Below are 57,470 nucleotides of genomic sequence, written 5' to 3' on the forward strand. Positions count from 1 at the left end.
TTGTTCTCGTGGATGACGAGGACTCCCCCGCGCGGTTCGGCGGCGGGCGCCCAGGCCGCCTGCAGTTCACCACTGGGTCCGGCCCAGGTGATCGGCGTAGACGGGACGGTGTTCTCCGATCCTGGCGGCGGTGTGCTGACGGTGGCCGGCTCGCTCGACGTCACGGGCGCGTTCGATGTCGGCTGCTTGTTCTCGCCGCACGCCGCAATGAATGCGGTCGCCGCCGCGGTGCCGACGCCGAGCAGTGCCAGCCTGCGTAAGGCTTCGCGCCTGGACAGCAACCCGTCGACGTGATCGGTGGCGATTTCTTCTGCGATATACCGCTGTAACGGGGTCACTTTCGCAAGTATGCACTTATGGACTGGACTCCGGATGCAGATGCGCTGCGCGGCCGGGTAGCCGTGGTGGCCGGAGCCACGCGCGGCGCGGGACGCGGTATCGCGGCGGCGCTCGGTGAAGCCGGGGCGATGGTGATCTGCACCGGCCGCAGCAGCGTGTCCGGCAATGCCCAATCCGATTACGACCGCCCGGAAACCATCGAAGAAACCGCCGAACTCGTCTCCAGCCTGGGCGGCACCGGAATCGCATTGCAGGCCGACCATCTCGACGTCGACGCGGTGACCCGTGTCGCGGAGCGTATGCGAAGCGACTACGGCGCGATCGACATCCTCGTCAACGACATCTGGGGCGCCGAGATCCTCAAAGGCGGCCCACCGCTGTGGAACAGGCCGATCTGGGAGCACGACCTCGCCGACGGTCTGCGGATCCTGCGGCTCGGTATCGACACGCACCTCATCACGTCGCACTGCCTGTTACCGCTGCTGGTGTCCCGTCCCGGCGGGCTGCTCGTCGAAGTGACCGACGGGACAAAGAGTTTCAACGACGACAACTACCGGTTGTCGGTGTTCTACGACCTGGCCAAGGTCGCCGTCAACCGGCTCGCCTACAGCCAGGGCCACGAGCTGGCGGGCTTCGGCGCCACCGCGGTAGCCGTCACGCCCGGCTGGCTGCGGTCGGAGATGATGCTCGACAACTGGGGCGTCACCGAGGAGAACTGGCATATCGCACTGGACCCGCTGCGCTCCGATGGCCCGGTCGCTCCCCCGTCCTTCGCCGCGTCGGAGACACCCAGATACGTCGGACGCGGGGTTGCCGCGATCGCCGCCGACACGCGCCGGTCACGCTTCAACCAGCAGTCCGTCACGTCGGCCGACCTCGCGCGTGAGTACGGTTTCACCGACCTGGACGGCCGCCAGCCCGACGGTTGGGCGCCGGGATAACTGCAGCTCAGAACCAATAGTAGACAAAAATCAAAATCTGTTCACAGATTTCGTTGACACCTGCCGGTCCGCACTGTTCTATGACTTGGTGAGTTTTGACACGATCATCAAAAACGGCCGTTGGTTCGACGGCTCCGGCGCGCCGTCGGCCGTGCGCAACATCGGCATCCGCAATGGTCACGTCGCCGCGATCAGCACCGCCGACCTCGACGAGACGGACTCCCCTCGAGTCATCGATGCCACTGGCCAGTGGGTGCTGCCCGGCATGCTCGACATCCACACCCACTACGACGTGGAGGTTCTGGTCGGCCCCGCATTGAGCGAGTCATTGCGACACGGCGTGACCACGGTGATGCTCGGATCCTGCTCACTGTCCACCGTGCACGTCGACGGCGTGGACGCCGGCGACATCTTCGGCCGCGTCGAGGCGATCCCGCGCGAACACGTGATCGGCGCCGTCGACACCCACAAGACCTGGACGAACTGCGAGGAATACATCGCGGCGCTGGAAGCTCGCCCCCTCGGACCCAACGTGGCCGCGTTCATCGGTCACTCCGATATGCGCGCCGCGACCATGGGGCTGGACCGCGCCACCCAGAAGCGGCAACGGCCGACCAGAAGCGAACAAGCCCAGATGGAGAAGTGGCTCGACGAGGCGTTACGCGCCGGCTTCGTCGGAATGTCTTCTCAGCAACTGCTTTTCGACAAGCTCGACGGTGAGGTCTGCCGGTCCCGCACACTGCCGTCAACGTACGCCAAGCCGCGGGAGCTGCGTCGCCTCAAGTCGAAGCTGCGCCGGACCGGCCGGGTGCTGCAGTCCGGACCCGACATCGAGAACCCGCTGAACCTGGGTTCGCAAGTGTTCCAGTCGCTGGGCATCTTCCGCAATCCGCTCAAGACCAGCCTGCTGTCGGCGGCCGACGTGAAGTCGAACCCGTACGCGATCAAGCTGCTCGGCCCGCTGGCACGATTGGTCAACCGGCTGGGCGGCAACTTCCGCTGGCAGCACCTGCCGGTGCCTTTCGAGGTGTACGCCGACGGCATCGATCTGGTGGTCTTCGAAGAGTTCGGTGCGGGCGCGGCGGCGCTGCACCTTCGCGACGAGGTCGAACGCAACGAGCTGCTCCGCGACGAGGCGTACCGCCGAGAATTCCGCAAGCAGTACGAGAGCAAGTTCGGGATGCGGGTGTGGCAGCGCGACTTTTTCGACGCCGAGATCGTCGCGTGCCCCGACGAGTCGGTCGTCGGCAAGTCGTTCGGCCAGGTGGGCCTCGATCGCGGCGGCCTGCACCCCGTCGATGCGTTCCTCGACCTGGTGCTCGAGCACGGGACGGCGCTGCGCTGGCGCACGACGATCTCCAATCACCGGCCCGAGGTGCTCAAGAAGCTGGCGCGGGATCCCGGCATCCAGATGGGTTTCTCCGATGCGGGTGCGCATCTGCGCAACATGGCCTTCTACAACATGAACCTGCGCCTCCTGCGTCACGTCTACGAGGCGCAGCAGGCCGGTAGACCGTTCATGACGGTCGAGCAGGCGGTGCACCGCCTGACGGGCGAACTCGCCGACTGGTACCGCATCGACGCCGGCCATTTGCGCATGGGCGACCGCGCCGACATCGTCGTGATCGACCCCGAGCGGCTGGACGAATCGCTTCAGGCCTACGCCGAGTCACCGGTCGAGCAGTACGGCGGCCTGTCCCGGATGGTCAACCGCAACGACGACACCGTGCGCGCGGTCTTCGTCGCCGGCCGCGCCGTGTTCCTCGACGGCGAACCGACGGACGTCGTGGGCGCGCAGCGCACCGGAAGATTCCTGCGGGCCGCGCACAAGGCGCCGGCCCAGACGATCCAAGAATCGGAGTTGTCAAGTGTCAGTTGAGAATACGGTGCTGGGCATGTGGAAGGCCCTGTCGGCGCGCGACTGGGAGCTCTTGACCACCTTCCTGTCTGACGACTGCATCTACTGCGATATGCCACTAGGGCCGGCGCTTTCCACTCGAGGACCCGAGGACATCATCGCGAAGCTCAAGGTCGGACTCGAGCCGTTGGCATCGTATGAGAATCATGACGGCGTTCTGGTCAGCAATGGCGACGACGTCCTGTACGAGCACTCCGAGACCTGGAAGTGGGTCAGCGGAGAAACCGCTCTGCTGAGGTTTGTCACAGTGCACAAGGTCCACGACGGCAAAATCGCGGTCTGGAAGGACTACTGGGACATGGGCGGGCTGACCAACACCGCGCCCGCGACCTGGCTCGAGGATGTGACGGCGGCATATACCGTGCCGATGTTCGATGCGACCGGTCTGATCTGACGAGTCAGCCGAGCGCGTAGACGCGCTCGGCATTACCTCGGGCGATCAGGTCCACCACGCGCACAGCGTCTGACTCGCTCCATTCGCCGGCGTCGACGAAACCCTGGAATACGTCGCGGATTCCATTGCGCCACAAACGCGCTCCGAGATAGTGCAACTCCGCGGGACCGAATCCGTCGGACGAATAGAGAATTTTGCGAAACGGCGCCATCTCCACCAACCTGCCGATGAACGCCGACGACCGCGCACCGAGAAAGTTGATGGCCAGGCCACCATCGAGATTGACGTTGTTGAACGCCTGCGCCAGATAGCCTGCCTCGCGTTCGTAGGGGTAGCAGTGCAGCAGCACGATCGGCACATCACAGCTGCATCGCAGGAACTCCAGGAGATAGAGCGGATTCGTCGTGCGCAGATCGCAGTCCCGATCACCGAAGCCGACGTGAAATTGGATCGGTTTCCCCAGCCGCAGCGCCTGATACAAGCCGAACCGCAACAGAACGCGGTCGGTCAGGCGCGCCTCTCCACTGTCGCGCCACCGCTGGGCCGCTTTTGCGACCTCGGCGGCGGGGGGCTCCGAGAGGTCACCGGCGAACCCGCCGCGGTACGCCAGAATCGACTTGGTCGCCACCGCGGTCGCCGCCCGCTCATCCAGAATCTCGGCGAATACCGACGCATAGTCGCCTGATGCCCGAACCGCCTGTTCGGCCACCGATTCCAGCCGGACGATCTCGTGCACCCGGCCCACCGACAAATCGTCCAGCTCCGCCAGATCGGCGACCCCGGTGGCGAATCCGGTGTCCACCAGCCAGTCGGACACCCCGGCCGACGACAGGAACAGCTGCGCGAGATCGGCTTCAGAGCGTTCGCGACGCGCCCGCCAATACGAATCGGCGTCGGCGTGGCGGGGCAGCCCGAGCAGTGGTGCGCAATGGGCACGAACCGCGAACCCGAGCTGGGTGTCGAACGCGGAATCGAAGTCGGCCAACGGTTCGATGTTGGCCTCGTTGAGACTGTCCTCGAACCGGCGGCGGTCAACCGGCGCCAACCGGCAGCCATGCACGTGGTGGTCGATCAGCGACACGCCGTCGATGTGCTCGACCAGTCTGGTCACACGCGCTCACACACTCCAGGCCAGACGGAACTTCTCGGCCAGCTCTTCGGGCTTCAGGTCGCCGTAGTTCTGCTGCTCGTAGCGTCGCACCGCGACGACGGCGTCCACCGGTTCGTCACCGAGAATCCCTCGTAACAAGGCGGATTGATCGAGCATGTCGATCGCCTCCACCTGGTCGCGCGCCAGCAGTCGGATTCCGGCCTTGTCGCGTTCGGCGTCGGTCAACGAATCGGGGTCGACGGTGATCTCGGGCGGCGCAGTGAGCTTTCGCTCGATGCCGTCGAGCGCGAGACCGAGCATCGCGGCGGTGGCCAGGTAAGGATTGGCCGACGGGTCGATGATCTTGACCTCCACGTTGGCCCCCTGCGGGTTGCTCGGCCCGCCGATGAGGTAACGGACTGCTGCCTCGCGGTTCTCGGTTCCCCAGCAGACGTGCGCACCCGACCAGTGGCCGGGCTGCATACGCAATCCGGACAGCACCGAGCCGCACAGGATGCCCTGCGCCTCGGGCAGACCGGCCAGCAATCCGGCGATCGCGCTCTCCCCCTCCGCTGTCATCCCGGCCGCGCCTGCACCGCCGGAGAACAGCGGAACATCGCTCCGCTTCATCGAGAAGTGTTGGTGGGAACCAGATCCGACGCTGCCCGCGAAGGGCACCGGCGAGAGACTGACCCGAAGCCCGTACTTCCGGGCGACCCGGCCGATGATGATGCGCGTCAGCACCAGCGCGTCGGCCGCGGCGACCGGCGGCTGTGGGGACAAGGAGATCTCGAACTGATTCCTGCCGTACTCGGGGTGGAACTGTTCGATCGTGATGCCGGAGTTCGTCGCGGCGTTGGTGACATCGCGGACGAAACCTTCGAACTCGAGCACACCGGCAAGCCCGTATTGTGCCCACAGGTGCGACGGAAGCTCGCTGCCGTCCGGCCCGACGAGGACGAACTCCATCTCGTGTCCGACCACCGTTTCGATGCCGGCCTCGGTGATGCGGTCGGAAACCCTGCTCAGGGTGCCGCGGCTGCAGTAGGGATCCGGTGAACCGTCCTGGTTGAAGAAAGCGCCGGGCGCCCAACACAACCCGTCGCCGAGAATGCGCAACGCGCCGAGGTCGATCCGGATGCGCTGATCCCCCACCACCCCGATGGCGTCGCCGAACACGATTCCGGTCTGGTCGATGGCGAAAACGTGAAAGACGGGGCTGGCACCGAGTCCGGGATCGGCGAACGCACCCATCCGACGCAGCGGGACAGTCTTGGCGTTTGTGAGGCCGGCCGAGTTCACGACGGTACCGATCAACGTGGCGACACCGTCGGCCTCGAGTTGGGCGATGGCGGCTGCGGCGAGAGGTTTTGCGGCGCGCGACGTCATTACGCCATTGTGCGCGGTGTCGCTTCGGCTACAACGTGATCTTGCAGGTTTGGCCGATGTCCAGCGTGCGCAGCATCCGGCCCATTCCGAGCCACATCGCACACGACAGCGCGAGGTCGGTGAGCAGCTCGTCGGAGAAGTGCTTGCTTGCGCGCTCCCAGAAATCCTCGTCGTCACGCAATCCGGTGTGGTCGCCGGCGAAGCGCTCGGCGAACTCGGCGGCGATCCGCTCCTGCGAGCTGTAGCCGGGCCACGTCCGCCACTCGGCGGCGTGGTCGTACAGGTCCTCGTCGACCCCAGCGGCGATGCCTTCGGAGTCGCGGGTGTTCTGGCACACCACGCATTCGTTGTCGAGCGCGATGACCATCCGGGCCAACTCGCGGACGCGCATCGGGAGGCGGTTCTTGTTGTAGACCGCGTTGGTGAACCCGGCCATCGCGACACCGATATCGGGTGACTTCACCACCCAGGCTGCGGCGTCGTCGTCGGCAAAAGGTCCAATTCGGCTCATGGCGGCATCGTACGCCGGAACCGTCCCGAATTGGAACACGTTCTAGTTTTCCGCCTATTCCGCACCACGCATGACCGCCGCCACCGTCAACAAAAGGATCTTGAAGTCAAGCGCGAGCGACCAGTTCTCGATGTAGTAGTTGTCCCATTCGACCCGGTCCGCGATCGACGTTTGCCCGCGCAGCCCGTGCACCTGTGCCCAACCGGTGATGCCGGCCTTGACGCGGTGGCGTTCGCCGTAGCGGTGAATCTGTATTTCGAAGAACTCGACGAATTGCGGTCGCTCTGGACGCGGACCTACGAGGCTCATCTCACCCTTGAGAACGTTGATCAATTGCGGCAGCTCATCCAGCGACGTTGAGCGCATGATCTTGCCGATTCCGGTTCGTCTGTCCGCACCTTCGACACCGCCAGGGGCCGAACTCGACTTCAGTTCGAACTCTGCGTCTGAAGCTGTTTCCGGCCGCATGGTGCGGAACTTGAGGCATTGGAAAATCCGTCCATCGCGTCCGATCCGGTCCTGTTTGAAGAAGATCGGTCCCGGTGAGCCGAGCCGAACCAACATGGCCAACGTTATGAGCAACGGGGAGATTGCGAGCAGCCCCACGGCAGCCGCGACGCGATCGATCACGTGTTTGGCGTTGAACTGCCAGCCGTGCGGGTCGGCGCTCGGCAGCGACATCAGCGGCAGGCCGCCGAGATGGTCGACCGTGGCGCGCTCGGCGACTGCGTCGAACATGCGGGGCACCACCCACACCCGCGCTTTGTAACGGTGAGCGACCCGAACGACGCGGGTCAGAGACTCGTCGCGGACCTGCGAGAAGGCAATCAGAACGGCCTCTGCCCCGGTCTTCTCGATCGCTGGGCCAATCGACTCGGGGGTTCCGAGAATGGGGACGTCCGGATTCACATCGGATCTCGCTGCCGAACCTTCGGCATCGAGAAGGCCGACCGGCGTCAGGCCGTACTCCGGGAAAGACCGCAGACGTTCAACGATCCGGCTGGCGACTTCCCCGCTGCCGATGATGAGGGCGGGGGCCATGAAATGGTTGTTCTTCCTCAGTCGCTTCCGAATGAGCGAGTGGAAAAAGTGCGGTATCGGCATCAGTACGGCGGCGCAGACCCACATCTTGGAGACCAAGGCCCCGGCACCAATACCCGTCTGGGTGAGCGTCATGATGCCGAGCACAAAAACTGCGGCAAGTGCGACGTTGGTCTGGATTGGACCGAACTCGTCGATGAAGTTCCGGCCGAGTTTATGTCGGTACAGCTTCTGCACGGCGAACAGGAACACGACAAAGGGCACGAACAACGCGACCATCCACGATGCCGACGGAAGTTGCTCCGACATCGACGACCACCACAAACCGATACTGACCGCCGCCGACGCAGACACGATGTCGATGGCGACGGCGACGACCGTGCCGATTCGACCGATACGAACCAAACCGGCAAGCGCCTTGTACTTTTCGCGCGCGGGGTGGTGGGGCGTCACATCGTTTGGCGCCGGGCCAACGGGTTCGGTCCGCATCGCCATCAGTTGCTCAATTCAGCTTGGCGATTCGTCATATCGGTCGGTGAAATATCTTTGCGCTTGCAAGGTCGGCCATGTCCTGCAGGACGAGGATCTGACCGCCCGACCAGTTGAGCGGCCGGGTATCCCAACTGAAGAGCGAACCGACCGCGTCGTCGTCGTCGCTGAAAATCGGAACACCCGCGTACGCCCCGACCTCACCGCTGAGCACGAGCGGATGGTTTGCCAGCAGCGGGTGCACGGCGGCGTCTTCGACAATGAACGGGATGCCGCTGACCACGGTGAACTTGCTGATCGACAGTTTGCCCGGGCGCACCCTTTCGCCGTCACCGTGAACGACGTTGCGCCCGATGATCAGTTCCCTGCTGTCGTCGAGCAGCGACACCGCAGCGAAAGGCGTTGCCAGCGCTTCTGCCGTCAACAACGCGACGGTGTCGAGGGCGCCGCTCTCAGGCGTGTCCAGCAGGCCCGTGCTGAGCAGAGCGGCCAAGCGCGCCGGGTCACTCAACGAGGGCTGAATTATTTGTTCCAGCGCGTCGGGGTTGGCCGAAAGTTGTTGAATCAACAAATGCGATGCCGCGTCGTCCACGCCGACGCCGACAACAGTGGCTATCAACCCTTCTTTGAGTACTCTCTTTTCAGCATCAGACAGCCCCGTCGCAGCGTGCCACCCGTTTGACGGCGTTGCTTCCCCCACAGACTCAGCGTAAGTCGCCGGGACCCTTCTGGGGCGAAGAGCGCAATCTCCATATCGCGATGCCATCGATATGACGCCGCGCCGGTGTGTTTTCGCGCTTTGATCCCAATACCGAGCGCACGTGGCAAGCTACACGAGGGCTTTGTCTAGTCGTCGGTTCTGGTTCCCAGGGGTGGTGCCACGACGGCTACGACGAAGAAGGAGGACGAGATGAGCGACTTTTCCACTCGGACAACGGAGTCCGGTGTCGTCGTTGTTCAGCCGACCGGGAGGCTGAACATGGTGGCCGCACCCGCGCTACGAAAACAGCTGAATGACATCGTTGATGGTGGCGTGAGTCGAATCGTCGTCGATCTCAGCGCCACGGAATTCATTGATTCGTCCGGTTTGGGCGCACTGATCGCGGCCCTGAAGATTGCGCGGAACGCGGGTGGCGACTTGCGCATCGCGGCTCCCACACAGCAGGTGTGCACCGTGCTGGAGCTGAGCAACCTCGACCGGGTCCTACGGTCCTATGCTTCTGCGGACAGCGCTTTCGAATGAGTGAGCACGCGCTGGAAGCCCTGACCGGTCCCGACACGCTGGCGAAGATCCAGCAAACACTCGAGTCGGCATGGGCGGATGAAGAGGTTTCCGAGCACACCAAGATGTGCATAGAACTCGCGGTCAGTGAGATCGGTACAAACATCATCGCGTACTCAGGTGACGGGCGGCCGGTGCGCTTGCGCATGGTGGTGGACGTACGGCCGGAAAGCGTGGCCGTCAGCTTCACCGACGATGGCCATCCTGCGGAGGTCGACCTGGCGCGGATAACCATGGCCGACGAGGCCTCCGAAAGCGGCCGCGGACTGGCACTCGCGCATCGGGTACTCGACGAGCTGTCCTACTGGCGCGATCAGAAGGGCAATCACTGGACGCTGACTCGGCGTCGATCCGAGTGAGTATGTGCGGCTTCCAGTGACGGGCACGGCTGAATTGTCTGACCAGGTCACGTCGAGCCCGCGCTTATCGCACGCTGAGCCTGCGCGAGACAAACAGGCGTTCGTGAGGAACGGGCGGCAGGCTCCTGACGCAGCCGTCATCGTGACCAATCTGTTCGCATTGTCTGCGGTCGCGGCGCTGAGCATCGTGAGCCAACCGGAGGGCATGGCGACGCCGCCCCTGTGGCCGGCCTCCGGCATCGCGCTCGGCCTGGGCGTCTGCTTCCCGCGTCGCTACCTGTGGTTACTTGCGCCGGCCGTCGCATTGATGGCGCTGCCAGTCTTGTTGTGGGCGGGAAGGCCGATGTCGCTCTCGCTTGCCTTGGCCGCCGCCTTCGCAATCGAGATGGCGGTCGGCACATTGCTGCTGCGCGGGCGTCGAGATCGCGTACCACGGTTCGCAACCCCACGCGATCTTGTCTTGTTCTTCGGAATCGCGTTCGTCTCCGCATCGCTCTACGGGGCGCTCGCCTTCGGCGCCTTCTCGGTGTTCGGCGATCATGCATCAGCCGTGGAGTCGTTGCAGACCGCGCTGCTCAAGCACGCTGCGGGCATCGCGCTGCTCACCCCGATGTACATCGCGCCACCGCTGCGAAACCAACAGGCGGGCGTTGGCGAAACGGTGGGGATCGCGGTGACGGCGCTCGCGGTAACCGCCGCGGTGTTCACCGTCGGGCCGGCGCCCCTGGAATATCTGCCGTTCCTACCGTTGGTATGGGCGGCGCTTCGCTTGTCGACATGGATGCTGTCCCTGCTCATGGTCGGCGTAGCCAGTATCTCGGCCAACGGCAGCATTTTCGGTATGGGCCCGTTGTCGTTCGACCTGTGGGGAATCTCTACGGGAACCGTTCTGATGCAGGTCTATCAAATGTCGATGGTGGCCGTGTTCCTTACGCTGTCCATCGTGGTGGGTTCCGAGCGCGACATGTCGGCGCGCCTTCACGAGAGCGAGGAGTTGTTCCGCAAGAGCTTCAACTCGTCGGTCGCCGGCAAGCTGATGGGTGTCCGTACGACCGATCAATGGATTGTGGAGCGCGCCAACCCCTCAGCACGGGCTCTGCTGCCCGGGCTGCAAGACGGAATCAGGCGCCTCGACACGTTGATGGGTCGGGATGCCGTCAGCCAACTCTCAAGCGCCGCCGACTCCCTTGTCGGCGACAACGCCCGGATGGTCGTGCAGCTCGACGACGGCCGCAGCCTCAATATCAGTTTCGCCGTGATCGGCGAGACGCCTGATGGGACCCAGTTCGTCGTGCACTTCCACGACGTCACCGAATCGGAGCGGTTACGTCAGCTCGAACTCGAGGAGATGAATCGGGCCGCTGAGGTCCAACGTGCACTGCTACCCGGCGAACTCCCCGAGACCCCGGGCTGGTCGTTCGGCACGTCCAACAGCCCGGCCAAACAGATCGGTGGCGATTTCTACGACGTGCGCGTGCATCAACCTTCCATCGTGCTCAGCCTCGGCGATGTCATGGGTAAGGGCATGGACGCGGGAATGCTCGCCGCCGCCACTCGCACCGCGCTGCGATCCAACGATCCCGGGATGACTCCGTCGGCGGTCGTCACACGTGCAGCTGGCATTCTCGAAGGAGATTTGCGTCGCATCAGTGCATTCGTCACGCTTGCCTACGTTCAGGTCGACATCGACTCTGGCGACTTCCGGTTCGCAGACGCGGGTCACGGCTTGCATTATGTCGTCCGGACCAGATCTGGCCGGATCGAAAGGCTTTCGTCCGACGACATGCCCGTGGGATTGGGCGACCGGTGGCGGGAACTCTCCGGCCGCCTGGCGCCGGGCGACATGATCCTGCTCGTCAGTGACGGAGTGCTCGACTTGTGGGGCGGTTCGCTGGAAGGACTCGAGAACGCAATTGCGCAGTGCGCCAACGGGACTGGGACGGGCCCGCAGGAGGCGGTCGACTACTTGTGTGCGAATGCCGGCGAGTTACTCGATGGCGACGACGTCACCGCGGTGGCCTTACGCCGTGCGGGGTGAGCCGCGGTGAGCGCCTCCACCACCACTGATGCCGACGTTGCGATCTCGCGTCGGCGGCGGATCGATTCGCGCCTGACTGTGCAGGGTTGGTTGACAGTCGCATTGAGCGTGATGGGTGTGATTGTCATCGTCAGTTCGGTGGCGGTTGCCATGCTGCTTCACCGCAACGACACTGCCACTGACCAGCTGGCAGACAGTATTCAGCCAGCACGTTCTGCCGCCTTTCGGTTGCAAGCGGCACTGCGCGACCAGGAGACCGGCATGCGCGGCTACGTCATGACTGGAGACCCCCAATTCCTCGAGCCGTACTACACCGGCAAGCAGGCCGAGCAGGCCGCCGCCGCTGAGCTGCGTCAAAACTTGAGGGATCACGACGATCTGCTGGCCGATGTCACCGCGATCGAAACTGTCGCCGAGCAGTGGCGCACCAGCTACGTCGAACCGCTGATCGCAAGAGTTTCGCCCGGTCAACCCTATCCGCTCAGCGTCGCTGAGGCTGACCAAGGCAAGGCGGAGTTCGATGAACTGCGAGCCCTGTTCGACACACAGAATGCTGGCATCTACTCGGCGAGAGACGCCGCCCGCGCTGAACTGCGAGAAGCCCAGACGTGGCGCAACAGGGAGCTGATCGCCGTGTTGGTGGTGATCCTGGGCGCCGCGATGGCGCTGACTCTCTGGGTGCGCCGCGCGGTCACCGGACCGGTAGCCGCCGTCGCGGCGGCATGCAGGCGGATCGCGAAAGGTGATTTCGCAGCCACGATCCCAGCCGAGGGGCCCGGCGATATTCGGGCCATTGCACTGGATGCCGACGATATGCGGCGGCGCATCGTCAACGAGCTCGAGACAACGCGAGCAGCACGAGCCGAGCTCTACGAGAGCGAGGAGTTGTTCCGCAAGAGCTTCAACTCCTCGGTCGCCGGCAAATTGCTGGTATCCCGCGCGTCCACCCAGTGGATTGTCGAGCGTGCCAACCCCTCGGCACAGGCCCTGCTGCCCGGGCTGCGGGACGGAATCACAAACCTTGACCTGCTGATGGGTTCGGATGGCATGGCCGCGCTTTCGGCCGCCGCCGATTCTCTCGTTGACGACGACAACGCACGGCTGACGTTGCAGCTGGCCGACGGCCGCAGTCTGGAAGTGAGTATCGCCGTAATCGGCGAGAAGCCCGAGGGGACCCAGTTCGTCCTGCACTTCCACGACGTCACCGAATCGGAGCGGCTACGTCAGCTCGAGCTGGCGGAGATGAACCGGGCCGTCGAGGTGCAACGTGCACTGGTGCCTGACACCTTGCCAGCGACCCCAGGTTGGACCTTCGGCACGTTCAACAGCCCGGCCCGACAGGTTGGCGGGGACTTCTACGACGTGCGCGTGCATCAACCCTCCATCGTGCTGAGCCTCGGCGACGTCATGGGTAAAGGGATGGACGCGGGAATGCTCGCGGCGGCAACCCGCACCGCGCTGCGCTCCAACGATCCCGCGGCGACCCCATCGACTGTGGTCAACGATGCTGCGGGCATCCTCGAGGGCGATCTGCGCCGGATCAGCGCATTCGTCACGCTGGCCTACGTCCGGGTCGACATGGACTCTGGCGACTTCTTGTTCGCCGACGCGGGCCACGGGTTGCACTTCGTCATTCGCACCCGTTCCGGCCGGATCGAACGCATGGCGTCCAACGACATGCCCATGGGATTGGACGACCACTGGCAGGAACTCTCCGACCGCCTTGCTCCGGGGGACACAATCCTGCTCGTCAGTGACGGAGTGCTCGACCTGTGGGGCGGTTCGATAGCGGGACTCGAGGACGCGATCTCACAGTGCGCCGATGGAAATGGGACGGGCCCGCAGGCGGTCGTCGACTACCTGTGTGCGAGTGCGGACGAGATGCTCGACGGTGACGACGTCACAGCGGTAGCCCTGCGCCGCAGCTGACGAGTGGAGGATGCACTACCTGGCTTGCGCGTCCGGGGTCGCGACCAGTTCGCCGCGGTCCTCCGTCCAGTTCCGCTGCACGAGCATCCGATGCACGATTCGTTCGAGCGCGGCTTCGACCTGATCGCCGTCGGGCCGTCCTTCGAACGAGGATGACGTTGCCAATTTGTCGACGATGCGCCCTACGATGAGCCCGGATATCGCGTCGACCTGCTTCATTCCGGCCTGCGTGAGCCAGAGCCTGCCTCCGCCGCCCAGCACCAGTCCGTCGCGGATCAGCCCGTCGAAGGTGGGCTCGATGACCTCGTGGGGCACCCGCAGGCGCTCGGCGATGTCGGTCAGTGTGGCCGTACCGAACACCTGGTTCTGCCGGTAGATCTGTAGCAGCGCCCACATCTGGGTGACGTCGAGGTTGCACCCGGGGAGTTGGGCGAGACTGCGTAGCCGAATCTCGGGTGAGTCGCGGAAGATCCGTCCGATGGCCACTTCGAGGATCTTCTCGGGCGACTCGGTGCTCGGCATCCCGAAACCCTCACCGAGGTCGCTCGCCGATACGGTTTCGATTTCGCGTAGCCGCACCTCTTTGAGGAAGAGCGAAACCACGAAGCCGACAACTGCGACGGGTACCCCGCAGAGGAACACAGTGCCCAGCGAGTCCGCATATGCATCGACGATCGGTGCGGCCATCTCCGGCGATAGTGCGTGCAGTGCCTGCGGGGAATCCGCGGCCCTGGCGGGTGCCCCGCTCGCCGCCAGCGCAGCCGGGATCAGGCTGGCGAGGAAGTTGGCGAACAGCGAGCCGAAAATCGCTGCGCCGAAAGAGCTTCCGATCGTCCGGAAGAACGTGACGCCGGAAGTCGCGACACCGAGATCGGCGAAACTGGAGGTGTTCTGGACGACGAGAATCAGTACCTGCATACACAGGCCGATACCTGCGCCCAGGATGAACAGCGACACCGACTGCTGCCACAGCGGGGTGGCGGCCCCCATCTGTGACAGCAGCACGAACCCCACCGCCATGGTGGCGGTGCCTACGACGGGGAACACCTTGTACCGGCCGGTGCGGCCGATTATCTGCCCGCTTCCGATGGACGTGATCAGCATCCCCGCCACCATCGGCAGGGTGCGCATACCCGATTCGGTCGCCGAGACGCCGTTGACGAATTGCATGAAGGTGGGCAGGAATGTCAGTGCACCCAGCATCGCGAACCCGACGATGAAGCCAAGGATGCAGCACACCGTGAACACCGGGCTGGCGAACAGTCGGATCGGCAGAATCGGCTCTGCGACATGGGATTCCACCCAGACGAAGATTGCCAGTGCGAGAGCGGAACCGACGAAGAGGCTGATGATCATCGGAGACGACCAGGCGTAGGTGCTGCCGCCCCAGCTGGTGGCCAGCGTCAGGCCGGACGCGGCCACACCGATGAACAGGATGCCCGCGTAGTCGATGACCGCCCTGCCGACCTTGGCCAACGACGGGATGGCCAGGGTTCCGACCACGATCACGAGAACCGCGATCGGAACATTGATCCAGAACGCCCATCGCCAAGTGAGGTGATCGGTGAAGAACCCGCCGAGTAGCGGTCCGATGACGGTGGTGACTCCGAACACGGCGCCGAGCGCGCCCTGATAGCGACCTCGTTCGCGCAACGGGATGACTTCGCCGATGACGGCCATCGCCGTGACCATCATCGCGCCACCCCCGATGCCCTGCAATGTGCGCGATGCGACCAGCATGGTCATCGAGCCCGCGAGCCCACAGAGGACAGATCCGGCGAGGAAGAACAGAACCGCCACCTGGAAGACGGCCTTGCGGCCGAATAGATCCCCGAGCTTCCCGACGATCGCGGTGGCGATCGTGGAGGCCAATAGGTAACTGGTCACCACCCAGGACTGGTGGCCCGCTCCCCCCAGGTCTGCGACGACGGTCGGCAGCGCGGTGGCGACGATGGTCTGATCCAGGGCCGCCATCAACATGCCGAGCAGCACCGCAACAAAGATGATGTTGCGGCGCCCAGCGCTGATCAGCGCGCTGGGAGATTCACAATCTGCGGCAGCCGCGTCCGTTCGCGTGCTCGTCATACCTGCCTTCCATCGGTGGCGTACCCATCAGACCTATCGTTAGACAGGCTATGAAAGTTACGGCACCGCGGGAAGATTAGGCTCCGAGATGGGCGCCCCACGAAGTTGGGGACTGATGACGGATGTGACCGTGGACTATGCGCTGGTTGGCGGCCGCGACACGCACTGGGCCGAGTACAGCTCGACGCCGAGCTTGTCCATCAGCTGGAGCTGGGTTTCGAGGTAGTCGATGTGATCCTCTTCGTTGGCCAGGATGCCCTCCAAGAGGTTCGCCGAGGTGGCGTCCTCCTTCTCGCGGCACATGATGATGCCGGGCCGCAGCCGCCCTACCACCTCGTATTCGATGGCCAGGTCGGCCTCGAATTGCTCACGCAATGTCTGACCAATTCGCAGGGAGAACAACCGCTGATAGTTCGGCAGTCCGTCGAGCAGCAGAATTCGGTCGGTGATCGACTCGGCATGCTGCATTTCTTCGAACGACTCTTTGCGCGTGTATTCAGCCAGCTCGGTGAATCCCCAATTTGCCTGCATCTTCGAATGCAAGAAATACTGGTTAATGGCGGTCAATTCGCTCGTCAGTTGCTCGTTGAGCAATTTCAGAACGTCGGGATCCCCTTGCATCATCGCTCCTAGGCAACTTGAGGGCTGGCAGTTGTCGCAGTCGGTAGTGCCATACCCAATCTAGTGCACGAAATGTGTATCGGCGCATCTTCTCGTTGCGCTGAGCGTGTTTTCGGGGTGATCGTGAACGATCGGGACACCGGCGGGGCGCAGATCAGGTACCTACTCTGGACTGCCTAGGCTAAGTAAGGTTAGACTGCGCTAACGCTTGCAAGCCTGACCTACGGATAGGGAATGGGAATGAGTGATTTCGATCTGCACTCACTTATTCTCGCTTGCGATTTCCGTGTTGATGACGTCGATCGTATGTGGAAATGGCTGAAGAAGCATTCTGACGGACTCGCCGCTATCGGGGCCCACCATGTCGTTCTCTACACATCGATATGGGAACAGAACCGTGTATTGGTGACGATTGGTATTCGGCATGTCCGTTCGATGCGGGACGTACTGCGGTCACCCGAGATTTTCGAGTGGTTCAACATTTCGGGTGCCGACGACATTCCACCGATCTTCGGTGGCGAGGTCGTCGAGAAGATCGATCTGTACCCGCCGTCAGCCGACGACCATGTCGGCCGGGTCGTCGTCGGGGTCATGTCCTCGGTCGAAGACGTCTCCGCACTGATGGTCAAGGTGCACGACGGACTCGAGCGCTTCAAGCTCGGCGGAGTACGCAAGATCTGGGTTTATCGCGCGCTCGACGACGGGCAGGAAGTCATGATCCTGCAGGAGATCGAGGACGAGTCCGCGGCCCGGCAATGGATCGACCATCCGGATGCGGCCGCGGAATGGATGTCGAATGCGGGCCTGGGCCCCTACCCCACCCAGTTCGTGGGCAGGTTCGCCCACCTCATGAGCATCGACGAGCGGAGCTGAGCCGCCGATGTTCGTATGCCTGTGCATGGGAGTGACGAGCCACGACGTCGACAAGCTCGTCGCCAACGGCGCCTGCACGTCCAAGCAGATCACCGAAGCCTGCGGCGCCGGCGGCGACTGCGGCCGATGCCGCCGTACATTGCGCGCCATCATCGCCACCCATCACGATGTCGCCGGCTGCCCGTCGAAGAACGGCTGCGCGAAAAGAACGCTGAGCCGTTGACGAGTAGCAGGATCGGCGCGCTTAACGGGTTGATCGCCAGCGCCATGTGCGTGGAATCAACCCGCTAGCGCCGGCGCCTACTTACCCCTACCGGTGAAATCGGCCAGGGCGGCGGCATTGGCGGCCGCGCCCATCAGGACCGAGAAGTGCCCGTTCTCTCGTTCCGTCGCCGCGGCGATGCCCTCGCGAGTTGGCGCGATGATCGTCTGCTTGACCGCCATGAGGCTCGAAATCGGTCGTGCCGCAAGGATTTCAGCATGGCGGCGCGCCTCTGGCAACAAATCGTCGGGCTCGCAGACCTTCCAGACCAGCCCCATCGCCCGCGCCTCCTCGGCACCGACCCATTCCGAGGACAGCAACAGCCATGCGGCGTTCTGCCGGCCCATCAACCGTGGCAACAGGTACGACGACGCCGCTTCCGGCGCCACGCCGAGGCTGGTGAAGGGGGTCTTCAGGCGTGCGGTCGAGGACATGAACGCCAGATCCGCGTAACCGAGGATCGTCGCACCGATGCCCACCCCCACTCCGTTCACCGCGATGATCAACGGTTTGGGGAAGTCGGCGAGCGCTTGGATCATCGTCGAGAAGTGGCTGCCCTTCTCGTTGAACTCGGGATCGGTGATGCGCCTCTGCATTTCGTTGAGGTCGTTGCCGGCGCTGAACGCCCGCCCGGCGCCCGTCAACAACACCACGGCGACTTCCGGATCGGCGGCGGCCTCGTTCAGCGCGGTCGCGGTGGCGAAGTACAGCTCGTCGTTGAACGCGTTGAGGACGTCGGGCCGATTGAGAGTCAGGGTCCGCACCCGCTGGTCGTCGGCAATCTCGAGAATCACGCCAGCAGCGTATGCGCTAACCGTTGCTGTACACCCGGGCGGGTGCGATAAGCACGACCGTGCGGCGCTGCTCGGCCATCACCCGGTCGTATTCGTCCCAATCGTCGTGTGTGCCACCGGCGGCGGTGAACACCTCACGCAACAGCAGACGAAGCTCCTCGGCATCGACCAGCCAAGCCTGAGGATCGTCGGGACCCGCCAACTCCGCTGTGCCTTCGACGGTGGCCCACTGCCATCCGTTGCGGAACGTGACCGCGAGTTGTGGACGTGCGCGCAGGTTCGCCATTTTCACCTTGCCGTAGGTGACGAACCCCAGGGCCTGCTGTCCCGTCGCGGGATGGGTCAGCACACCGACGTTGACCAGTGACGCCTGGACCGTGGCGTCGGCGCGCACGGTCGAGACCACAGCGAGGCCACTGTCGTCGGCCGCAAGGGCGAAGGCTTCCTCCAGTGTGGGCATCTGAGCATCACCCGATCCGGTTGTCGGTGACGAACGGCGTCCGATAAACGTAGCGGCTCGTCGGCACGGTGTCGACGTTGCGGTTCGCACCGAATGCCGAGGTGCTGGCCACCATTCGGTCCATCCGGCGGCTCAGTTCGGCGTCGTCGGGAGCGCCGAAGAATGCGTGCAGATCGGTGATCGCCGCTTCGGGAAAGAGCTCTTCGACGATCGCGTCGATCGGCGGGGCGTCCGGAGTCAAGGCGCGCACGACCGCGTTCTGGGTGTAGCCGAACGTGGACTGCGTTTCGATGGCCACCGGTGTGTGGTCGATGTGCCAGCGCCGCAGCCAGGTGGCCTCGTCCAAGTCCTGGGGCCTGCGCAGGAGCGCGATGTTCGCGAAGCCGTCGGTGCGCGCACCGGCTGCGGTGGCGGGCGGCGGTAACGGTACCGATTCGGTGACCAGATAAGCGGCGACCTCGTCCGCCTCGGACGCCAGCCGGGACAGCGCCGCGGTCACCGGCTCGGCGTACGACTGATGCACCCACAGAGTGACGAACCCGACGACCGGCGGCTCCAGGGTCGTCAACGTCATGAGTGAGTTGCGCACGACGCCGTCACGCACATTGACCGTCAGTCCAGGCAATCCGAGCTCGAGCAGGTCCGCAACGACGTCGGTCCGCATCCTCGTGCACCATGCGTCATCCGCATCCGCGCGCCGGAGCGCGATGATCACCTTCTCCACCGGTCGAACCTACCGCGCGGACGTGGTCAGGCTTCCAGCCTCGCCCGGATGCTCGCCAGCCGCTGTTTGAGTTCGGCCTCGTCGATGACGCCTCGGCTCACCAGAGAATGCGCCAGCGACATCAGCTGGTTCTCGGGATACGGCAGGTTGGAGTACAGCGTCGCCGATAGCGCGTCCTCCTCGTCACGGCGCTGCTTGAAATCGGGGATGTTCTCGTCACACGAGGCCCGGTCCAAAGCGTCGCACATGCCGTCCAGACTCGACTTCCACGGCGGCACAGGATTTTCGACGCCCCACTTGGCGGCCATCCGGGCCCAGACCTGATCGCGCTCGACGATCTCCTCCAGCGGTGCGATGCGGGAGGACTCGATCGACGCGGGACCGTCGGCGGCGTTCATCCGGCGTTGCCCGGATGAATCGCGGGACGGGTGTCGACGATCATGTTGGTCGTGACCCCCGCCTTCGGCAGGGCTACGCCGATCAGGCAGTCGCGAGTGATGATCTCGACGAGCTGATCCTCGGTCCAGCCCTCGGTGCCCTCGGGCTGCAGGGGCATCACCATGAATCGGTGCTTCTGGTTGGAATCCTGGACATGGACCGTGATTTCGTCCGGCAGGTACAGCCCGAACTCCGCCAGCACCTGCCTGGGCCAGCGGACCAGACGCCGACGATAGTTGGGGGTGCGGTACCACTCCGGTGAGTTACCGAGTATCGGTCTCGGGTAGCACGAGCACAGCGCGCAGACGATGACGTTGTGCACCGTCGGGGTGTCCGCCAGGATCTGGAATGCGGTGAAGTCACTCGGCGTACCCCAGCCGGTGGGATGCAGCCAATCGACGCCGACCTCCTTGCTCGCCGTCATCGGTTCGGCAAGAGCGAGTTCCTTGAACGCCGGATCGACCCACGCCTTGGCCACCAGGCGAGCGGCGGGGGTCGGGCCGATCTGCTCGGCGAACTCGGTCATCAATCGGTGCTCTTCGGCCGTGAAGATGCCCTTCTCGATGCACAGTTCGCGAAGTGCGATCTCCAGAACCTCGAAGTCCGTGATCTCGTCGACCATCGGCGCGACGGTCCGGTCGTGATCGTGGTCGTGGTCATGACCGTGGTCAGACAAGTCGAAATCCCTTCTCTCAGAGTCTATTTAGCGGCGTCGAGCCAGTGTTCAGGTATTTCGGTGGATATGACGTCGTGGTCGGTTCCGGTATAGCCGTACCAGAGGTCGGCCATGTTGAACCTGACGACGTAAAACCACTCCGGCTTTGCGGGACGATCCCAGGTTTCGTCCTCGGCCGCCGGGCTCTCGTAGGCGACGGCCTCGATTTCGCCGGTCGCACCGCGCACGTATTCAGGGGTGCGGGTATAGAAGATCACCGGGAGTTCGCGCACCACGACCGGGTCACCGACCTTGAACCTGGGCGTCCCGGCCTGACCGGAATAGCACTGCGGATCGCCCTTCCCGTCCGCCTCTTCGGCGTGCTGGTTGCGCTTGACTTGCGATCCGTCGCCCTCGGACTTCGGTTTGGCCTCCAGCGTCTTGCCCTCGAGCCCACCCGCGTAGCGCTGTTGGACCTCGGCCATCCGCTCGCTCAACTCGGTCAGCCCGATGTGGTGCTTCTCCACCAGAACGCGAGCGACAGCGAGCAACCAGCGGCCGTAGTACGGCAGGCCGAGATATTCCGCGCGCCCGACGTCGACATTGCCGATGCGCCGTCGCTCCTCCGACAGCCAGACGCCGCGCCAGCCCAGCACCTCGCAGATGACGTAGGTCATGTGTTCCCAGAGCTCGTACTGCTTGTTCTCGTATTTCATCGGCGCGTCCGGCTCGCCGCCGACGTCGTGGACGGGCTTGAGGTACGCGGTGATACGGCCGTGGTCAAGCATGTCCGGGGTCGGCGCATCGGGAAGTTCCGGGTATGCCGATTTGAGTCGGGACGTCAGTTCGAGTTGAGCCGCCCGCTCTGCTGCAGTGCTCATCAAGGGTCCCTTCGTCGGCCGGACGTGCCGGCGCTCATTGCTGGTCGGCGAATCTGAACGGGGGGCGGAGTGCGGTGCGCCGGGCAACGTCCAGCAACGCCGTCGAACACGACAGCATTGTTGGGCATCGGCACCTCCCGGCTGCTCCAAAAAACCCAGGGCCGACTCTATCGGGCAAATTGAACTTATACATACAAATGGAACACGAACTCAGCTGTTGACGAATACGTAAATCCCTGGGGGGTCTTGCCAAGTGCCGCAAGCTGTTTGGCGCCGGGCTCACCGAGCCTGATCGCCCATCCCGAAAACGACGCGGGCGGCTTTGTCGCGCGACTCGCACCGAGTTCGGTCGTCGAGCGGCTTCGGTGACGTCAGAATGGGTGGATGACCACTGCCAGCCGGGTCTTCGAGGTGTTGAAGCCGCCCACGCCGGACCTCGGCGCGGTGGTTCGCAGCCTGCTCGGTGTCCTGGCGACGGCGATCCTCGCGCTGGCCATCGGCGGCGGTGCCGCCGCGGTTTGGACGGCCGCCGCCGGGGTGGTCTGTGCCGCGATCGCGCTGCAGGACAGCCCCGGCGGACGTGTCCAACTCGTCGTTATCGTGGCCTTGCAGATGGCCGGCGCCGTCCTCGTCGGAGCGTTGACCTCGGCGTACACCATCGTGTTCATCGTCGTCGTCGCGGTGTGGTGCCTGGCGGCCGGCATGCAGTGGGCGCTCGGGGGTAATGCGGGGCTCGTCGCCGCCGCCGGCAGTGCGCTGTTGGTGATGGCACCTCCGGATGCGCCGTCGGTGACGTCGGTCGCGCTGCCCACGATCCTGACGATCGCGGCGGGCTGTGTGCAGGCGGCGCTCGTCGCCGTCTGGCCTCCCCAGCGTTGGCGCACGCAGAGCGATGCGTTGGCGCTGGCGTACCGGTCGCTGGCCGCCGAGGCGCGACGCATCGGCGCCGATCAAGGCGAGCCCCCGGAGGAGGCGGCGCAACTGACCGGGCTTCGCGACGCGTTCGCCGACACCCAGGCCACCAGGCGGCCAGAGGCTTACCACGGCGGCCATCGCCTACCCGAGCGGTTGATGGCAACACTGCTGGCGCTGCGCGGAGCCGGCAACGATGAGCGCGAACGTGTCTCGCACATGCTGAACGACGCCGCGGTGGCGCTCGACGCGATCGCCGAGAACAAGCACAACGCACGACGCGAAGCCGAGCACGCCCTGGTCCGCGTCGACACCGTGGTGTCGGCCATGAAGGGGCCCGAAGCGGTAGCCGCGCAGCGGTTCTCGAAGCAACTACAGCAAGCGGCCGAGTTCCGGTTTCCCGACCTGCTCCAACCTGTGGTGATCAGCCCATTGCGGACCGCGCTCACCGAAGTCCGCAAGCACCTGACGTGGGCGTCGCCGATCCTGCGACATGCCGTGCGGTTATCGGTGGCCCTCGCGCTGGCCACCGCCGCCGACCGGTTCGCACCGATCGAGCACGGCCACTGGATCGCGCTCACCGTCCTGTTCGTCCTGCGGCCCGAGACGGCGCACACCTACACCCGTTGCGTCGGCCGGGTCGCGGGTATCGCCGGTGGCATCATTCTCGCGTCGGTGATCACCACGATCTGGCAGCCGACAGGTGCGGCCGCCGCGGTGCTGTCCGTGGGGTTTCTCGCCGTCACCTTCTGGGTGGTGCGATTCGGATACATCGCGGCGAGCGCGGGGGTGGCGACCGCGGTGGTGTTCCTGCTGGACATCGACGCCGCCGCGGCCGGCGCAACGGTGGAAGACCGGCTGTTCTCCGTCGTGATCGGCGGCGGGCTGGCGGTCATGGCGCACGTGGTGCTACCCGATGATGCGCTGACGCGGCTGCAGCAACGCGCCGGCGAATTGCTCAAGACCGAAATCGATTATGCGGCAACGGTGGTCAAGGCATTCGTCCATGAACTCGATCACCCTGCCGACGCCATGTCGGCCGCCTGGCAGCGCGCGTTCCGGGCGCGGGCCGCGTTCGAAGCCGCGTCCGGCGCGGCGCGGATGGATTCGCGGGATCTACGTCGGTGGCTGCGCTCCTATCGCACCGCGCTCAACGCGGTCACCAGCGCGTGCACGTCGCTCGAGCGCAGCCTGCCGATGCAGTCGCCCGACAAGCTGACTCCCGATTTCATCGCCGCGGTCGACGATTACGTCGAAGCGCTGCGGGGCGCACCGCCGAATCCCGCACTGCCGTGGACCGTCGACGTCGCCGCGCTGACGGCCGCGGATACGCAGGTGCGCGAGCAGGCGGTGCTGCTGCCAGGTGACAACGGGGCGGCGCGGGTACTGGTCTCCGAGATCGGGGCCATCACGCGCAGCCTCGTCGGCATCGTGCCTAGCCGCGAGCCCACTTCGGCTGTATGAAGATGCCTTCCGCCTCGACGGTGATGCCGTCCTCGTCGGCGAGGTGGCCCGCGGCATAGGCCTTGAACCCGTCGGTCCGGGTGATCCTCGCCTCGGCGTGTAGCTCGCCGAGCCGGGTGGGCCGCAGATAGCGCAGCGTGATGGTGCCGGTGAAGCGTGGCGTTTCCTCGTTGGCCGCCACCTCACCGAGCACATGGTCGAGGACAAGCGCGGACACTCCACCGTGCACATGTCCGGGCGGCCCTTCGTACGCCGCCCCCAGGTGAAAGTCGGTGAACACCCCGCCATCGTCGTCGCGCTGGATGTTCAACGGCGGCGCGATCGGATTGCGGATCCCGATCACTGGATTTCCCCATGCCATGCGATCGCCGCCCGTGGTGGAGCGCACGCCGAAGGGACCGTCGCATTGTTGGGACCGCAGCCGCGCCGTCGCCGCGCCGATCTCGGCCGTCACCTCGCCCACGGTGTCGGCGTCGACCTCGGTACGGATCGTCGCGTCGATGAGCTCGCGGACCGCGGCGGCAAGGGGCTCGTATACGGCGCGCATGCGTTCGACCTCCGCCGAGGACACGTCGCCGATGTCGGTGTACTGCACCACCCGTGCACTAGAACACGTTCTAGTGAAGGTTGTCGAGTCGCCCCGCGAGGGGTGGCGTTTCACCCGACGAGATCAGCGAGCGCCGCGCGGGCGGCGGCGACACGGCGGCCCCGTTCGAGTTCGATCAACGCGCACTCCGCCGTCGCGGCAACCCACAGTCGCGCCGCCTCCCGGGGATGGGCGCTGCCGAGTGCACCGAAATCGGCAGCCACGACGTCGACATTCATCCGGTTTCGTCGCGTCACCTCGTCGGCGATCGGGAGATGGCCGCGGGCCTCCAGCAGCAGCGCCTTCACGCCGCGATCGCGAAGACAGGCATCCAGGTAGGTGTCCGCGGCGGCAGCCAAACGGTCCCGACCCGGTTCCAGATCGGCGATGACGGCCGTCACCTCCTCGAAGAGCACGTCGTGAAAGCGGCGGTGCAGTGCGACCAGATAGGACACCCGATCCGGAAAGTGGTGGAAGAACGTGCCTTTCGACACGCCTGCCGCAGCGACGACGGCGTTGACGCTCAGACCCTCGAGCCCGAGGTTCTCGGCGAGCACCAACCCCGTCTCAATCAGGTTCGCGCGTGTCTGCTGGGCCGCAGCCACCCGCTTGTTGGCCACTTCCACGCTGCCTCCCTTGCCAGGACGTCCACTCCGGCCTAGTGTAATTGACCGACCACCCGGTCAATGAAAGGCCCCCACCGATGCCCACTCTGCACACGTCACTGGGAACCGTCTCCTACACCGATGAGGGTTCGGGTCCACCGATCCTGCTGTTGCACGCGGCGCTTCACGACCGCACCGACTTCGACACCGTGCGCGCGGACCTCGGCCGGGGCCGTCGTGTCCTCACCCTCGATTGGCCGGGTCACGGCGAGTCTCCCCTGCCGCCTGCGCCCCTGCGCGCAGTTCAACTCGGCGATCTGCTGGTTGAATTCGCCGACCGTCTCGAGCTGGACAATCTCGTTGTCGTCGGCAACTCCGTCGGCGGATACGCCGCATGCCGGCTCGCGCTCGAGCGCGCAGAACGGGTTTCGGGTGTGGTCCTCGTCAATACCGGGGGTTTCACGCCGCACAACGTCGCCACCCGCACGCTGTGCGCCGCGATGAGGCGCACAACCGTCATCAAGGCCGTGTTCGGTGTCTTCGTCCGCGCCTACATGCAGCCGAAGACCCCGGCGGACAAGGCGGTCACCCGCCGCGTCGTCGACCGGGCGAAAACCGCCGATGGCGCGAAAACCGCCGCGGCACTGTGGAGGAGCTTCGTCGAGCCCGGCCACGACCTGCGGGTGCGTGCCGCCCAGATCGCCGCACCGGTACTGATCACGTGGGGCGCCAAGGATCCGAGCGCCCCGGTGCGTTGGGGCAGGAAGGTCGCCGAGGCCATTCCCGGGTCGACGTTCGAAGCGTTTCCGACGGGACACGTCGTGTTCTCGTCCGAGCCCGCGGCCTGGCTCGGTTCGGTGCTGCCGTTCGTCGACGCCGCGCACGGCGTCCGGTCGGATGTCAGCCGTCGACAGTGACCCTGCGGCCCGCCGATCCGAAGCCGAGCCAGGTGTGCCGATTGCCCGCCCAGCACCAGCCGACCTTGGGGGCGTCGCGGTTCGCCTTGCCGTCGCGGCCCGTGCCGTTACTGATCCACAGTGCGGGGGTCCTGGCGTCCACGGCGCCGGAGGGCTTGGTGAGGCGGGACCCGACCGTCATGAAGCAGTGCCCTCGCTCCAGCGCATCCGGCTGCTGCAACAGCCAGTGCACGCCCTCGGTGAGCGTCAGCGGCGTCCGTCCGGCATCGACGATCCAGGGCAGCGCCTCGTCGGGACTCCAGTTGGCCATGGCGTCACCGCGATCGAGGTCGAACACCAGATACAGCGGCGCGTCGGGCACGTCGGCCGCCGGGATCGGGGTGAAGTCGTCGACATCGGTCATGTCGCTGACCACGAAACCCGGCTTGCCCGCCCGGCGGAGCAGGGGTGTCAGCCTGGACGCAGGCGCGAGGGCGTGATGAACGGCCAGGATCGTTCCAGACCCGACGGCGTGACGGGCCGCCGCCCGCACCCGATCGGCGGGCAGCCCCGCGATCCGGTGAACTCCGAGTTCGATCAGTCGTTCGGCCTGTTCAGGGATGCTTGGCAGGGTTGCGGCGAGCGTCGGCACCTGCCCACAACGAAGCGAACCCGGCGAGAAGTTCCTACGATTGACCGCCATGGCTGCGCCACGGGTCGACAACGCGCGCGGCGCGCTGCCTGCCACGCTCGTTGAACTAGCCGAACACCGCCTACGCGACGCCATTCTCAGCGGGGCACTGGCGCCCGGAGAGAAGGTCGTCGAGGAGCAACTCTGTGCCGACCTCGGAATCAGCAGGGCACCGCTGCGAGAGGCGTTGCGGTTGCTCGCCCAACAAGGCCTGGTGGAACACTTCCCGCGCCGAGGCTCGCGGGTGGCGGACTGGTCACCCACAGACATCCTGCAGTTGTTCGCGCTGCGGCACGTACTGGAATGCCACGCCATCGAAACCGCGCTGCCGCTTGCGGATCCCGAAGCGGCACTGCAACCCGTCCACGCTGCGTTGGACGCCATGCGCACCGCGACCGACGAGTTGGATCGCGACGACGCGCATCGTGCGTTCCATGCCGCGGTCGTCGGGCTTGCGTGCAATCGGCAACTCGACATCGCACTCGAGCCGGTCTTGCTCAAACTGCAATTGCCGATGGCGATCAACATGCGGGCTGAGGCGCACCACCGTGACGCACGAGACGGCCTCGATCGGCATCGGGCCATCGTGACCGCGCTCGCCACCAACGATCAATCGGTCGTCATCACCGCACTGCGCGAGCACGGGCAATTCGACTATCTCGGCTCGCGACTGCAGCGCTAACACAAACGACACACGGCTGACCCGAGATCGCCACGATTCTGTCGACAATCGACAGTCATGGCTGACGTCGCGCATGGCCCGTCCATCGGACCTTCGGTGGCCGAGATCCTCGCATCGCACGCATCCGGGACCGGTTGCCCGACCAAGACCGCCGCACGGGTCGCCGACGCCATCGCCGCGCGCGGTGACGACGGCACCTGGTTATCCACCGTGCCGCGCGAACAGCTGCTCGCCGCTGCAGAGGAGATCGAAAAGCGTCCCGGTGCAAGGACATTGCCTCTCTACGGGGTGCCCTTCGGGGTCAAGGACAGCATCGATGTCGAGGGAGTCGCGACCACGTTGGCGTGCCCCGACTACGCCTACGTCGCGACGGCAACGGCACCGGTCGTGCAACGTTTGCTCGACGCAGGCGCGCTCTATGTCGGCAAGACCAACCTCGACCAGTTCGCGACCGGACTGAACGGCACCCGTACCCCGTACACGATTCCGCGCAGTGTGTACGGCGGCGATTTGATCTCCGGCGGATCGAGTTCGGGCTCGGCGCTGGCCGTCGCGTTGGGACAGGTGCCGTTCGCCGTCGCCACCGACACCGCGGGGTCCGGACGTGTCCCGGCCGCGCTCAATGGCGTCGTCGGGTTCAAACCGTCGCGCGGTCTGATCAGCACGGTCGGCCTTGTCCCGGCTTGCAAGTCGCTGGACTGCATCAGCCTGATGGCGGGATCGATCGACGACGTCGACCGCGTTTTCGACGTGGTGGCCGGCCGCGACGACCGCGATGCCTGGTCGCGAGACCGGGGCCCGGGCTACCGCGGTGCGCCCATCGAAGCGGATCGGCGACCCGGGCACATACGGGCGCATCTTGATTCGGGGCGAATACGGGCATGACATCATCGACGAGCTCGCCCCCATCGAAGGTGAGCTCGTCATCGACAAACCGGGTAAGGGCGCGTTCTACGCCACCGACCTGCAGGAAGCACTCGCCGGCGCGGGCATCACGCAGTTGCTGATCACCGGGGTCACCACCGAGGTCTGCGTGCACACCACCACCCGAGAGGCCAACGACCGCGGCTACGAGTGTCTTGTCGTATCCGATTGTGTGGGTTCGTATTTCCCCGAATTTCAGCGCGTCGGCCTGGAAATGATCAAGGCCCAAGGCGGCATCTTCGGCTGGGTTGCCGACACCGCCGCGATTATTCCCGCATTGCAGACACTGACCGCCACGGCCGCCTGAAGGGATTCGCCATGAGCACCGACGTCACCAACCCCCCTGCCGACCCCTCGGTCGATCCGCCCCAGAAGTCGTCGATCCCGTGGTGGACCCGTGGCGACCTCGACGCATTCTTCGGACTCGGATTCAACATCCTGGTCAACGTCCTGACCCTGACCGCGCTGATGATCGGGGTGATCGCCGTACCGGCGGGCGACGTGCTGGGCACCGTTCTGCCCGCGCTGGGCGTCGCGCTGATCCTGGGAAATCTGTACTACACATTCCTCGCGCGCCGACTTGCCCTGCGGGAGAACAGAACCGACGTCACCGCGCTTCCCTACGGGCCCAGTGTGCCGCACATGTTCATTGTGATCTTCGTCGTGATGCTGCCGGTGTACCTGAATACCGACGACCCCTTACAGGCCTGGCAGGCCGGGTTGGCGTGGGCCTTCCTGATCGGTGTGATCGTCATGATCGGTGCGTTCGTCGGCCCCTACATCCGCAAGCTGACGCCCCGGGCCGCGATGCTCGGCACGCTGGCCGGCATCTCGATCACGTTCATCTCGATGCGGCCCGCCGCGCAGATGTGGGAGGTGGCCTGGATCGGTCTGCCGGTGCTCGCCATCATCCTGATCGGCTTCTTCACCGACGTGAAGTTGCCCGGCAACATCCCGGTGGGACTGGTCGCGCTGTTGGTGGGAACGGCGATCGGATGGGCCGGCGGCTACATGTCGGCACCGGACGTCGGGCAGGCGGTTTCCGATATCGCGATCGGCATCCCGGACCTGCGAGTCGACATGCTGTTCAACGGCCTCGCCGACCTCGCGCCGCTCCTCGGAACCGCGATCCCGTTGGGCGTCTACAACTTCACCGAAGCGATGAGCAACGTGGAAAGCGCTGCGGCCGCGGGCGACAATTACAACCTGCGCAGCGTGCTGCTGGCCGACGGCGCCGGCGCGGTCGTCGGGTCGGCGTTCGGCTCACCGTTCCCTCCGGCGGTCTACATCGGACACCCGGGATGGAAGGACGCCGGCGGCCGGGCCGGCTACTCACTGGCCAGCGGCATCGTGATCGGTGTGCTCTGCTTCGTCGGCCTGTTCGGTGTTCTCGACGCACTTCTGCCGGTTCCCGCGATCGTGCCGATTCTGCTCTACATCGGTCTCCTCATCGGGGCGCAGGCGTTTCAGGCGGTACCTCGGCTGCACGCCATCGCCGTGGTCGCCGCGATTCTGCCCAACCTCGCGCAATGGGCCCACGGCCTCATCGACAACGCGTTGAACGCCGCCGGTACCTCGGCGGCCGAAGTAGGGATGGACGCGCTCAACGGTGCGGGCGTCGTCTACGAAGGACTCAAGACGCTGGGCGAAGGCGCGGTGCTCGTCGGCCTGATCCTCGGCACCATGGTGACGTTCATCCTGGAGAAGAAGTTCCGCTACGCCGCCATCGCCTCCGCGGTCGGAGCGGTGCTGTCGTTCATCGGGCTCATTCACGCACCCGAGGTGTCATGGGCCGCCAGCCCGGCGGTCGCGCTCGGATACGTGTTGTTCGGCGTCGTCTGCGTCGCGTACGCATTTCTGCCGGGCGCCAAGGAGCCCGTCGAGGTCGACGAATCGGACATAGTGGCGGGCCACTGATCGGACACAGTGGCGGGTCACTGATCCCGCGACATGGCGTGAGGGCTACTCCTCGGGCAGACCGTCTGCGATGAGCGTCGCCTGCTGCAGTGCGATGTCCTGAGCTTGTTCCGGCGGAACCGGGTCGTTGGGTGCGCTCTCGAAGTTCATCGACACCAGAGCTTTGCCCTGAGTGAACAGAAGTACGGTCACCGCTTTGCTGCCGTCAGGTGACGTGCCGATCGCCATCACACCCTGGTCCCCGACCTCGACCGGTGCGGGCGCACCGGTCACGACGGTGTTCATCGTGGCCGAGTTGCTCTGGAAATTCGACTCGGCGGCTGCGACGTCGGGAAAGACGAGGATGGTGTCGATGATCTGCCGGTGGCCTTCAGGACTGGAATAGACCTGCGCCGCGCCGGGGTTCCCGCCCGGGTTCAGCTGCACACCGCCCGGAGTGACGATGTCAGGGCCGATGTCCGTCGGCGGGAGGAGAAGTGAGCCGTAGTCGCTCGGTTGCGCACCAGATGGGCTGGCCTCCGCCGACGTGGTCTCCTCCGACGGGGTGGCCTCGGCGGATGTGGTCGTGGACGTCGCCGAGGTCGACGACTCCGACGCCGAGTCGTCCGACTTGCTGCAGCCGGCGCTGACCCCGATGACCAGCGCCGCGACGGCCAAACCCGTCGCCGGCAAACGTACGATATCCATGGATTTCCTCTCCGAGGCGGAACGGGCCAAGACTGACCGGCGGATATAGGTCTACAGCACCGTCAATAACTTCGCTGTCCCGATCGCGAAACCAGCTGCCGCGCGTCGGGGCACCGGCGACGGTCTCATTGCACATCCCACCAAGCGTTGAGGCCGTCGTCACGTCGGCACCTCAGGGTGTGTTAGCTAACCTAGGTTTTCGTAGTCAGTTGTCCATGAAATGGCCTAGGCTCGATCCGTGGCCACCCGCACCCAAAGCGCCGACCCGCGCGCCGAACGCGTGCGAGCCAAGTTGATCGACGCGGCGTTCGCGCTGGCCCATGAACGCCCGGTCGATCAGCTCACCGTCGGCGATCTCGTGGCTCGGGCCGGCGTCAGCAGGCAGGTCTTCTACCGGCATTTCGCCGACCGCGACGACGCGGTCGCCACAGCGTTCGTCATCGCCTTCGCGGCCGCGACCGCCGATCTGGACGGCGAACCGAGATCCCGGATTCTGCGGATCTTCGGGCTCGCCGCCGAACACCGCGCGATGTACCGCAACGTCGTGCCCAGTCCGGTGGCCCAGAGGGTGGTCGCCGCGTTCCGCGGCGAACTCCTCCCGGCATGTGAGGAGTTGGCCGCCCGAGCGCTACCCGTCGTAGGAGCCGCCGCGGGCCTCGAACCCGGGGCGGTCAGCCGCTTCCTGGTGGGTGGATTCCAGGAGGTACTGCGGTCCTGGATGGAAGACCCCAGCGAATCGGGCCAAGCCGCTGATCTCCTCGCCCGGGTGACCGCCGCGCTCGACACCGTCGACGTGCTGCTTTCCCGCCTGGACCTCACGACCTGAACAGAAAGGATCCACCGTGGGCAAGCACCACGCTCCCCTCGTCGAGACAATCGATATTCAGCCTTCCCGCAGGGACATTCGCAACATGGCATTGGTCATGGCGGCGCTGGCGGTGTTCGTCATCGCGATGATCGCCAGCTACTCGGGCGCCTTCGCCAAACCGACGCTGCACCACCTGAACGTCGCCATTGCAGCACCACAGCAACTCGTGGACGGGGTCCGTGGGCAGGACGCGCTCGGCGTCACGCAGGTGGTCGACGCGGCCGCGGCACGCGATCAGGTCTTCGGGCGCAAGACAGACGCGGCATTCGTCCTCGACGCGCCCGGCCACCTGGACATCTATGTGGCCGGTGGCGGCGGCCGAAGCGTCGCGGCCGCCGCCGAGACGGTCGGACGTGGCATCGCCGCCGAGGCCGGGCTGACGGCAGATGTCACCGACGTCGCCCCGACCAACGCGGCCGACCCGCAGGGCACTGTCGTGTTCTACGCCGTCATCTTCCTGTCGATCGGCGCGTCGGTGGGCGCCACGATCTTCGGGCGAATGATGGGCAACGTGCACAAGCTGTCCACCTTTGCTTGGCGCACGTTGAGTCTCGTTGCGTACTCGCTGGTGCTGGCGGGTGGTGTGACCCTGTATGTCGACGTGATCCTCGGCGCGCTCACCGGACACACCTGGCAGGTGTTCGGCGCGCTCTTCGTCTACGCGATGGCGGTCGCGGGAGCGGTGACCGGCGTTGCGGCAGCGTTCGGCACCGTGGCCTCTGCGGCACTCACGGCGTTCCTCGTGATCATCGGCAACGCCGCAGCGGCAGGCCCTATCGGCAAGCCACTGTTGTCCGGCTTCTACACGACGTTCAACGCGATCGTGCCCCAGGGCTCCGGCGTCGCGCTGCTGCGCAGTGTGGAGTACTTCGGCACCAACGGCGCAGCGCGCTCGCTCACCACCCTGCTCGCCTGGGCCGCGGCCGGATGCGTGCTGGCCTTTGGCGCCGCCATGATCCGATCCGGCACTCCGTAAGCTTCTTGATTGTGGCCATCGACGACCATGATCTTGAACGCCTGAACCGTTGTGTCGAACTCGCGCGCGAAGCACTCGAAGACGGCGACGAGCCGTTCGGGTCGATCCTCGTCGACGCCGACGGTCGGATCCGCTTCGAGGACCGCAACCGAGTCAAGGACGGCGACCACACCCGCCACCCCGAATTCGCAATTGCGCAGTGGGCCGTCGCAAAGCTGTCCCCCGCCGAACGGATTGCCGCGACGGTGTACACCTCTGGCGAGCACTGCCCGATGTGCGCGGCGGCGCACGCGTGGGTCGGCTTGGGCCGCATCGTCTACGCGACATCGTCGGAACAACTGACCGGGTGGCTGGCCGAGTGGGGCGCGACACCGCCGCCGGTGGCGCCGCTGCCCATCACCGTCGTCGCGCCGCGCGTGGAGGTGGACGGCCCGGCGGCCGAACACTTCGATGAGATGAAGGCACTCTACGAAGCGAAGTTCCGGCCGTGACAGGGTCTTCGCGCGGGCGCGCATCTGCGACGGAACCGGCCTGGGTGGAGCACGCGATCTGGTGGCAGGTCTACCCATTGGGCTTCGTCGGGGCGTACCCGGCCGACACACCCCCGGCCGCCGGCGAGCATCGGCTGCGCCACGTTGTCCAATGGCTGGATCACGTCATCGGCCTCGGCGCGTCGGGGCTGGCGCTCGGTCCGATATTCGCTTCGCGCACACACGGCTACGACACCACCGACCATTACCGGATCGATCCCCGCCTCGGTGATGACGGCGACTTCGATCACCTGATCGCCGAGGCGCGCAGCCGCGGGCTGCGTGTGCTGCTCGACGGCGTCTTCAACCACGTAGGTACCGAGTTCGCCAATACCTCGTGGTTCCGCAAGCAGCGCAACGGTTCTGGGTTCGACACGTTCGAAGGCCACGGCGACCTGATCGCACTCGATCACGACAACCCGGAAGTCGTCGACTACACCGTCGACGTCATGACGCACTGGCTGGGCCGCGGCGCCGACGGCTGGCGGCTGGATGCCGCCTACGCCGTCCCCGACCGGTTCTGGGCGCAGGTGCTCCCCCGCGTTCGCTCGGTTTTTCCCGAGGCCTGGTTCGTCGGGGAAGTCATTCACGGCGACTACTCGGCGCGGGTGCGTGACGGGGGCTTCGACTCCGTGACGCAGTACGAACTGTGGAAAGCGATCTGGAGCGGCCTCAACGACGGGAACTTTCACGAGATCGACTGGGCGCTGGTGCGGCACAGCGAATTTCTCGACGCCTTCGTGCCGATGACGTTCGTCGGCAATCACGACGTGACCCGCATCGCCAGCCGTCTGGAGAACACCAAACACCTGGCACACGCGCTCGTCATCCTGCTGACTACCGGAGGTACGCCGAGCATCTACGCGGGCGACGAGTTCGCCTACCGCGGAATCAAAGAGGAGCGATTCGGCGGCGACGATGCGGTGCGACCCGAATTCGGCGCTCCGCCAGATGGTGTCGACCAACTTGGTCGGGACGAGTTCCGGCTGCACCAGTACCTGATCGGATTACGCAGACGACATCCGTGGCTGCACACCGCGCACACGTCGCCGCTGCAACTGACCAACCGGCAGTACGTGTACCAGACGCGGAACGGTGCCGACGCGCTTGTGGTCGCTCTCAATATCGGCGACGAGCCGCTATCCGTCTCGCTGCCGCAGCTGGGCTTCGACCATGGCACCATTCTCGCCGGGTCGGGGGCACCACCACAGGACATCGTTTCTCAGGTGGAGGTCGAGCCGCACGGCTGGCTGATCATCTCGCCAGCTGCTCGACAGTGAGCTCATCCTCCACACCGCCGTAGAGCCGATCCAGCACGGCGCGAAAGTCGGCTTGCACTTCGGCGGACTCGGCGGCTCGGGCGAACAACGTCATCGACGATCGCACCTTCATATTGTCGGGCCAGCCGAAGATGTCGTCGGCCGAGGCGCCCTCGATGCCGGCGACGATCCGGCAGCACTCCCGCAACCGAGGCCCCAGCACCTCGTGGTCGAGATACGCCTTCGCCTCGGCCAGCGAGGTGATGGCGTAACGGATTGCTGTCGGACTGCTTCCGAGACCCTGGATCTGAGGGAACACGAACCAGATCCAGTGGCTGCGTTTGCGGCCGTCGCGAAGCTCTGTCAACGCGGTGTCGTACATACGGTGCTGGGCCTCGACGAAGCGCTGCAGATCGTATGGATCGGCCCTATCGGATGACAACAATTTGTCTACAGCCCCCTCTTCGGCAAGTTTTGCAGGATAGTGTCTTCGGTTCAATGACGACATCGATCGATCCGGAATCGTCGACTACGACTGAGCCGGTCAAGAAGTCCCGAACTGTGCGGCTACCCATCGCGTCGAGGGTCAGCATTCAGTCGAAGCTCTTGATGATGCTTCTCATCACAAGCGTCCTGTCGGCGGCCGTGGTCGGTGCGATCGGATACCAATCGGGCAGGTCGTCGCTGCGCGAGTCGGTGTTCGACCGCCTCACCGAGATTCGCCAGTCGCAGAGCCGCCAGCTGCGAGAAGGCATCGGAGACCTGAAGGACTCCCTCGTCATCTACTCGCGGGGAGCCACGTCGATCCAAGCCATCCAAGCCTTCACGGCCGGGTTCGATCAACTCAATTCCGCGAATATCAGCCCGGCCCAACAGCAGTCCATTGTCGACTACTACACCGACCAGTTCGCACCGACGAAGAAGAAGGCCGGCGAGGAGGTCGACGTCGACGCGGTGCTGCCCGACACGAACGCTCAGCGCTACCTCCAGGCGTACTACACCGCACCGTTCTCGGACTGGGACAAGGCGATCGCGTTCGACGATGCCGGCGACGGGAGTGCATGGTCGGCGGCGAACGCCCGCTACAACGACTTCTACCGGGAGATCGTCACGCGGTTCGAGTTCGAGGACGCGTTGCTGTTCGACACCCGGGGCAACATCGTCTACACCGCCTACAAGGGCGTCGATCTGGGTACCAACATCTTCAGCGGCCCCTTCAAGGGCGGTCCGCTGGCCGCCGCGTACCAGGCGGCGCTCGATTCGAACGCCGTCGACTACGTCGGCCTGACCGACTTCGGGGAGTACGAACCCGCCGACGAGCCGACCGCGTGGTTCCTGTCGCCGGTCGGCCCCCGGGGCAGGGTGGACGGGGTGCTGGCCCTGCAGTTCCCGATCTCCAAGGTCAACCGCCTGATGACGATGGACCGCAAGTGGCAAGAGTCCGGCATGGGCAAGACGGGCGAGACGTTCATCGTCGGCGACGACGACTTGATGCGGTCGGATTCGCGCCTGTTCATCCAGGACCCCGAAGCATACAAACGCGACGTCGTCGAGGCGGGCACGCCACCGGACATCGCCCAGGAGGCGATCGACCGGGGCGGCACGACGCTGATACAGCCAGTGCCCACGGACGCCACCAAATTCGCACAGCGGGGACAGTCGGGCACACTGATCGCCCAGGACTATCTCGGCCAAGAGACGTTGCAGGCCTACGCTCCCGCCGACCTCGAGGGCCTGCGGTGGAACGTGATCGCCAAGATCGACACGTCGGAGGCGTTCGCTCCGGTGTCCGCGTTCACCCGCACGTTGGTGCTGTCGACGGTCGTGATCATCTTCGTCGTATGTCTTGCCGCGATGCTGCTCGCGCGATTGTTCGTGCGACCCATCCGCCGGCTCGAAACCGGCGCCCAGCAGATCAGTTCGGGCGACTACAACATCAACCTCCCCGTGCATTCGCGCGATGAGTTCGGTGATCTCACCGTCGCCTTCAACGACATGAGCCGCAACCTGGCCATCAAGGAGGATCTGCTCGCCGAGCAACGCCGGGAGAACGACCGGCTGATGCTGTCCCTGATGCCGGAGCCGGTCGCTCAGCGGTACCGGGAGGGCGAGGAGACCATCGCCCAGGACCACCAAGACGTCACGGTGATTTTCGCCGACGTCGTCGGGCTCGACGCCCTCTCACTTGATCTGAACTCCGACGAGCTCCTCACTATCGTCAACAAGCTGACACGCCAATTCGACGCCGCGGCAGAGAATCTCGGTGTCGAGCAAGTACGCACCCTGCACAACGGCTACCTTGCAAGTTGCGGGCTCAGTGTGCCCCGACTCGACAACGTCAGGCGTACTGTCGATTTCGCGATCGAGATGCAACGCATCATCGAAAGATTCAACGCCGAGACCGGCCACGACCTCAGCCTGCGGGCCGGCATCGACACCGGCACGGTCACCAGCGGCCTGGTGGCGCGGTCGACTCTCGCCTATGACATGTGGGGATCGGCGGTGAACCTCGCCTATCAGGTGCAGAGCGGCTCGCCACAGCCCGGCGTCTACGTCACCTCGGCGGTCTACGACACGATGCGCGACAGCCGCAAATTCGAATCCGCGGGCGTGATCACCGTCGATGGTGAAGAACAACCCGTCTGGCGGCTGGCGCATCAATGAGCAGCATTTTCGAATCGGAGTGGTTTTACTGGGCCGTCGCGGTTGCCATCGGCTTCCCCGTCTGCCTGGTGCTCCTGACCGAGCTACACAATGCGCTGCTGCGCCGCAACAACGCACTTGCCCGCCCGGTGCATCTGGTGCGCAACTATATTCTGCCTCTCGGTGCGCTGCTGATCCTGCTGGTGCAGGCCATCCAGGTCAACGGAGAAGCGACGCCGGTGCGCGTCGTCGCCACTGTCTTCGGTTTCGTCGTCCTGGTCCTGCTGCTGTCCGGCCTCAACGCGACGATGTTCCAGGGCGCTCCGGAGGGCAGTTGGCGCAAGCGAATTCCGTCGATCTTCCTCGACGTGGCCAGGTTCGCGGTGATCGCCGTCGGCGTCGGCATCATGCTCGCCTACATATGGGGCGCCAACGTCGGCGGCCTGTTCACCGCTTTGGGCGTGTCGTCCATCGTGCTCGGCCTTGCGCTACAGAATTCGGTCGGACAGATCATCTCGGGTCTGCTGCTGTTGTTCGAGCAGCCGTTTCAATTGGGTGATTGGATCGACGCTCCGACCGCACGGGGCCGGGTCGTCGAAGTCAACTGGCGCGCAACGCATATCGACACCGGCAGCGGCATGATGATCATGCCCAACTCAGCCTTGGCCGCGGCGTCGTTCAAGAACTTCAGCCGGCCTGCCGGCACCCACGCCTTGAGCGTCACCACCACCTTCTCGGTCGATGATCCACCCGATGACGTCATCGCCATGCTCAATCGGGTGGCCGCCATGCTGCCGCAGCTGCGACCGGGCGCGACGCCGTCCAGCGTTCGATCCGGTGCAATGGAGTACAGCACTGGAGTGCCGGTGCGCTCCCCGGCCGACGACTTCGCCGCCAAATCACAGTTCATGCGCTGGGTTTGGTACGCGTCGCGACGAGCCGGTCTGCATCTCGACGAGGCCGAGGACGAGTTCGCGACCACCGAGCGGGTGCAGACATCGTTGCGGATCATCGCGCCCACCTTGCGGCTGAGCCACGAGGACCAAGAGGACCTGGTGACGCGAGTGCGCCTCACCCGGTACGGCGCCGAGGAGTACCTCCAGCACTCCGGCCAGATACCCAAGCGAATGACGTTCATCGTCAACGGGAGGGTCCGACTCGCGGTGACCGACGATACCGGTGGGATCGTGCCGGTGCGCACGCTCGAATCGGGCGACTTCCTCGGTCAGACGGCCCTGACCCTCGAACCGGTCACCGCTGCCGCGTATGCGCTCGACGAAGTGACCGTGCTGTGGTTCGACCGCGACGTCATCGAGGACCTGGTGTCGAAAAAGCCGGTACTGCTGCAGGACTTCGGTCGGGCGATCGAAGAACGGCGCGAGAGCCTGCGGCGGGCACTGGCCGCCGCGCAGGACTGAGTTCTGCAATGAAGCGCCGACTGCCCCGACCACGTGAGCTGACACCGCTGCTGCAGTTCCGTAAGCCGGATCTGAACCTGACGCGCCGCCGCCTCGACAGCGCGCTGACGATCGAGGACTTGCGCCGTATCGCCAAACGTCGCACGCCGAAGGCGGCGTTCGACTACACCGACGGTGCCGCCGAGGAGGAGTTGTCACTGGCGCGGGCACGACAAGCGTTCCGGGACATCGAATTCCACCCGACCATCCTGCGCGACGTCGCCAAAGTCGACACCGACGCGACCGTACTCGGCGACCGCGTTGCGCAGCCGTTCGGGATCGCGCCCACCGGATTCACCAGGTTGATGCAGACCGAGGGTGAGATCGCCGGCGCACACGCCGCCCGCCCGTGCGGGTATCCCGTTCTCGTTGTCCACCCTCGGAACCACCTCCATTGAAGAGGTACGAGCGGCAAACCCACACGGACGCAACTGGTTTCAGTTCTACATGTGGAAGGACCGGGACCGGTCGATGGCGCTGGTCGAGCGGGCCGCAGCGGCGGGGTTCGACACGCTACTCGTGACGGTGGACGTTCCCGTCGCGGGAGCCCGCCTCCGCGACACCCGTAACGGGATGTCGATTCCGCCGGCGCTGACGCTGCGTACGGTCCTGGATGCGGTACCGCACCCCCGCTGGTGGTTCGACCTGCTGACCACCGAACCGCTGTCGTTCGCGTCGCTGGACCGATGGCCCGGCACCGTCGCCCAGTACCTGGACAGCATGTTCGATCCGACGGTGACATTCGACGATCTGGCCTGGATCAAGTCGCAGTGGCCGAACAAGTTGGTGGTCAAGGGCATTCAGACGCTCGAGGACGCGAAGTCGGTCGTCGACCTCGGTGTCGATGGAATTTTGCTTTCCAACCACGGCGGGCGCCAACTCGACCGCGCGCCGGTCCCCTTCCATTTGTTGCCACGCGTCGCCGCAGAACTCGGGCGCGACACCGAGGTTTTGCTGGACACCGGCATCATGTCCGGCGCTGATGTCGTGGCGGCGATCGCCCTTGGCGCGCGGTTCACCTTGGTCGGTCGCGCCTATCTCTACGGTCTGATGGCCGGCGGCGAGGCAGGCGTCGACCGCGCCATCGATATCCTCTCAGGGCAGGTCAGCCGCACGATGGCGCTGCTCGGCGTGACATCGCTCGCCGAATTGGAACCGCGACACGTGACGCAGCTGCACCGGCTGAACCCCGGCGTGTCGTAACCCCTCGCTAAATCACTCCAGTCACAGCATTCACACAGGCCACAGCACAAATCGGCGATTGCTGAGTCCTCGCCGAGTCGGAATCGTTAGCCAACCGCGATATCGCAACCGAGTGTTGAGCATCCGAACTCGCCCGGCCCACGTGTTTCATTACGCAGGCAGAGCAATGGCAAAGGCTTTGCGCCAGGTGATGAAAGGTGGGTTGGTTGCCGTTATGAAGGTCTTTGAGAGGTTTCGGAGTAAGTGGTTCCGCAGGCTGGCGGTGAGCGCCGTTGCGGCGGCGACTCTGCCCGGGCTGATCGGCTTCGTCGGGGGTTCGGCGACAGCTGGTGCGTTCTCCCGGCCGGGTCTGCCGGTCGAGTATCTGGATGTGTTCTCCCCGTCGATGAACCGCAACATCAAGGTGCAGTTCCAGGGCGGAGGTCCGCATGCGGTGTACCTGCTCGACGGGCTGCGGGCGCAGGACGATTTCAACGGCTGGGACATCAACACCCCGGCGTTCGAGTGGTACTACCAGTCCGGTCTGTCGACCGTCATGCCCGTCGGTGGCATGTCGAGCTTCTACACCGACTGGTATCAGCCGTCACGGGGTAACGGCCAGGATTACACCTACAAGTGGGAGACGTTCCTGACGAACGAGCTGCCCGCTTGGCTGGAGGCCAACAAGGGTGTTTCGCAGCTCGGCAACGCGGTGGTCGGCATTTCGATGGCCGGCGCCACGGCGCTGACGTACTCGATCTACCACCCGCAGAAGTTCATCTACGCCGCATCGCTGTCGGGCTTCCTCAATCCGTCCGAGGGCTGGTGGCCGATGTTGATCGGGCTGGCGATGAACGACGCGGGCGGCTACAACGCCGAGAGCATGTGGGGTCCGTCCTCGGATCCGGCGTGGAAACGCAACGACCCGATGGTCAACATCAATCAGCTGGTGGCCAACAACACCAGGGTCTGGATCTACTGCGGCTCCGGTACGCCGTCGGATCTGGACACCAGCGGTGGCGGCGGCAACATGATGGCCGCGCAGTTCCTCGAGGGACTGACGCTGCGCACCAACGTCAGCTTCAAGGACAACTACGTCGCGGCTGGCGGCACCAACGGTGTGTTCAACTTCCCGCAGCAGGGCACGCACAGCTGGGGCTACTGGGGTCAGCAGCTCGAGATGATGAAGCCCGATATCCAGCGAGTGCTGGGGGCGCAAGCCACCGCATAAGTTCCACCCACAACAGGGAGCCTGCCGTAACCCCCGAACGGCAGGCTCCCTGGCATTTGTGTGGGGTCTGCGAGTGGGAACAAACCAGGCACTACCAAGGTTGAGTCGATCTGACTGAACTTTGGAGGAATCATGGCTGAAGCCAAATCAGTGCCGGTGCTGTTCCTGACCGAATCGATCGTGCTGCCGGGGATGGTCGTGCCGATCGAGCTGGACGACGCGGCCCGTGCCGCCGTCGACGCAGCACAGGCAAGCGAGTCCGGTGAGCTGCTCATCGCCCCTCGCCTGGAGGACCGGTACGCCACGCACGGCGTGCTGGCATCGATCGTGCAGGTCGGCCGTATAGCCGGTGGTAGTGGTACCGCGGCGGTGGTGCGCGGCACCAAGCGGGCCCACATCGGCGCGGGCGCCAGCGGCCCCGGCGCCGCGTTGTGGGTCGAAGTGACCGAGGTCGAAGAGGTCGAACCGACCGACGATGTCCGCGCGCTGGCCGCCGAGTACAAGAAGCTGCTGCTGGCGATGCTGCAGCGCCGCGAGGCCTGGCAGATCATCGACTTCGTCAACCAGCTCACCGATCCGTCGGCGTTGGCCGACACGGCCGGCTACGCGTCGTACCTGACACAGGTGCAGAAGCGTCAGCTGCTGGAGACCCCCGACGTCGCTGAGCGGCTGAAGGCGCTCATCGAGTGGACCGGCGATCATCTGGCGGAGGTCGAAGTCACCGACAAGATCGCCGACGACGTACGTGAGGGCATGGAGAAGACGCAAAAGGAATTCCTGCTGCGCCAGCAGCTCGCCGCCATCCGCAAGGAACTCGGCGAAGGTGAACCCGATGGGTCCGACGACTACCGGGCCCGCGTCGAGGCCGCCGATCTCCCGGAGAAGGTCCGAGAGGCTGCACTGCGCGAGGTCGGCAAGCTGGAGCGCTCGAGCGAGCAGAGCCCCGAGGGCGGCTGGATCCGGACCTGGCTGGACACCGTGCTGGACCTGCCGTGGAATGTCACCACCGAGGATTCCACCGACCTGAAGTCGGCAAGGGAGATCCTCGACGCCGACCACCACGGTCTGGAGGACGTGAAGGACCGCATCGTCGAGTACCTGGCGGTTCGCGCCCGGCGCGCACAGCGAGGGATGGCTGTCGTCGGTGGTCGCGGTTCCGGCGCCGTCATGGTGCTGGCCGGTCCCCCGGGTGTCGGCAAGACATCGCTCGGTGAGAGCGTGGCGCGGGCGTTGGGCCGCAAGTTCGTTCGCGTCGCCCTTGGTGGCGTGCGCGACGAGGCCGAGATCCGTGGCCACCGTCGTACCTACGTCGGTGCGCTGCCCGGCCGGATCGTGCGCGCGATCGGCGAGGCGGGATCGATGAACCCCGTCGTGCTGCTCGACGAGATCGACAAGGTCGGCTCCGACTACCGGGGCGACCCGTCCGCCGCCCTGCTCGAGGTGCTGGACCCGGCGCAGAACCACACGTTCCGCGACCACTACCTGGAGCTGGATCTGGACTTGTCGGACGTCGTGTTCCTGGCGACGGCCAACGTCATCGAGAACATCCCGTCGGCGCTGCTGGACCGCATGGAGCTGATCCAGATCGACGGCTACACCTCCGACGACAAGGTCGCCATCGCACGGGACTTCCTGCTGCCCCGGCAGCGCGAGCGTGCGGCGCTGACCGAAGCCGAGGTGACGGTGACCGAGGACGCGCTGCGCAAGATCGCGGCCGACTACACCCGCGAACCGGGCGTGCGGCAGTTCGAGCGCTTGCTGGCCAAGGCATTGCGCAAGGCGACGACGAAATTGGCTGCAGATCCTGCTCCGTTGACCATCGACGAGCCCGAACTCGTTGACTACCTGGGCCGTCCACGATTCCTGCCGGAATCCGCGGAACGCACGGCGGTGCCGGGTGTGGCCACCGGGTTGGCGGTCACGGGTCTGGGCGGCGACGTGCTGTACATCGAAGCCGGGGCGACCGATGGCGAGGCTGGGCTGCAGCTGACCGGCCAGCTGGGCGACGTGATGAAGGAGTCCGCGCAGATCGCGTTGTCCTATGTGCGTGCACACGCCGAGCAGCTGGGCGTCGATCCGAAGTCGCTGGACCGCAGGATCCATGTGCACGTGCCCGCGGGTGCGGTGCCCAAGGACGGCCCGTCGGCCGGCGTGACGATGGTGACGGCGCTGGTGTCGATGGCGACCGGGCGTCAGGTCCGCTCCGATGTCGGCATGACCGGTGAGGTGACGCTCAACGGCCGCGTGCTGCCGATCGGCGGCGTCAAGCAGAAGCTGCTGGCTGCGCAACGAGCCGGACTGTCAACGGTTTTCATCCCCCAGCGCAACGAGGCCGACCTGGACGACGTCCCGGCCGACGTGCTCGAGTCGCTGGAGGTCAAGCCGATGGTCGACGTCGCCGACATCATCGCGCAGGCGCTGGTGCCTGCCGAGGAGACGGCTTCGGCGGCGGCCTGACACCGCATGTAACGCCATGGCGCGAATTCTGCCCGAACCGCGCCATGGCGTTACGGTCGTCTCTATGGCGTACGACGAAGACCTGGCTCACCGGGTCCGCGAGCTTGTCGCAGGCGAGCGGGGTGTCGAGGAGAAGCGGATGTTCGGCGGGCTGGCATTCCTCATCGGCGGCAACATGTCGGTGTGCGTCAGCGGTCAGGGCGGTCTGATGGTGCGGGTGCCGCGCGACGACACCGAGAAGCTGCTGGCACGCGAACACGTCGAACCGATGATCATGGCCGGCCGCGAAACCCGCGGCTGGTTGCGGGTATCCGTGGCGGGTGTCAAGACCAAGCGGCAGCTGCAGAGTTGGGTGAGCCGCGGGGTCGACTACGCCAGAAGCCTGCCTCCCAAGTAGGTTTCGGCGTGACTTCGGGGGGTTAGCCGATACCGGTGATTCGCATCGGCACCTCCGGATGGTCATACGACCACTGGGCCGGCGTGCTGTATCCGCCTAAATTGCCGGTCGCCAAGCGGTTGGCGACGTACGTCGAGGAATTCGACACCGTCGAGCTGAATGCCAGTTTCTACCGTTGGCCGAAGGACGCCACCTTCGAGGGCTGGCGGCAGCGGCTGCCGGACGGTTTCACGATGTCGGTCAAGGCCCAGCGGGGTCTCACCCACTACCGAAGGCTGCGTTCGCCCGAACCTTGGGTGGAGCGGTTCGAGCGCTGCTGGACCGCGCTCGCCGACCGGAGCGAGGCGCTGCTCGTTCAACTGCATCCGGAGCTGGAACGCGACGACGAGCGGCTATCCCACTTCCTCACCGTGATGCCCGACTGGATTCCGGTGGCCATGGAATTGCGCCACCCGTCCTGGGACGACGACGCCGTCTATGCGCTGCTCGAACAGCACCGCGCCGCGTACGTGGTGATGAGCGGTCCCGGCCTGGCGTGTGTCCCCAAGGCGACCAGCTCGCTCGTGTACATACGCATGCACGGGCCGCCGCAGGACTCGATCTATGCGGGCTCCTACACCGACGACGAGCTGCGCGAATGGGCCGACAGGATCGCCGGCTGGCACGAGGAGGGACGCCGGGTGGTGGTCTACTTCAACAACGACCTGGGCGGACACGCCATCCGCAATGCGCGAAAGCTCAAAGACCTGTTGGCCTGATCCATCACGCCGTGTCGCGAGTAAGCTCAGGTGGCATGACAACGTCGTCAACATTCGCCATCGTGGGCGGCGGCCTCGCCGGAGCAAAGGCCGCAGAAGCATTGCGTGACAAGGATTTCGACGGGCACATCGTGCTTTTCGCCGCAGAGGAGCACCTGCCCTACGAACGTCCCCCGCTGTCGAAGGAATTTCTCCTTGGCAAAAAGCAGTTCGGCGAATTCACCGCCGCGTCGTCGGCGTGGTACCGCGACCACCACGTCGAGCTGCAACTCGGCACCGAGGTGTCCGCGCTCGACCCCGATGGCCACACCGTGTCCCTGCCCGACGGCACCACCGTGGGCTACGACAAGCTTCTGCTGGCCACCGGGTCCACTCCCCGGCGGCCGCCCATTCCAGGCGCCGACGCCGAGGGCGTGCTCTACTTACGCACTATCGACGATGCCCAGGCACTGAACTCCGTTCTGGCAGAGGGTACTTCGCTGGCGATCATCGGTGCGGGATGGATCGGCCTCGAAGTCGCCGCAGGTGCCCGCGATCGGGGCGCAGCTGTCACGGTCGTCGAAACCGCAGAGGTGCCGTTGATGGGCGCCCTCGGCCGCGAGGCCGGCGAAGTATTCGCCACCATGCACCGCGACCACGGCGTGGATCTGCGACTCGGCACCACGGTCGGCGAAATCACCACCGCCGGCGGCAGGGCGACGGGGCTCAAGCTGGGCGACGGTTCCACCGGCGCCGCCGATGCCGTTCTGGTCGCGGTCGGCGCGACCGCCAACATCGGGCTTGCCGAGCAGGCGGGCCTGGCCACCGGCAACGGCGGCGTTCTCGTGGATGCCGCTTTGCGCACCAGCAATCCGGACATCTTCGCCGTCGGCGATATCGCTGCCGCCGAGCATCCGGTGTTCGGTACTCGCATCCGCACCGAACATTGGGCGAACGCGCTCAAACAACCCGCCGTCGCGGCCGCGGGCATGCTCGGAAAGCCGCAGGAGTACGCCGAACTGCCCTATTTCTTCACCGACCAGTACGACCTGGGGATGGAATACGTGGGGCATGCACCCGACTACGATCGGGTGCTGTTCCGCGGCGACGTGGCAGGCCGCGAGTTCACGGCGTACTGGCTCGATGACGCGAACCGGGTGCTCGCGGGGATGAACGTCAACATCTGGGAAGGGCTCGATGACATCAAATCGCTGGTCCGGTCGCGGGAACCGGTCGACCCGGGAAAGCTTGTCGGCGCGTAGGTGAACGTACGCACACTTTCGGTGGCGCTGGCGGCCGTGGCGACGCTGGCCGCGGGGTGCTCGGGAGGCACCGTTACCGACACCGACGAATCACCCACCGCGACGCCTGCGGGCACGCCATCACCATCGACCCCACCGCCGAGCAACGCGCACTTGGCGAATGCTTTCGATTACGTCGCCTACCCACCCGCCGGAACGAGCTATTACTTCACCTCCCCCAGCGGAAACTGGGCGTGCGCCATCATTCCGCGGGACAAGGTGGGCTGTCAGTCCGCCGCGAACTGGCCGTCCGCCATGGGCATCACCGGCGCACCGGACTCGGTGCCCGGCACTGACGGCGACACCACGACACCGAACGCACTTGTCATTCCACGCGACGGCGACGCACAGTTCGTTGCGCTGGAAGAGCCGGAATTCGCGCTCGATCCCGGACCCGCGAAAGTCCTGCCGTTCAACAGAATCCTGGCCGCAGCCGGATTCCGCTGCAACGTACAGGAGGCGGCGGGTGTCTCATGTCTGAGCGAGTTCAGCGAAAAGGGCTTCACGTTCTCCGCTGACGGATTCGTGCCGCAGTACACCGACGTGCCCGTGGAGGCTCCGTAACCTCACACCAGCGTCGCGGTGCCGTCCTGGTTGACCTGAACCTTGGCCCCGGCGATGTCCTCTCGGACCGTCACGTCGACATCCTCGGGGATCACGGCGAGCGCACGCGCATCCTCGGGTGTGCGCACAGCGAGGAAGGCCTTCTCCGGCGATCCATCTCGATCGAACGGAGTCGTCCACGATTCGACGGTGCCCACCCCCGACCATTCGACGACGGCCTCGCGGGTGGGTTCGCGGTCGACGGCCTCTTGTACGTCTTCCCAACGGAATTCGTGGGTCGGCGGCTCCGTCCCGTACACGCCGAAGCTGTGTTTGGTGAGGTAGCCGCCGTTGGCGGTGATGAGGCCGCGCTGGCCGGGGTTGGCGACCAGGCGTTCGGCCATGGTGGCGATCGAATGCGTCACGTAGTTGTTCCACGGGCCGCCCGCGAAAGTGAGCCCGCCCGTCACGGTCAGGGGCCGGGACGAGTCACCGCTCGGCAGGCCGAGTTCGTTCGCCGCCACCTGCACCGCGGACGGGAAGCATGAGTAGAGGTCGATCAGCGCCATGTCGTCGATGCCGGCACCGGCCAGCTCCAGCGCGCGGTTGCCCGCGATCCGGATGGCCGGTGACGTGTGGAACTCGGCGCGATTGCTGATCGCATAGGTGTCGTGGGCGTCGGTACCCGCGTACGGGAAAACCCAACGGTCGCGCGGGATCTGCAGGTGGGTGGCCTTCTCGACCGACGTCAGCACCAGCGCCGCACCTTGATCCACCATGTTGTTCGAGTTCATCAGTTTGGTGTAGGGCCAGCTGACCATCCGGTTGCTCGGACTGGGTTCGGCGATGTCGTCGGCCGACAGCGCCTCCCGGCTCCACGCATACGGATTCGTCGCGGCCACCGCGCTGAACTGCGACCAGAGTTCGCCGATGCGGCGCCGGTGCTCGTCGGAGGATTCACCCGCCGCGATGCGCAGCGCCTGCTCGAACATCGGATAGACATAGGCGGGCCGGTCCAGCTTGATCCGCAGGTCCGAGGGGCCGGCGAGCTCGATGCCTTCGTCGGAACCTTCGGCGATCGGCACGGAGTCGTCCTGGCTCGTCCAGTTTAGCTTGTGCCCGGCCTTGCGGACTCGGGAACGGGTGCGCCACGTCTCGGCCCCCGCGATCAGCACGACCTCCGAGCGCCCGGCCTGAATGTCCAGGCACGCCTTGTTGACCAGTGTCTGCGGTACGTTGCCGCCGATGCCGGTGTACCGCGTCGCGGCACCCTCGGCCCGAATACGCTGTGCCAGTAGCCGTCCCGGATCGCGGTAGCGCCAGGACAGTAGGTTGACCACGCGCACGGCGTCGACGGCCTCCAGCACGCGTGGGTCGGCGGCGGCGCGGGCGGCCGCCTCCATCAGGTCGACGGGTTCGACGTCGGGGTTTTCGTCGTGCTGGTTGACCTGGCCAAAGCCGATCAACACCGGCGTCCGCGGATCCATCATGGGCTCCCTTGTCGAGTGAAAAGCACGCCGTCGGCGATGAGCCGATCGGTGTCCTCGGCGCTCAATCCGAGCACCTCCTGGCAGATCTGGCGGGTCTGCTCCCCGGGCATCGGGGCGGGCCGGAGTTCTGCGGTGGGAATGCCGGTGTACGGCGCGGGTCCCGTCTCGCTGAGCATCGGTGCATCGAACAAGGGATGCGCCATCTCGACGTAGAGCCGCCGGAACGCCACCTGGGGATCGGTGGGTATGTCCACCGCCCGGTTCATCGGTGCCGCGGGAATGCCTGCGGCTTGCAGGATCTCGGCGACATCCGCCTTGTCCTGGGCATGCGTCCACTCCGACACCGCAGCGATGAATGTGGCCCGCTCGTCGGGAAGGTCACGGCCGATGACCGTCGAGAGCACCGCACGGTCGGCCTGCGACCGAACAGAGATGACACACCATTCGTCGTCGCCCTCGCACGGATAGACGCCATGGATTGCGTGGTCCTCGGTCACCGGTACCCCGGCCGCACGTGCCGCCTCGGCGACGTATGCGGTGGCAAGCTGATTGACGGCCGCTTCGGCCTGCGGAATATGCACGTGCGCACCGGTTCCGGAGTGCTCGCGGCGAATCAAGGCGGCCAGCGCCGCGACCGCGGTGAGCCTGGCGGCGACATGGTCGGGGAAGACGGTGGTGGCGTCATAGAAGCTGTCGGGTTCGGCGTCTTGGGAGGTCCACAGCCAGGTGACACCTGTCGCCGCACGCACCAGCGGGCCGTAGCCCATCCGGTCGCTCCAGGGACCGGTCGCCCCGTACGCACTGCTTTCCGCCAGTACGATGCGTGGATTGATGGCTCGCAGCTGTTCGTACGAAAAGCCCAGCGACTCAAGAGTTCCGGGCTTGAAGTTGGCGAAGACGGCGTCCGATTCCGCAACGAGACGGCGGAAGAGTTCGGCCCCTTCGGGATGCCGAAGGTCGAGCCCGAGACTCTGTTCGTTCCGGTGCGTCAACGCCCACGACCGGCTCATCGTCATCCCCGGCGCCGTCTGCCGAAGACCGTCGGGATAGGCGGCGCTTTCAACCTTGATCACCTCGGCGCCCAGGTCGGCGAAAAGCCGGCCCAGCTCGCCGCCCGCGACGATCACCCCGAGGTCCAGTATGCGCAGGCCGTCGAACGGGCGGCGCACGTCGTCGTCGCGAGCCTCGACAGTGAAGGGGCCTGCCGCCCAATCGGGATCGTCGGCCCCCGCCGTGGGCGCGGGGCGCGCAACCCCGGCGTGGCGGCCGTCGACGACAACGGGGCCCACGGGAACCGTCACCCTCACGCCATCGGAGATCGCGAGATCGGTCAACGCCCCCACGGCGCGAAAATGCTCCGAAGTCAGGGTTTCAGCCGCGGTGAGGACCGCGGCCACCGGCACTCCCCGTGCCTGTCCACCGGCAACCAGCGTGTCCATCGTCTGCGACGCGAACAGTTCGGCGATCGCGGCGTTGAGTTCGCGCGAAGCGGCGTAGCGGGCGGCGATGGTGTCGAACTTCGGATCGGCGAACTGCTCGGGTTCGCCGAGCCAGCCGCGCATTCCGCGCCATTGGCGCGCCGACAGCAGGCAGATGCGAACGTGGCCGTCCTTGCACGCGAAGATCGGGTAGATGTGCTGATTGCGCGGTCGGCCCCGCCACAGCTCACCGGCGGACTTGAGGCCGACGGCAGCCTGGCCCTCCGATCCGAACGGCGGATCGAGCGACTGCAGCACCCCCTCGAACCGCGAGAAGTCGATGTAATCGCCTCTGCCGTCGCGCAATCGGCGGTAGAAGGCGGCCAGCGCTGACCAGGCAGCCTGCACCGCGGCCGTCCCCGACGCCACGCCCTCGGGCGGCAACACCGGCCTGCCGGTCGTCGGTCCTGTCCGTGACAGAGCGGTCGACATCGCATACAGCACGGCATCGGTCGCCTGCCGCGAACTGTAAGGACCGGTGGCGCCGAAGTCGGTGATCGACAACGTCACCAGGTGCCCGAACTGTTCGGCCAGCGCGGCAGCAGATGTTCCGAACGCCGCCGCTGTTCCCGTGTTTCCGCTGTCCACGACGATGTCGGCGGTACCGGCCAACGCGACAAGCCGCCTCCGACCGTCGGCGCTGTCCGGGTCGAGCACCGCGCTGCGCTTGTTCGCGTTGTTTATCGCGAACGCGATGCTTTCGCCTGCGATGGCGGGCAACGCGCGACGAGCCGCGGTTCCGTCGCCAAGTTCGATCTTCAAGACGTCAGCGCCCAGGTCCGCAAACAGCCGGCCGACCCCATCGGAAGACGCTCCGCCCAAATCCAGCACACGCACTGACGCGAGCAATCCACCGCTCATCGGGCCAGCAGCCGTTCGACCCAGTCGAGATGGGAGTCGGTGGTGGTGGCGACATAGATCAGGTCGACGAAGACGTCGGGATAACCGTTGTCGGCCAGCACATTCACGGCCTCGGCCACCGACTCCGCGGCCGTGTCCTCGGCGACGTTGATCCGGACACAGGCGTGGATCGCCGACGGGTCACGTCCGGCGGCGCGGGCCGCGTCGTCGATCTTTTTCCGCTGCCAGGCCAGCATGTCGAGGTTCACCCCGCCCGGCACTTGGACCACCGCCATCCAGCCGTCGGCACGCGCACCCACGCGCTTGAGCCCGGCCGACCCGAACGCACCCAGGTAGATCGGGGGTCGCGGCCGTTGTACCGGTTTGAGGTTCACCCACGATGCCGGGATGGACCAGCGTTCCCCTTGGTGGGCAACGGGACTGGTTGTCCACAGTTGCTCCAGCGCGTCCAGCAGCTCGTCGAGTTGCGCACCGCGACGGCGAAACGGTGCACCTGCGGCCTGGTACTCCTCGGGTGACCAGCCGATGCCGAAGCCGGGCATCAGGCGTCCGCCGCTGACCACGTCCAGACTGGTGAGTTGCCGGGCCAGCTGCACCGGCGGGTACCACGGGGCCACGAACACGCTGGCCCCCAGGCGGGCTCGGGTCGTCGCCGTCGCGGCCACCGCCAACGCGATGAACGGGTCGATACCGGTGCGGAACTGCCCGGGGATGGTGTCCTTACCCGCGTATCCGACGGTCGGTTGCACCGCGGCCAGCAGCCGGTCCCCTACCCAGAGGCTGTCGGCGCCGAGTTCCTCGGCCGTCGAGGCGAAGCGGGCCAGCTCAGCGTAGGCCGCATCTCCGAATTGCGGCACCGCGAATCCCAGCACGACCGACAGGGTAATGCGTGCATTCGCGACTACTCGTTGTCGCCTCCGGTCGACGAGGTCGCGTCGAGGTTCGACTGCCCCGCCAGCCCGCGCGCATCGGGCCACACCCAGTCGCGCACCTCGGGCAGATCATCGCCGTGCTCACGGGTGTATTCGCGGGCGGTGATGCGCATGTCGACCATGCGCTGCCGCAGCGTCGCACACCGCGACTGCAGGGACGGCACGCGGTCGATCACGTCCATCACCAGGTGGAACCGATCGAGGTCGTTGAGCATGACCATGTCGAAGGGGGTGGTGGTTGTCCCCTCTTCCTTGTAACCCCGCACATGCACGTTGTTGGCGCCGTCACGCCGATAGATGAGCCGGTGGATCAGCCACGGATAACCGTGATAGGCGAAGATCACCGGCTTGTCCGGGGTGAAGATCCCGTCGAATGCGCGGTTGGACAGACCATGCGGGTGCTCGGTGTCGTCCTGCAGGCGCATCAGGTCGACGACGTTGACGAAGCGCACTTTCAGGTCCGGCAGGTGTTGTCTGAGAATGTCGACCGCCGCGAGACCCTCGAGCGTCGGCACGTCGCCGGCGGTCGCGATCACGACGTCAGGGTCCGTGCCGAGTTCTTCGGTGCCCGCCCATTCCCAGATGCCCAGTCCTCTGGTGCAGTGCGCGATCGCCTCGTCCATGGTGAGGAAGTTGGGGTGCGGCTGCTTGCCCGCCACCACCACGTTCACATACTGCCGGGACCGCAGGCAGTGGTCGTAGGTGGACAGCAGGGTGTTCGCATCCGGCGGCAGGTACACCCTGACGATCTCGGCTTTCTTGTTGACCACGTGGTCGATGAAGCCGGGGTCCTGATGGCTGAAGCCGTTGTGGTCCTGCCGCCAAACATGGCTCGAGAGAAGGTAATTCAGGCTCGCGATGGGCCGGCGCCAGGGTATGTGGTTGGTGACCTTGAGCCACTTCGCGTGCTGGTTGACCATCGAGTCGACGATGTGGATGAAGGCTTCGTAGCAGTTGAACAGACCGTGTCGGCCGGTCAGCAGATATCCCTCGAGCCAGCCCTGGCACTGGTGTTCGGACAACATCTCGACGACGCGTCCGGCCCGGGCGAGATGCTCGTCCACCTCCGGGCCGACGAAGTCGGCGTTCCACTGTTTGGCGGTCGTATCGAATACGGCCTGCAGACGATTCGACGCGGTCTCGTCGGGGCCGAATATCCGGAAGTTGTCGGGGTTCAGCCGAATCACTTCCGTCAGCCACTCACCGAGCACCTTGGTCGCTTCGGCGATGGTCGCACCCGGGGCCGGCACGTCCACGCCGAACTTCCGGAAGTCAGGAAGTCGCAGATCCTTCAACAACATTCCACCGTTGGCGTGTGGATTGTCACTCATTCGCAGCGTGCCTGCCGGTGCGAGTTCGGCGATGGCGGAATGGAGTTTGCCGTCCTCGTCGAACAACTCATCGGGCCGGTACGAGCCCAACCAGTCGGCGAGCACCTGCAGATGCTCGGGGGTGTCGCGGGCGCTGGCCAACGGAACCTGGTGTGCGCGCCAGGATCCCGTGGTCTTCTTTCCGTCGATGTAGTCGGGTCCCGTCCACCCCTTGGGTGTGCGGAAGACGATCATCGGCCACGCCGGCCGCCGCTCGTCACGCTGAGAAGCCGTGGCCTTGATGTCCGAGATCTCGTTGAGCACCTCGTCGAGCAACGACGCGAATCGCCGGTGAACGTCGGCGATGTCGTCGTCCTCGGTCGCCTCGAAGAAGTACGGGTGGTGCCCGTAGCCGACCATCAGGCTACGGAGTTCGTCCTGAGATATCCGGTCCAGAACCGTCGGATTCGCGATCTTGTACCCGTTGAGATGCAGGATCGGCAGCACCACACCGTCTTTGGCGGGGTTGACGAACTTGTTCGAATGCCAACTCGTCGCCAGGGCCCCAGTCTCGGCCTCGCCGTCCCCGACGACAGCCGCGACCAGCAGGTCCGGGTTGTCGAACGCCGCGCCGTAGGCGTGCGAAAGCGCATACCCGAGTTCCCCGCCCTCGTGGATCGAGCCCGGCGTTTCAGGTGCGACGTGCGACGGGATGCCGCCAGGGAAGGAGAACTGTCGGAACAACCGCCGAATGCCCTCGGTGTCCCGGGTGATATCTGAGTACACCTCCGAGTAGGTGCCATCGAGGTAGGCGTTGGCGACCAGTCCGGGGCCGCCGTGACCGGGCCCGGTGACGTACAGGGTCGACTGCTCGCGCTCCTTGATGACCCTGTTGAGATGCGCGTACAAGAAGTTCAGACCCGGCGTGGTCCCCCAGTGGCCGAGCAGACGGGGTTTGACGTCGTCGCGGGACAGCGGTGTTTTCAGCAGCGGGTTGGCCAGCAGATAGATCTGGCCTACGGACAGGTAGTTGGCAGCACGCCACCAACCGTCGATTTGGGCGAGCGTCTCGTCGCTCAGCGAGTGCAGTTCAGCGGAATGCCAATTGTGCGCCAGCGTGGTCATTGCACGGTCCTCCTGTGGCGTCGCGGTCGGTTTCCAATACCCATCAAACGCCTGCAAATCACGGTGTGCCCGACGAGCGAGACTTGTTCACCGACCCGCTACCCACACTCCCACGCTGATGTCTTGCATAGTCAGGGGTCTTGCTGTCTCAGCAGGCACTCAGCGAACACCGGTAGAATCGCCCATCGTGTCCGATCAAGCCGTGGTAGCCGAGCAGCCGCACCCGCTGATCGAACAATTGTCGGCAATTCATCATTTCCGGATCTACGCGGACATCGCCGTGGTGGTCGTGGTGCTCGCACTGACCAACCTGATAGCGCACTTCACCACCCCGTGGGCCAGCATCGCGACGGTGCCGGCGGCCGCCGTCGGACTGCTGCTACTCGTGCGGTCCCGCGGTCTGGGCTGGACCGAGCTGGGCCTGGGCAGGGAACACTGGAAAACAGGTGCGGGTTATGCCCTGGCCGCGGTCGCGCTGGTGCTCTCGGTGATCGCGATCGGCGCACTCCTGCCGTGGACGCGGCCGATGTTCATGAACAACAACTACGCGACGATCTCCGGCGCGTTGATCGCATCGATGATCATCATTCCGCTCCAGACGGTAATCCCCGAGGAGCTGGCATTTCGCGGCGTACTGCACGGCGCACTGGACCGCGCCTGGGGCTGGCGCGGCGTCGCGGCGGCCGGCTCGCTGCTCTTCGGCCTGTGGCACATCGCGACCTCATTCGGTTTGACCAGCAGCAACGTTGGCTTCACGCGCCTGTTCGGCGGCGGCGTGCTGGGTACGGTCGCCGGCGTGGTTCTCGCGGTGGCGGCGACCGCCTTCGCCGGTTTCGTGTTCACCTGGCTGCGTCGGCGCAGTGGAAGCCTGATCGCGCCGATCGCCCTGCACTGGTCGCTCAACGGTTTGGGCGCGCTCGCCGCCGCCCTGGTGTGGCATCTGTCGACCTGACTGACGCCTCGCTGGTCAGCGATTCACCTTTCTGCGCCGTGCCCTGAACTCGCGGTTCTTGAGCTTGTTGCCGCACGCGGACATCTCGCACCAGGTGCCGCCGTGGTTGCGGGATCTGTCGTAGAACGCCCACCGGCATTCGTCGTTCGCGCAGACCTTCAGGCGTGCCCAACTGCCGTCGAGTTGTGCGTCGCGGATGATCAACACCAAAGCGACCAGGCGCTCGGCCACGGAATCGCCGACGGCCGTGAGTCGTACCAGCCCGTCGGCATCGAACTCAGCGCGCGCGGCGCCACCGGCGGCCACCGCACGAAGTGGCGCAAGGTCCGCTTCGGTCGGCGAGGGCCCACCGCCGTTACGCATCACCAGGGCGCGCAGCGCCTCACGGACATCGCGCAGCAGCTGCAGATCCGCGTCATCGAGGGCAGCGTCGGATGCCATCAGCTCGTTGTCGATCAACCACGGCCGGGCATCGTCGATATCGGCGAGGCGGTCTGGCCCCGAAGGCAGCTCAACGGTGTTGACCAGCGCCTGAACCCGGAGCAGCGGTCCGGGCGCCGGCTTGGACTCCACGTCGGCGAGCCACCGCGTCGGATCGGCAACCACGATGCCAGAGTAAGCCTGCATGACCGGTATATCAACTTGACCGGTCATGCATGACCGTTGTAACGTGTTAGACGGTCACAACGAAAGCGAATGCCGCAATCCGGCAAAGAGGTGGATATCCATGGCTGACAACAAGATTCCAGCCGAAATCCTTTCCAGTTCCTCCGACGTCCGCCCCGCCACAGGCGCCGAGGCGCTCCCACGGCCGTCGCTGCGGTCACGGCTGACTGCTCGACTGAGGGCCGACCGGTACGACCGGCTCCTTGCCGTCGGTGTGCCCGCACCCGAGGGCAGCGCCCTCGCGGCGCATGAGGCGCGTTTGACGTCGACCGCCGAGCGAGAGGCAATCGCACGGTCGCTGCGTGCGACGGTCGCCGATGCCCGCGGCCGCGGTCTCCTGCTCTCGTCCCGGGTGCCCCTGCACGTGCCCAACATCGCCGCGGCCGAAGACGTGATCGACGCGATCACACTGCGATTGCATTCACCGCGGCCGGTGAGCGCGCGCGGAATGGCGCGGTTGCGCCAGATCCTGGGCGACGGGGCGGGGCCGCTCTATCGCTACGGGCGCGGCGATCTGCGGGGTCGGCTCGGCGCTGCCCTCGCCGCGCTCTAAACCACCAATACCGCGGCGCCCGAAATATGGCCCGCGCCCAGATCGGCAAGCGCATCGGCGGCCTTGTCCAGGGGGTACTGCGGTGTCGTCACCTCGAGGTGTTGACGGCCGGCGAACGCAAGGAATTCGCGGGCGTCGGCGCGGGTGTTCGAGGCCACCGACCGCAACTGCCGCTCCTGGAAAAGATGGCGCTGATAGTTCAGCGCAGGAATGTCGGACAGGTGAATGCCGGCGACGGCCAGCGTGCCGCCGCGATCGAGCGCCTCGAGAGCCGGCAACACCAGATCACCCACCGGCGCAAAGAGAATCGCGGAGTCCAGCGCTACCGGCGGAGGGTCGGCGGCACCCTGTACGGACGCGGCGCCCAGTGCCAATGCCAATTCCTTCGCCTTCTCGCCGCGGGTCATCACATGCACCTCGGCGCCCTGTGCGAGCGCCACCTGCGCGGTCAGGTGTGCGCTTCCACCGAAGCCGTATATGCCCAGCCTCCCGCCTTCGGGCAGTTCGGCGCGCAGCAGTGCGCGATAGCCGATGATGCCCGCGCACAGCAGCGGCGCCAGTTCGGCATCGGAATATCGATCTGGGAGCGGGTGGGCGTAAGCGGCTGGGACAGTGGTTAATTCGGCGTATCCCCCGTCGGCGTCCCATCCCGTGTAGCGAGACTCCGGGCATAGGTTTTCGTCACCGCTCTTACAGAATTTGCATCGGCCACACGTGTGCCGCAGCCACGCGATGCCGACCCGATCACCGACCGCGAACTCGCCGCCATCTGTTTCCGGACCGACTTCGACGACTTCGGCGACGACCTCGTGGCCCGGGATCACCCCGGCGCGATGCACAGGCAGGTCGCCCTCGGTGATGTGAAGATCGGTGCGGCACACGCCACATGCACGCACGGCGACGAGGAGCTCGCCCGGCGCAGGCCGTGGCACGTCGGCGGTGACTTTCTGCAACGGTCGACTGCTCATCGGGCCCGGCCGCTGAACTCGCCATGCCTTCATCGTTGGGGTGCCCATCACCCCATGGTGACGCTACGTCTTTTTCTGCACCAGACCGACGAGCCACAGCAGGATGACCGATCCGAGGATCGCGGTGAAGAAGGTGAACCACCAACCACCCTCTGCGGTGTCGAACCAGAAGCTCAGGAGGAAGCCGCCGATCAAGGCGCCGATGACACCGACGATGATGTTCATCAGAATGCCGGATCCGCGGCCCTTCACGATCTTTCCGGCGATCCAGCCCGCAAGCGCGCCGATGATGATGTAGCCGATCCAGCCGACGCTGGTCAGCGTCGTCGACCGTTCTGCGAGGAACTCAGTAGCCGCAATGATGTCCATCAGGATCTCCCGCCTATCGCTGGCCGTGGCTCAGCGCAACCGCCGGGCCAACTCGAGATATACCGCACGTGGGTAACGATTCGACGGCCACCGCGGTCAAGATCAGCAGACGTCAAATGGGCGTACCGAAGCCGCGGAGTGTCAGATTCCAGCGCACAACGACACGAAGGGAATAGGAGCGCAGATTCCCACCGAGAAGTACGGCGTCGGATCGCCGTTCCAGGCCGGCGGTGGTGGTGGCGGCGGAGGAGGCGGCGGCGGGCGCGGCGGAAGTGGAGACGCCATGCAGCAGTTCGACGGTGGCTCGA

At 65.5% G+C, this 57,470-nt stretch carries 54 protein-coding genes and 3 pseudogenes (1 of these 57 running past the window's edge); 30 read left to right on the forward strand and 27 right to left on the reverse strand.

Annotated elements, in window-relative coordinates; all coding sequences use genetic code 11:
- Positions 1 to 338, reverse strand: partial view of a dienelactone hydrolase family protein gene (locus tag BST47_RS25120; RefSeq protein ID WP_083128395.1) — the 5' portion only. 574 nt of this gene lie to the left of the window's left edge; only the first 338 of its 912 coding nucleotides appear in the window; its start codon is at positions 336 to 338; the stop codon falls past the left edge of the window.
- Positions 339 to 356: 18 nt separating this feature from the next.
- Between BST47_RS25120 and BST47_RS25125 the strand changes: the two genes are divergently transcribed.
- From BST47_RS25125 to BST47_RS25135, 3 genes are all read left to right on the forward strand, one after another.
- On the forward strand, positions 357 to 1,280 hold the full coding sequence (locus tag BST47_RS25125) for an SDR family oxidoreductase (protein WP_083128396.1): 924 nt from the start codon (positions 357 to 359) through the stop codon (positions 1,278 to 1,280).
- 88 nt (positions 1,281 to 1,368) lie between these two features.
- Positions 1,369 to 3,159, forward strand: coding sequence for an N-acyl-D-amino-acid deacylase family protein (locus BST47_RS25130; protein ID WP_207568695.1), 1,791 nt, complete (start codon positions 1,369 to 1,371; stop codon positions 3,157 to 3,159).
- Positions 3,149 to 3,592 (forward strand): nuclear transport factor 2 family protein, encoded by a 444-nt coding sequence (locus BST47_RS25135; RefSeq protein ID WP_083128398.1) that lies wholly within the window; start codon positions 3,149 to 3,151, stop codon positions 3,590 to 3,592. The genes BST47_RS25130 and BST47_RS25135 overlap by 11 nt, the downstream gene beginning before the upstream one ends.
- Before the next feature lie 4 nt (positions 3,593 to 3,596).
- Here the strand turns inward: BST47_RS25135 and BST47_RS25140 are convergent, their stop codons facing one another.
- From BST47_RS25140 to BST47_RS25160, 5 genes are read right to left on the reverse strand one after another with little or no spacing between them, the layout of a single operon-like run.
- A complete protein-coding gene (locus tag BST47_RS25140) occupies positions 3,597 to 4,703 on the reverse strand; it encodes an amidohydrolase family protein (protein ID WP_083128399.1) in 1,107 nt (368 codons plus the stop codon).
- A gap of 6 nt (positions 4,704 to 4,709) precedes the next feature.
- Positions 4,710 to 6,071: a type I glutamate--ammonia ligase gene (locus BST47_RS25145; RefSeq protein WP_083128400.1), complete on the reverse strand. Its 1,362-nt coding sequence runs from the start codon at positions 6,069 to 6,071 to the stop codon at positions 4,710 to 4,712.
- A gap of 28 nt (positions 6,072 to 6,099) precedes the next feature.
- Complete coding sequence (locus BST47_RS25150) at positions 6,100 to 6,582, reverse strand: carboxymuconolactone decarboxylase family protein (protein ID WP_083128454.1); 483 nt, start codon at positions 6,580 to 6,582, stop codon at positions 6,100 to 6,102.
- Between the two features lie 54 nt (positions 6,583 to 6,636).
- Positions 6,637 to 8,118, reverse strand: a complete 1,482-nt coding sequence (locus BST47_RS25155; RefSeq protein ID WP_083128401.1) for a sugar transferase — start codon at positions 8,116 to 8,118, stop codon at positions 6,637 to 6,639.
- A 28-nt stretch (positions 8,119 to 8,146) separates the two neighbouring features.
- Positions 8,147 to 8,731, reverse strand: a complete 585-nt coding sequence (locus BST47_RS25160) for a GAF domain-containing protein (protein ID WP_234809853.1) — start codon at positions 8,729 to 8,731, stop codon at positions 8,147 to 8,149.
- Between the two features lie 291 nt (positions 8,732 to 9,022).
- Here BST47_RS25160 and BST47_RS25165 point away from each other — a divergent pair, with 291 nt between their 5' ends.
- The 4 genes from BST47_RS25165 to BST47_RS25180 all read left to right on the forward strand — a co-directional run bounded on the left by BST47_RS25165 (position 9,023) and on the right by BST47_RS25180 (position 13,720).
- On the forward strand, positions 9,023 to 9,355 hold the full coding sequence (locus BST47_RS25165) for an STAS domain-containing protein (RefSeq protein ID WP_083128403.1): 333 nt from the start codon (positions 9,023 to 9,025) through the stop codon (positions 9,353 to 9,355).
- Positions 9,352 to 9,753 (forward strand): ATP-binding protein, encoded by a 402-nt coding sequence (locus BST47_RS25170; protein WP_083128404.1) that lies wholly within the window; start codon positions 9,352 to 9,354, stop codon positions 9,751 to 9,753. Before BST47_RS25165 ends, BST47_RS25170 begins: the two co-directional genes overlap by 4 nt.
- Positions 9,754 to 9,895: 142 nt before the next feature.
- Positions 9,896 to 11,791, forward strand: coding sequence for a SpoIIE family protein phosphatase (locus BST47_RS25175; protein WP_234809854.1), 1,896 nt, complete (start codon positions 9,896 to 9,898; stop codon positions 11,789 to 11,791).
- Positions 11,792 to 11,797: 6 nt separating this feature from the next.
- Positions 11,798 to 13,720 carry a CHASE3 domain-containing protein gene (locus BST47_RS25180; RefSeq protein WP_083128405.1) on the forward strand — a complete coding sequence of 641 codons (1,923 nt, stop codon included), beginning with the start codon at positions 11,798 to 11,800 and terminating at the stop codon, positions 13,718 to 13,720.
- A gap of 15 nt (positions 13,721 to 13,735) precedes the next feature.
- Here the strand turns inward: BST47_RS25180 and BST47_RS25185 are convergent, their stop codons facing one another.
- Together BST47_RS25185 and bfr are read right to left on the reverse strand one after the other, a co-directional pair.
- Positions 13,736 to 15,805, reverse strand: a complete 2,070-nt coding sequence (locus tag BST47_RS25185; RefSeq protein WP_083128406.1) for an MDR family MFS transporter — start codon at positions 15,803 to 15,805, stop codon at positions 13,736 to 13,738.
- A gap of 135 nt (positions 15,806 to 15,940) precedes the next feature.
- On the reverse strand, positions 15,941 to 16,426 hold the full coding sequence (gene bfr, locus BST47_RS25190) for a bacterioferritin (protein WP_083128456.1): 486 nt from the start codon (positions 16,424 to 16,426) through the stop codon (positions 15,941 to 15,943).
- A gap of 240 nt (positions 16,427 to 16,666) precedes the next feature.
- On the opposite strand from bfr, the gene BST47_RS25195 reads away from it, so the two are divergent.
- Positions 16,667 to 17,299 (forward strand): fatty-acid--CoA ligase, encoded by a 633-nt coding sequence (locus tag BST47_RS25195; protein WP_083128407.1) that lies wholly within the window; start codon positions 16,667 to 16,669, stop codon positions 17,297 to 17,299.
- Positions 17,300 to 17,306: 7 nt separating this feature from the next.
- Positions 17,307 to 17,522, forward strand: a complete 216-nt coding sequence (locus BST47_RS25200) for a (2Fe-2S)-binding protein (RefSeq protein WP_083128408.1) — start codon at positions 17,307 to 17,309, stop codon at positions 17,520 to 17,522.
- Positions 17,523 to 17,599: 77 nt separating this feature from the next.
- Here BST47_RS25200 and BST47_RS25205 read toward each other — a convergent pair whose 3' ends face one another.
- From BST47_RS25205 to BST47_RS25230, 6 genes are all read right to left on the reverse strand, one after another.
- On the reverse strand, positions 17,600 to 18,355 hold the full coding sequence (locus BST47_RS25205) for an enoyl-CoA hydratase/isomerase family protein (RefSeq protein WP_083128409.1): 756 nt from the start codon (positions 18,353 to 18,355) through the stop codon (positions 17,600 to 17,602).
- A 16-nt stretch (positions 18,356 to 18,371) separates the two neighbouring features.
- Entirely contained in the window at positions 18,372 to 18,815 is a 444-nt protein-coding gene (locus tag BST47_RS25210) for a TIGR03618 family F420-dependent PPOX class oxidoreductase (protein WP_083128410.1), read from the reverse strand.
- Between the two features lie 7 nt (positions 18,816 to 18,822).
- The gene (locus BST47_RS25215) at positions 18,823 to 19,539 is read right to left on the reverse strand and encodes an EthD domain-containing protein (protein ID WP_083128411.1); all 717 of its coding nucleotides are present in this window, start codon (positions 19,537 to 19,539) and stop codon (positions 18,823 to 18,825) included.
- A gap of 26 nt (positions 19,540 to 19,565) precedes the next feature.
- Positions 19,566 to 19,937, reverse strand: coding sequence for a thiocyanate hydrolase (locus BST47_RS25220; RefSeq protein ID WP_083128412.1), 372 nt, complete (start codon positions 19,935 to 19,937; stop codon positions 19,566 to 19,568).
- A complete protein-coding gene (gene scnC / locus BST47_RS25225) occupies positions 19,934 to 20,599 on the reverse strand; it encodes a thiocyanate hydrolase subunit gamma (protein WP_083128457.1) in 666 nt (221 codons plus the stop codon). The genes BST47_RS25220 and scnC overlap by 4 nt, the downstream gene beginning before the upstream one ends.
- Before the next feature lie 77 nt (positions 20,600 to 20,676).
- Positions 20,677 to 21,513 (reverse strand): SH3-like domain-containing protein, encoded by an 837-nt coding sequence (locus tag BST47_RS25230; RefSeq protein ID WP_083128413.1) that lies wholly within the window; start codon positions 21,511 to 21,513, stop codon positions 20,677 to 20,679.
- A 384-nt stretch (positions 21,514 to 21,897) separates the two neighbouring features.
- On the opposite strand from BST47_RS25230, the gene BST47_RS25235 reads away from it, so the two are divergent.
- A complete protein-coding gene (locus tag BST47_RS25235) occupies positions 21,898 to 23,889 on the forward strand; it encodes an FUSC family protein (RefSeq protein WP_083128414.1) in 1,992 nt (663 codons plus the stop codon).
- Here BST47_RS25235 and BST47_RS25240 read toward each other — a convergent pair.
- Positions 23,861 to 24,487 (reverse strand): PaaI family thioesterase, encoded by a 627-nt coding sequence (locus BST47_RS25240; protein WP_083128415.1) that lies wholly within the window; start codon positions 24,485 to 24,487, stop codon positions 23,861 to 23,863. The genes BST47_RS25235 and BST47_RS25240 overlap by 29 nt on opposite strands.
- A 59-nt stretch (positions 24,488 to 24,546) precedes the next feature.
- Complete coding sequence (locus tag BST47_RS25245) at positions 24,547 to 25,101, reverse strand: TetR/AcrR family transcriptional regulator (protein WP_083128416.1); 555 nt, start codon at positions 25,099 to 25,101, stop codon at positions 24,547 to 24,549.
- A gap of 77 nt (positions 25,102 to 25,178) precedes the next feature.
- Between BST47_RS25245 and BST47_RS25250 the strand changes: the two genes are divergently transcribed.
- Complete coding sequence (locus tag BST47_RS25250; RefSeq protein ID WP_083128417.1) at positions 25,179 to 25,997, forward strand: alpha/beta fold hydrolase; 819 nt, start codon at positions 25,179 to 25,181, stop codon at positions 25,995 to 25,997.
- Here the strand turns inward: BST47_RS25250 and BST47_RS25255 are convergent.
- Positions 25,981 to 26,679, reverse strand: coding sequence for a DUF5701 family protein (locus BST47_RS25255; RefSeq protein ID WP_207568696.1), 699 nt, complete (start codon positions 26,677 to 26,679; stop codon positions 25,981 to 25,983). The two genes, BST47_RS25250 and BST47_RS25255, sit on opposite strands and share 17 nt — an antisense overlap.
- Between BST47_RS25255 and BST47_RS25260 the strand changes: the two genes are divergently transcribed.
- The 4 genes and pseudogenes from BST47_RS25260 (at position 26,678) to BST47_RS25275 (ending at position 30,190) form a co-directional block, all read left to right on the forward strand.
- A complete protein-coding gene (locus BST47_RS25260; protein WP_083128418.1) occupies positions 26,678 to 27,349 on the forward strand; it encodes a GntR family transcriptional regulator in 672 nt (223 codons plus the stop codon). The genes BST47_RS25255 and BST47_RS25260 overlap by 2 nt on opposite strands.
- Before the next feature lie 57 nt (positions 27,350 to 27,406).
- Positions 27,407 to 28,189: pseudogene (locus BST47_RS25265) on the forward strand (amidase family protein); the annotation flags it as partial.
- Positions 28,167 to 28,580 (forward strand): annotated as a pseudogene (locus BST47_RS25270) (cysteine hydrolase family protein); the annotation flags it as partial. The pseudogenes BST47_RS25265 and BST47_RS25270, both read left to right, overlap by 23 nt.
- 11 nt (positions 28,581 to 28,591) lie before the next feature.
- Positions 28,592 to 30,190 (forward strand): SulP family inorganic anion transporter, encoded by a 1,599-nt coding sequence (locus tag BST47_RS25275; RefSeq protein ID WP_083128419.1) that lies wholly within the window; start codon positions 28,592 to 28,594, stop codon positions 30,188 to 30,190.
- Positions 30,191 to 30,235: 45 nt separating this feature from the next.
- Here the strand turns inward: BST47_RS25275 and BST47_RS25280 are convergent, their stop codons facing one another.
- Complete coding sequence (locus BST47_RS25280) at positions 30,236 to 30,877, reverse strand: hypothetical protein (protein ID WP_083128420.1); 642 nt, start codon at positions 30,875 to 30,877, stop codon at positions 30,236 to 30,238.
- A 238-nt stretch (positions 30,878 to 31,115) separates the two neighbouring features.
- Here BST47_RS25280 and BST47_RS25285 point away from each other — a divergent pair, with 238 nt between their 5' ends.
- From BST47_RS25285 to BST47_RS25300, 4 genes are read left to right on the forward strand one after another with little or no spacing between them, the layout of a single operon-like run.
- Positions 31,116 to 31,703 carry a TetR/AcrR family transcriptional regulator gene (locus BST47_RS25285; protein WP_083128421.1) on the forward strand — a complete coding sequence of 196 codons (588 nt, stop codon included), beginning with the start codon at positions 31,116 to 31,118 and terminating at the stop codon, positions 31,701 to 31,703.
- A 16-nt stretch (positions 31,704 to 31,719) separates the two neighbouring features.
- Positions 31,720 to 32,721 (forward strand): ABC-2 transporter permease, encoded by a 1,002-nt coding sequence (locus tag BST47_RS25290; protein WP_083128422.1) that lies wholly within the window; start codon positions 31,720 to 31,722, stop codon positions 32,719 to 32,721.
- Between the two features lie 11 nt (positions 32,722 to 32,732).
- On the forward strand, positions 32,733 to 33,212 hold the full coding sequence (locus BST47_RS25295; protein WP_083128423.1) for a nucleoside deaminase: 480 nt from the start codon (positions 32,733 to 32,735) through the stop codon (positions 33,210 to 33,212).
- Complete coding sequence (locus tag BST47_RS25300; protein ID WP_083128424.1) at positions 33,209 to 34,531, forward strand: alpha-amylase family protein; 1,323 nt, start codon at positions 33,209 to 33,211, stop codon at positions 34,529 to 34,531. The genes BST47_RS25295 and BST47_RS25300 overlap by 4 nt, the downstream gene beginning before the upstream one ends.
- On the opposite strand, the gene BST47_RS25305 is transcribed toward BST47_RS25300, so the two are convergent.
- The gene (locus BST47_RS25305) at positions 34,506 to 34,955 is read right to left on the reverse strand and encodes a DUF1810 domain-containing protein (RefSeq protein WP_234809855.1); all 450 of its coding nucleotides are present in this window, start codon (positions 34,953 to 34,955) and stop codon (positions 34,506 to 34,508) included. The genes BST47_RS25300 and BST47_RS25305 overlap by 26 nt on opposite strands.
- Before the next feature lie 53 nt (positions 34,956 to 35,008).
- On the opposite strand from BST47_RS25305, the gene BST47_RS25310 reads away from it, so the two are divergent.
- The 9 genes and pseudogenes from BST47_RS25310 to BST47_RS25350 all read left to right on the forward strand — a co-directional run bounded on the left by BST47_RS25310 (position 35,009) and on the right by BST47_RS25350 (position 46,479).
- A complete protein-coding gene (locus BST47_RS25310) occupies positions 35,009 to 37,174 on the forward strand; it encodes an adenylate/guanylate cyclase domain-containing protein (RefSeq protein WP_083128426.1) in 2,166 nt (721 codons plus the stop codon).
- Entirely contained in the window at positions 37,171 to 38,571 is a 1,401-nt protein-coding gene (locus BST47_RS25315) for a mechanosensitive ion channel domain-containing protein (protein ID WP_083128427.1), read from the forward strand. Before BST47_RS25310 ends, BST47_RS25315 begins: the two co-directional genes overlap by 4 nt.
- An 8-nt stretch (positions 38,572 to 38,579) precedes the next feature.
- A pseudogene (locus BST47_RS25320) lies at positions 38,580 to 39,813 on the forward strand (alpha-hydroxy acid oxidase).
- A gap of 214 nt (positions 39,814 to 40,027) precedes the next feature.
- Positions 40,028 to 41,023 (forward strand): esterase family protein, encoded by a 996-nt coding sequence (locus tag BST47_RS25325; protein ID WP_083128428.1) that lies wholly within the window; start codon positions 40,028 to 40,030, stop codon positions 41,021 to 41,023.
- A 132-nt stretch (positions 41,024 to 41,155) separates the two neighbouring features.
- Complete coding sequence (gene lon, locus BST47_RS25330; protein ID WP_083128429.1) at positions 41,156 to 43,480, forward strand: endopeptidase La; 2,325 nt, start codon at positions 41,156 to 41,158, stop codon at positions 43,478 to 43,480.
- Positions 43,481 to 43,544: 64 nt separating this feature from the next.
- Positions 43,545 to 43,877 carry a TfoX/Sxy family protein gene (locus tag BST47_RS25335; protein ID WP_083128430.1) on the forward strand — a complete coding sequence of 111 codons (333 nt, stop codon included), beginning with the start codon at positions 43,545 to 43,547 and terminating at the stop codon, positions 43,875 to 43,877.
- A gap of 35 nt (positions 43,878 to 43,912) precedes the next feature.
- Positions 43,913 to 44,635, forward strand: coding sequence for a DUF72 domain-containing protein (locus BST47_RS25340; protein ID WP_083128431.1), 723 nt, complete (start codon positions 43,913 to 43,915; stop codon positions 44,633 to 44,635).
- A gap of 35 nt (positions 44,636 to 44,670) precedes the next feature.
- Positions 44,671 to 45,876 (forward strand): NAD(P)/FAD-dependent oxidoreductase, encoded by a 1,206-nt coding sequence (locus BST47_RS25345; protein ID WP_083128432.1) that lies wholly within the window; start codon positions 44,671 to 44,673, stop codon positions 45,874 to 45,876.
- Positions 45,877 to 46,479 carry a hypothetical protein gene (locus tag BST47_RS25350; protein WP_083128433.1) on the forward strand — a complete coding sequence of 201 codons (603 nt, stop codon included), beginning with the start codon at positions 45,877 to 45,879 and terminating at the stop codon, positions 46,477 to 46,479.
- A gap of 2 nt (positions 46,480 to 46,481) precedes the next feature.
- Here BST47_RS25350 and BST47_RS25355 read toward each other — a convergent pair whose 3' ends face one another.
- The 4 genes from BST47_RS25355 to BST47_RS25370 are packed head-to-tail and all read right to left on the reverse strand — an operon-like array spanning position 46,482 to position 53,654.
- Positions 46,482 to 47,945 (reverse strand): acetyl-CoA acetyltransferase, encoded by a 1,464-nt coding sequence (locus BST47_RS25355; protein WP_107529088.1) that lies wholly within the window; start codon positions 47,943 to 47,945, stop codon positions 46,482 to 46,484.
- Positions 47,945 to 50,287 carry a CaiB/BaiF CoA-transferase family protein gene (locus tag BST47_RS25360; protein ID WP_083128435.1) on the reverse strand — a complete coding sequence of 781 codons (2,343 nt, stop codon included), beginning with the start codon at positions 50,285 to 50,287 and terminating at the stop codon, positions 47,945 to 47,947. The genes BST47_RS25355 and BST47_RS25360 overlap by 1 nt, the downstream gene beginning before the upstream one ends.
- Entirely contained in the window at positions 50,284 to 51,159 is an 876-nt protein-coding gene (locus tag BST47_RS25365) for a TIGR03619 family F420-dependent LLM class oxidoreductase (protein WP_083128436.1), read from the reverse strand. Before BST47_RS25365 ends, BST47_RS25360 begins: the two co-directional genes overlap by 4 nt.
- A 29-nt stretch (positions 51,160 to 51,188) precedes the next feature.
- The gene (locus BST47_RS25370; protein WP_083128437.1) at positions 51,189 to 53,654 is read right to left on the reverse strand and encodes a phosphoketolase family protein; all 2,466 of its coding nucleotides are present in this window, start codon (positions 53,652 to 53,654) and stop codon (positions 51,189 to 51,191) included.
- A 187-nt stretch (positions 53,655 to 53,841) separates the two neighbouring features.
- Here BST47_RS25370 and BST47_RS25375 point away from each other — a divergent pair, with 187 nt between their 5' ends.
- Complete coding sequence (locus BST47_RS25375) at positions 53,842 to 54,606, forward strand: CPBP family intramembrane glutamic endopeptidase (protein WP_083128438.1); 765 nt, start codon at positions 53,842 to 53,844, stop codon at positions 54,604 to 54,606.
- 15 nt (positions 54,607 to 54,621) lie between these two features.
- Here the strand turns inward: BST47_RS25375 and BST47_RS25380 are convergent, their stop codons facing one another.
- Positions 54,622 to 55,233, reverse strand: coding sequence for a CGNR zinc finger domain-containing protein (locus BST47_RS25380; protein WP_083128459.1), 612 nt, complete (start codon positions 55,231 to 55,233; stop codon positions 54,622 to 54,624).
- 100 nt (positions 55,234 to 55,333) lie between these two features.
- Between BST47_RS25380 and BST47_RS25385 the strand changes: the two genes are divergently transcribed.
- Positions 55,334 to 55,825 carry a hypothetical protein gene (locus tag BST47_RS25385; RefSeq protein ID WP_083128439.1) on the forward strand — a complete coding sequence of 164 codons (492 nt, stop codon included), beginning with the start codon at positions 55,334 to 55,336 and terminating at the stop codon, positions 55,823 to 55,825.
- Here the strand turns inward: BST47_RS25385 and BST47_RS25390 are convergent.
- The 3 genes from BST47_RS25390 to BST47_RS30935 all read right to left on the reverse strand — a co-directional run.
- Entirely contained in the window at positions 55,822 to 56,841 is a 1,020-nt protein-coding gene (locus BST47_RS25390) for a zinc-binding alcohol dehydrogenase family protein (protein WP_083128460.1), read from the reverse strand. The two genes, BST47_RS25385 and BST47_RS25390, sit on opposite strands and share 4 nt — an antisense overlap.
- Before the next feature lie 15 nt (positions 56,842 to 56,856).
- Entirely contained in the window at positions 56,857 to 57,162 is a 306-nt protein-coding gene (locus BST47_RS25395; RefSeq protein WP_083128440.1) for a GlsB/YeaQ/YmgE family stress response membrane protein, read from the reverse strand.
- A gap of 112 nt (positions 57,163 to 57,274) precedes the next feature.
- A partial coding sequence (locus BST47_RS30935) for a hypothetical protein (RefSeq protein WP_207568697.1) occupies positions 57,275 to 57,470 on the reverse strand: 196 nt, incomplete at its 5' end.

It is taken from the genome of Mycolicibacterium tusciae (genome assembly GCF_002086795.1).
Taxonomy (GTDB): domain Bacteria; phylum Actinomycetota; class Actinomycetes; order Mycobacteriales; family Mycobacteriaceae; genus Mycobacterium; species Mycobacterium tusciae.

Excerpts from the sequence above, each read along its gene's own strand:
- BST47_RS25125 (WP_083128396.1), top strand. The coding sequence starts at position 357 with ATGGACTGGACTCCGGATGCAGATGCGCTGCGCGGCCGGGTAGCCGTG.
- BST47_RS25145 (WP_083128400.1), bottom strand. The coding sequence starts at position 6,071 with ATGACGTCGCGCGCCGCAAAACCTCTCGCCGCAGCCGCCATCGCCCAA.
- BST47_RS25150 (WP_083128454.1), bottom strand. The coding sequence starts at position 6,582 with ATGAGCCGAATTGGACCTTTTGCCGACGACGACGCCGCAGCCTGGGTG.
- BST47_RS25155 (WP_083128401.1), bottom strand. The coding sequence starts at position 8,118 with ATGGCGATGCGGACCGAACCCGTTGGCCCGGCGCCAAACGATGTGACG.
- BST47_RS25165 (WP_083128403.1), top strand. The coding sequence starts at position 9,023 with ATGAGCGACTTTTCCACTCGGACAACGGAGTCCGGTGTCGTCGTTGTT.
- BST47_RS25170 (WP_083128404.1), top strand. The coding sequence starts at position 9,352 with ATGAGTGAGCACGCGCTGGAAGCCCTGACCGGTCCCGACACGCTGGCG.
- BST47_RS25185 (WP_083128406.1), bottom strand. The coding sequence starts at position 15,805 with ATGACGAGCACGCGAACGGACGCGGCTGCCGCAGATTGTGAATCTCCC.
- bfr (WP_083128456.1), bottom strand. The coding sequence starts at position 16,426 with ATGCAAGGGGATCCCGACGTTCTGAAATTGCTCAACGAGCAACTGACG.
- BST47_RS25195 (WP_083128407.1), top strand. The coding sequence starts at position 16,667 with ATGAGTGATTTCGATCTGCACTCACTTATTCTCGCTTGCGATTTCCGT.
- BST47_RS25200 (WP_083128408.1), top strand. The coding sequence starts at position 17,307 with ATGTTCGTATGCCTGTGCATGGGAGTGACGAGCCACGACGTCGACAAG.
- BST47_RS25210 (WP_083128410.1), bottom strand. The coding sequence starts at position 18,815 with ATGCCCACACTGGAGGAAGCCTTCGCCCTTGCGGCCGACGACAGTGGC.
- BST47_RS25220 (WP_083128412.1), bottom strand. The coding sequence starts at position 19,937 with ATGAACGCCGCCGACGGTCCCGCGTCGATCGAGTCCTCCCGCATCGCA.
- scnC (WP_083128457.1), bottom strand. The coding sequence starts at position 20,599 with ATGGTCGACGAGATCACGGACTTCGAGGTTCTGGAGATCGCACTTCGC.
- BST47_RS25230 (WP_083128413.1), bottom strand. The coding sequence starts at position 21,513 with ATGAGCACTGCAGCAGAGCGGGCGGCTCAACTCGAACTGACGTCCCGA.
- BST47_RS25235 (WP_083128414.1), top strand. The coding sequence starts at position 21,898 with ATGACCACTGCCAGCCGGGTCTTCGAGGTGTTGAAGCCGCCCACGCCG.
- BST47_RS25250 (WP_083128417.1), top strand. The coding sequence starts at position 25,179 with ATGCCCACTCTGCACACGTCACTGGGAACCGTCTCCTACACCGATGAG.
- BST47_RS25260 (WP_083128418.1), top strand. The coding sequence starts at position 26,678 with ATGGCTGCGCCACGGGTCGACAACGCGCGCGGCGCGCTGCCTGCCACG.
- BST47_RS25255 (WP_207568696.1), bottom strand. The coding sequence starts at position 26,679 with ATGGCGGTCAATCGTAGGAACTTCTCGCCGGGTTCGCTTCGTTGTGGG.
- BST47_RS25275 (WP_083128419.1), top strand. The coding sequence starts at position 28,592 with ATGAGCACCGACGTCACCAACCCCCCTGCCGACCCCTCGGTCGATCCG.
- BST47_RS25280 (WP_083128420.1), bottom strand. The coding sequence starts at position 30,877 with ATGGATATCGTACGTTTGCCGGCGACGGGTTTGGCCGTCGCGGCGCTG.
- BST47_RS25310 (WP_083128426.1), top strand. The coding sequence starts at position 35,009 with ATGACGACATCGATCGATCCGGAATCGTCGACTACGACTGAGCCGGTC.
- BST47_RS25315 (WP_083128427.1), top strand. The coding sequence starts at position 37,171 with ATGAGCAGCATTTTCGAATCGGAGTGGTTTTACTGGGCCGTCGCGGTT.
- BST47_RS25325 (WP_083128428.1), top strand. The coding sequence starts at position 40,028 with ATGAAGGTCTTTGAGAGGTTTCGGAGTAAGTGGTTCCGCAGGCTGGCG.
- lon (WP_083128429.1), top strand. The coding sequence starts at position 41,156 with ATGGCTGAAGCCAAATCAGTGCCGGTGCTGTTCCTGACCGAATCGATC.
- BST47_RS25335 (WP_083128430.1), top strand. The coding sequence starts at position 43,545 with ATGGCGTACGACGAAGACCTGGCTCACCGGGTCCGCGAGCTTGTCGCA.
- BST47_RS25345 (WP_083128432.1), top strand. The coding sequence starts at position 44,671 with ATGACAACGTCGTCAACATTCGCCATCGTGGGCGGCGGCCTCGCCGGA.
- BST47_RS25355 (WP_107529088.1), bottom strand. The coding sequence starts at position 47,945 with ATGGATCCGCGGACGCCGGTGTTGATCGGCTTTGGCCAGGTCAACCAG.
- BST47_RS25360 (WP_083128435.1), bottom strand. The coding sequence starts at position 50,287 with ATGAGCGGTGGATTGCTCGCGTCAGTGCGTGTGCTGGATTTGGGCGGA.
- BST47_RS25370 (WP_083128437.1), bottom strand. The coding sequence starts at position 53,654 with ATGACCACGCTGGCGCACAATTGGCATTCCGCTGAACTGCACTCGCTG.
- BST47_RS25380 (WP_083128459.1), bottom strand. The coding sequence starts at position 55,233 with ATGCAGGCTTACTCTGGCATCGTGGTTGCCGATCCGACGCGGTGGCTC.
- BST47_RS25385 (WP_083128439.1), top strand. The coding sequence starts at position 55,334 with ATGGCTGACAACAAGATTCCAGCCGAAATCCTTTCCAGTTCCTCCGAC.
- BST47_RS25390 (WP_083128460.1), bottom strand. The coding sequence starts at position 56,841 with ATGGGCACCCCAACGATGAAGGCATGGCGAGTTCAGCGGCCGGGCCCG.
- BST47_RS25395 (WP_083128440.1), bottom strand. The coding sequence starts at position 57,162 with ATGGACATCATTGCGGCTACTGAGTTCCTCGCAGAACGGTCGACGACG.